This window comes from Sphingomonas sp. Ant H11 (assembly GCF_000797515.1).
Lineage (GTDB): Bacteria > Pseudomonadota > Alphaproteobacteria > Sphingomonadales > Sphingomonadaceae > Sphingomonas.
In genome coordinates this window covers 1-57,671 of sequence record NZ_JSBN01000016.1, presented here as the reverse complement: position 1 = coordinate 57,671, position 57,671 = coordinate 1, and the positions used below count along the sequence as shown (strand labels likewise).

The 57,671-nt window shown below is 59.4% G+C and carries 52 protein-coding genes, 4 pseudogenes and 1 other annotated feature (1 of these 57 running past the window's edge); of the genes and pseudogenes, 30 read left to right on the top strand and 26 right to left on the bottom strand.

Going from position 1 to position 57,671, the window contains the following annotated elements; translation table 11 throughout:
- The 9 genes and pseudogenes from NW75_RS04510 to NW75_RS04470 form a co-directional block, all read left to right on the top strand.
- Positions 1–693, top strand: a pseudogene (locus NW75_RS04510) (tyrosine-type recombinase/integrase) (it extends 596 nt beyond the left edge of the window).
- A 46-nt stretch (positions 694–739) separates the two neighbouring features.
- Complete coding sequence (locus tag NW75_RS23485) at positions 740–1,954, top strand: phosphoribosyltransferase-like protein (RefSeq protein WP_081988629.1); 1,215 nt, start codon at positions 740–742, stop codon at positions 1,952–1,954.
- A gap of 184 nt (positions 1,955–2,138) precedes the next feature.
- On the top strand, positions 2,139–3,269 hold the full coding sequence (locus tag NW75_RS04500; protein WP_033964029.1) for a reverse transcriptase family protein: 1,131 nt from the start codon (positions 2,139–2,141) through the stop codon (positions 3,267–3,269).
- Positions 3,270–3,409: 140 nt separating this feature from the next.
- Positions 3,410–4,438 (top strand): hypothetical protein, encoded by a 1,029-nt coding sequence (locus NW75_RS04495; RefSeq protein ID WP_137903257.1) that lies wholly within the window; start codon positions 3,410–3,412, stop codon positions 4,436–4,438.
- Positions 4,439–4,552: 114 nt separating this feature from the next.
- Positions 4,553–5,170: a hypothetical protein gene (locus tag NW75_RS04490; RefSeq protein WP_197057708.1), complete on the top strand. Its 618-nt coding sequence runs from the start codon at positions 4,553–4,555 to the stop codon at positions 5,168–5,170.
- Positions 5,170–5,520, top strand: a complete 351-nt coding sequence (locus NW75_RS04485; protein ID WP_033964011.1) for a hypothetical protein — start codon at positions 5,170–5,172, stop codon at positions 5,518–5,520. Before NW75_RS04490 ends, NW75_RS04485 begins: the two co-directional genes overlap by 1 nt.
- A 233-nt stretch (positions 5,521–5,753) precedes the next feature.
- Positions 5,754–6,776 (top strand): DUF4417 domain-containing protein, encoded by a 1,023-nt coding sequence (locus NW75_RS04480; RefSeq protein WP_052192197.1) that lies wholly within the window; start codon positions 5,754–5,756, stop codon positions 6,774–6,776.
- A gap of 935 nt (positions 6,777–7,711) precedes the next feature.
- Positions 7,712–8,758 carry an SIR2 family protein gene (locus NW75_RS22720; protein ID WP_156142966.1) on the top strand — a complete coding sequence of 349 codons (1,047 nt, stop codon included), beginning with the start codon at positions 7,712–7,714 and terminating at the stop codon, positions 8,756–8,758.
- Positions 8,751–10,841 (top strand): argonaute/piwi family protein, encoded by a 2,091-nt coding sequence (locus NW75_RS04470; protein ID WP_052192192.1) that lies wholly within the window; start codon positions 8,751–8,753, stop codon positions 10,839–10,841. Before NW75_RS22720 ends, NW75_RS04470 begins: the two co-directional genes overlap by 8 nt.
- A gap of 118 nt (positions 10,842–10,959) precedes the next feature.
- On the opposite strand, the gene NW75_RS04465 is transcribed toward NW75_RS04470, so the two are convergent.
- The 3 genes from NW75_RS04465 to rlxS form a co-directional block, all read right to left on the bottom strand.
- Positions 10,960–11,157, bottom strand: a complete 198-nt coding sequence (locus tag NW75_RS04465; RefSeq protein WP_033964009.1) for a helix-turn-helix domain-containing protein — start codon at positions 11,155–11,157, stop codon at positions 10,960–10,962.
- The gene (locus NW75_RS04460; protein WP_033964008.1) at positions 11,154–11,585 is read right to left on the bottom strand and encodes a CopG family transcriptional regulator; all 432 of its coding nucleotides are present in this window, start codon (positions 11,583–11,585) and stop codon (positions 11,154–11,156) included. Before NW75_RS04460 ends, NW75_RS04465 begins: the two co-directional genes overlap by 4 nt.
- Before the next feature lie 72 nt (positions 11,586–11,657).
- Complete coding sequence (gene rlxS, locus NW75_RS04455) at positions 11,658–13,328, bottom strand: relaxase/mobilization nuclease RlxS (RefSeq protein ID WP_269430271.1); 1,671 nt, start codon at positions 13,326–13,328, stop codon at positions 11,658–11,660.
- A 574-nt stretch (positions 13,329–13,902) separates the two neighbouring features.
- On the opposite strand from rlxS, the gene NW75_RS04450 reads away from it, so the two are divergent.
- The gene (locus NW75_RS04450) at positions 13,903–14,283 is read left to right on the top strand and encodes a hypothetical protein (protein ID WP_033964007.1); all 381 of its coding nucleotides are present in this window, start codon (positions 13,903–13,905) and stop codon (positions 14,281–14,283) included.
- 511 nt (positions 14,284–14,794) lie between these two features.
- On the opposite strand, the gene NW75_RS04440 is transcribed toward NW75_RS04450, so the two are convergent.
- From NW75_RS04440 to NW75_RS04430, 3 genes are all read right to left on the bottom strand, one after another.
- Entirely contained in the window at positions 14,795–15,706 is a 912-nt protein-coding gene (locus tag NW75_RS04440) for a HEPN domain-containing protein (protein WP_033964004.1), read from the bottom strand.
- 72 nt (positions 15,707–15,778) lie between these two features.
- Complete coding sequence (locus NW75_RS23480) at positions 15,779–16,120, bottom strand: RNA polymerase sigma factor (protein WP_231564943.1); 342 nt, start codon at positions 16,118–16,120, stop codon at positions 15,779–15,781.
- Positions 16,121–16,177: 57 nt separating this feature from the next.
- On the bottom strand, positions 16,178–17,914 hold the full coding sequence (locus NW75_RS04430) for a ParB/RepB/Spo0J family partition protein (RefSeq protein WP_033964003.1): 1,737 nt from the start codon (positions 17,912–17,914) through the stop codon (positions 16,178–16,180).
- 238 nt (positions 17,915–18,152) lie between these two features.
- Between NW75_RS04430 and NW75_RS04425 the strand changes: the two genes are divergently transcribed.
- Together NW75_RS04425 and NW75_RS04420 are read left to right on the top strand one after the other, a co-directional pair.
- Positions 18,153–18,917 (top strand): IS6-like element IS6100 family transposase, encoded by a 765-nt coding sequence (locus NW75_RS04425; protein ID WP_001389365.1) that lies wholly within the window; start codon positions 18,153–18,155, stop codon positions 18,915–18,917.
- Positions 18,918–18,975: 58 nt separating this feature from the next.
- A pseudogene (locus tag NW75_RS04420) lies at positions 18,976–19,401 on the top strand (recombinase family protein); the annotation flags it as partial.
- Positions 19,402–19,451: 50 nt separating this feature from the next.
- On the opposite strand, the gene NW75_RS04415 reads toward NW75_RS04420, so the two are convergent.
- Positions 19,452–20,348 carry a replication initiator protein A gene (locus NW75_RS04415; protein WP_231564942.1) on the bottom strand — a complete coding sequence of 299 codons (897 nt, stop codon included), beginning with the start codon at positions 20,346–20,348 and terminating at the stop codon, positions 19,452–19,454.
- A gap of 519 nt (positions 20,349–20,867) precedes the next feature.
- Between NW75_RS04415 and NW75_RS04410 the strand changes: the two genes are divergently transcribed.
- Together NW75_RS04410 and NW75_RS04405 are read left to right on the top strand one after the other, a co-directional pair.
- A complete protein-coding gene (locus NW75_RS04410) occupies positions 20,868–21,551 on the top strand; it encodes a ParA family protein (protein WP_033964002.1) in 684 nt (227 codons plus the stop codon).
- A complete protein-coding gene (locus NW75_RS04405) occupies positions 21,548–21,934 on the top strand; it encodes a hypothetical protein (protein WP_033964001.1) in 387 nt (128 codons plus the stop codon). Before NW75_RS04410 ends, NW75_RS04405 begins: the two co-directional genes overlap by 4 nt.
- Positions 21,935–21,959: 25 nt before the next feature.
- Here the strand turns inward: NW75_RS04405 and NW75_RS25875 are convergent, their stop codons facing one another.
- The gene (locus tag NW75_RS25875; protein ID WP_052192187.1) at positions 21,960–22,454 is read right to left on the bottom strand and encodes a M48 family metallopeptidase; all 495 of its coding nucleotides are present in this window, start codon (positions 22,452–22,454) and stop codon (positions 21,960–21,962) included.
- Between the two features lie 50 nt (positions 22,455–22,504).
- The gene (locus tag NW75_RS25870; protein ID WP_052192185.1) at positions 22,505–22,972 is read right to left on the bottom strand and encodes a PDZ domain-containing protein; all 468 of its coding nucleotides are present in this window, start codon (positions 22,970–22,972) and stop codon (positions 22,505–22,507) included.
- Between the two features lie 126 nt (positions 22,973–23,098).
- Here NW75_RS25870 and NW75_RS04395 point away from each other — a divergent pair, with 126 nt between their 5' ends.
- From NW75_RS04395 to NW75_RS04375, 5 genes are all read left to right on the top strand, one after another.
- The gene (locus tag NW75_RS04395) at positions 23,099–23,869 is read left to right on the top strand and encodes a metallophosphoesterase family protein (protein WP_310066818.1); all 771 of its coding nucleotides are present in this window, start codon (positions 23,099–23,101) and stop codon (positions 23,867–23,869) included.
- A 180-nt stretch (positions 23,870–24,049) separates the two neighbouring features.
- A complete protein-coding gene (locus tag NW75_RS04390) occupies positions 24,050–24,280 on the top strand; it encodes a hypothetical protein (protein ID WP_033963999.1) in 231 nt (76 codons plus the stop codon).
- A gap of 429 nt (positions 24,281–24,709) precedes the next feature.
- Positions 24,710–24,826, bottom strand: a sequence feature (AL1L pseudoknot).
- 401 nt (positions 24,827–25,227) lie between these two features.
- Complete coding sequence (locus NW75_RS04385; protein ID WP_197057707.1) at positions 25,228–26,106, top strand: transketolase; 879 nt, start codon at positions 25,228–25,230, stop codon at positions 26,104–26,106.
- On the top strand, positions 26,103–27,014 hold the full coding sequence (locus NW75_RS04380; RefSeq protein ID WP_033963996.1) for a transketolase family protein: 912 nt from the start codon (positions 26,103–26,105) through the stop codon (positions 27,012–27,014). The genes NW75_RS04385 and NW75_RS04380 overlap by 4 nt, the downstream gene beginning before the upstream one ends.
- Positions 27,001–28,020 carry an NAD-dependent epimerase/dehydratase family protein gene (locus NW75_RS04375; protein WP_081988627.1) on the top strand — a complete coding sequence of 340 codons (1,020 nt, stop codon included), beginning with the start codon at positions 27,001–27,003 and terminating at the stop codon, positions 28,018–28,020. The genes NW75_RS04380 and NW75_RS04375 overlap by 14 nt, the downstream gene beginning before the upstream one ends.
- On the opposite strand, the gene NW75_RS04370 is transcribed toward NW75_RS04375, so the two are convergent.
- The 12 genes from NW75_RS04370 to NW75_RS04315 form a co-directional block, all read right to left on the bottom strand.
- Entirely contained in the window at positions 27,990–29,285 is a 1,296-nt protein-coding gene (locus NW75_RS04370) for a glycosyltransferase family 4 protein (RefSeq protein ID WP_137903269.1), read from the bottom strand. The two genes, NW75_RS04375 and NW75_RS04370, sit on opposite strands and share 31 nt — an antisense overlap.
- 39 nt (positions 29,286–29,324) lie before the next feature.
- Positions 29,325–30,344, bottom strand: coding sequence for a glycosyltransferase family 2 protein (locus tag NW75_RS22705; protein WP_197057706.1), 1,020 nt, complete (start codon positions 30,342–30,344; stop codon positions 29,325–29,327).
- 10 nt (positions 30,345–30,354) lie between these two features.
- Positions 30,355–31,701 carry an MATE family efflux transporter gene (locus tag NW75_RS04360; protein WP_033963994.1) on the bottom strand — a complete coding sequence of 449 codons (1,347 nt, stop codon included), beginning with the start codon at positions 31,699–31,701 and terminating at the stop codon, positions 30,355–30,357.
- 65 nt (positions 31,702–31,766) lie between these two features.
- Positions 31,767–33,080: a lipopolysaccharide biosynthesis protein RfbH gene (rfbH, locus tag NW75_RS04355; protein WP_033963993.1), complete on the bottom strand. Its 1,314-nt coding sequence runs from the start codon at positions 33,078–33,080 to the stop codon at positions 31,767–31,769.
- A 13-nt stretch (positions 33,081–33,093) separates the two neighbouring features.
- Positions 33,094–34,191 carry a CDP-glucose 4,6-dehydratase gene (gene rfbG / locus NW75_RS04350; RefSeq protein ID WP_197057705.1) on the bottom strand — a complete coding sequence of 366 codons (1,098 nt, stop codon included), beginning with the start codon at positions 34,189–34,191 and terminating at the stop codon, positions 33,094–33,096.
- An 81-nt stretch (positions 34,192–34,272) separates the two neighbouring features.
- Positions 34,273–34,947, bottom strand: coding sequence for a glucose-1-phosphate cytidylyltransferase (rfbF, locus tag NW75_RS04345; RefSeq protein WP_331385970.1), 675 nt, complete (start codon positions 34,945–34,947; stop codon positions 34,273–34,275).
- A 9-nt stretch (positions 34,948–34,956) separates the two neighbouring features.
- On the bottom strand, positions 34,957–35,943 hold the full coding sequence (locus tag NW75_RS04340; RefSeq protein ID WP_033963992.1) for an FAD-binding oxidoreductase: 987 nt from the start codon (positions 35,941–35,943) through the stop codon (positions 34,957–34,959).
- Between the two features lie 56 nt (positions 35,944–35,999).
- Positions 36,000–36,851, bottom strand: coding sequence for a GDP-mannose 4,6-dehydratase (locus tag NW75_RS04335; RefSeq protein ID WP_033963991.1), 852 nt, complete (start codon positions 36,849–36,851; stop codon positions 36,000–36,002).
- Positions 36,851–37,888, bottom strand: a complete 1,038-nt coding sequence (gene gmd, locus NW75_RS04330) for a GDP-mannose 4,6-dehydratase (protein ID WP_033963990.1) — start codon at positions 37,886–37,888, stop codon at positions 36,851–36,853. The genes NW75_RS04335 and gmd overlap by 1 nt, the downstream gene beginning before the upstream one ends.
- Positions 37,889–37,928: 40 nt before the next feature.
- Positions 37,929–39,131 (bottom strand): O-antigen ligase family protein, encoded by a 1,203-nt coding sequence (locus tag NW75_RS04325; protein WP_033963989.1) that lies wholly within the window; start codon positions 39,129–39,131, stop codon positions 37,929–37,931.
- Positions 39,132–39,360: 229 nt separating this feature from the next.
- Entirely contained in the window at positions 39,361–39,621 is a 261-nt protein-coding gene (locus tag NW75_RS04320) for a hypothetical protein (protein ID WP_033963988.1), read from the bottom strand.
- Positions 39,614–41,110 (bottom strand): hypothetical protein, encoded by a 1,497-nt coding sequence (locus NW75_RS04315; RefSeq protein WP_156142965.1) that lies wholly within the window; start codon positions 41,108–41,110, stop codon positions 39,614–39,616. Before NW75_RS04315 ends, NW75_RS04320 begins: the two co-directional genes overlap by 8 nt.
- A gap of 181 nt (positions 41,111–41,291) precedes the next feature.
- Here NW75_RS04315 and NW75_RS04310 point away from each other — a divergent pair, with 181 nt between their 5' ends.
- The 8 genes and pseudogenes from NW75_RS04310 (at position 41,292) to NW75_RS23475 (ending at position 49,605) form a co-directional block, all read left to right on the top strand.
- Positions 41,292–42,002 carry a polysaccharide biosynthesis/export family protein gene (locus NW75_RS04310; RefSeq protein WP_081988625.1) on the top strand — a complete coding sequence of 237 codons (711 nt, stop codon included), beginning with the start codon at positions 41,292–41,294 and terminating at the stop codon, positions 42,000–42,002.
- Positions 41,999–42,712: a Wzz/FepE/Etk N-terminal domain-containing protein gene (locus NW75_RS22700; RefSeq protein WP_156142964.1), complete on the top strand. Its 714-nt coding sequence runs from the start codon at positions 41,999–42,001 to the stop codon at positions 42,710–42,712. The genes NW75_RS04310 and NW75_RS22700 overlap by 4 nt, the downstream gene beginning before the upstream one ends.
- A 46-nt stretch (positions 42,713–42,758) precedes the next feature.
- Positions 42,759–44,225: a polysaccharide biosynthesis tyrosine autokinase gene (locus NW75_RS04305; RefSeq protein ID WP_052192171.1), complete on the top strand. Its 1,467-nt coding sequence runs from the start codon at positions 42,759–42,761 to the stop codon at positions 44,223–44,225.
- Between the two features lie 81 nt (positions 44,226–44,306).
- Entirely contained in the window at positions 44,307–45,473 is a 1,167-nt protein-coding gene (locus NW75_RS04300) for a hypothetical protein (protein ID WP_033963986.1), read from the top strand.
- Between the two features lie 5 nt (positions 45,474–45,478).
- The gene (locus NW75_RS24275; RefSeq protein WP_137903273.1) at positions 45,479–46,771 is read left to right on the top strand and encodes a hypothetical protein; all 1,293 of its coding nucleotides are present in this window, start codon (positions 45,479–45,481) and stop codon (positions 46,769–46,771) included.
- 26 nt (positions 46,772–46,797) lie between these two features.
- The gene (locus NW75_RS04295; RefSeq protein ID WP_052192168.1) at positions 46,798–47,556 is read left to right on the top strand and encodes a WecB/TagA/CpsF family glycosyltransferase; all 759 of its coding nucleotides are present in this window, start codon (positions 46,798–46,800) and stop codon (positions 47,554–47,556) included.
- A 70-nt stretch (positions 47,557–47,626) separates the two neighbouring features.
- A complete protein-coding gene (locus tag NW75_RS04290) occupies positions 47,627–48,613 on the top strand; it encodes a glycosyltransferase (RefSeq protein ID WP_171010608.1) in 987 nt (328 codons plus the stop codon).
- Positions 48,614–48,771: 158 nt separating this feature from the next.
- Positions 48,772–49,605, top strand: a pseudogene (locus NW75_RS23475) (integrase core domain-containing protein).
- 34 nt (positions 49,606–49,639) lie between these two features.
- On the opposite strand, the gene NW75_RS24270 reads toward NW75_RS23475, so the two are convergent.
- The 3 genes from NW75_RS24270 to NW75_RS04275 all read right to left on the bottom strand — a co-directional run bounded on the left by NW75_RS24270 (position 49,640) and on the right by NW75_RS04275 (position 51,657).
- Positions 49,640–49,789, bottom strand: coding sequence for a hypothetical protein (locus tag NW75_RS24270; protein ID WP_156142961.1), 150 nt, complete (start codon positions 49,787–49,789; stop codon positions 49,640–49,642).
- A gap of 28 nt (positions 49,790–49,817) precedes the next feature.
- Entirely contained in the window at positions 49,818–50,645 is an 828-nt protein-coding gene (locus tag NW75_RS24930) for an MFS transporter (protein ID WP_052192165.1), read from the bottom strand.
- A 379-nt stretch (positions 50,646–51,024) separates the two neighbouring features.
- The gene (locus NW75_RS04275; protein ID WP_029622716.1) at positions 51,025–51,657 is read right to left on the bottom strand and encodes a recombinase family protein; all 633 of its coding nucleotides are present in this window, start codon (positions 51,655–51,657) and stop codon (positions 51,025–51,027) included.
- 129 nt (positions 51,658–51,786) lie between these two features.
- Here NW75_RS04275 and NW75_RS04270 point away from each other — a divergent pair, with 129 nt between their 5' ends.
- Genes NW75_RS04270 through NW75_RS04265 form a run of 3 tightly spaced genes read left to right on the top strand, consistent with a single transcriptional unit; the run spans position 51,787 to position 55,333 of the window.
- Positions 51,787–54,756, top strand: a complete 2,970-nt coding sequence (locus tag NW75_RS04270) for a Tn3 family transposase (RefSeq protein WP_033963983.1) — start codon at positions 51,787–51,789, stop codon at positions 54,754–54,756.
- Between the two features lie 15 nt (positions 54,757–54,771).
- The gene (locus NW75_RS28105; RefSeq protein ID WP_197057709.1) at positions 54,772–55,047 is read left to right on the top strand and encodes a transposase; all 276 of its coding nucleotides are present in this window, start codon (positions 54,772–54,774) and stop codon (positions 55,045–55,047) included.
- A 49-nt stretch (positions 55,048–55,096) separates the two neighbouring features.
- Complete coding sequence (locus NW75_RS04265) at positions 55,097–55,333, top strand: hypothetical protein (RefSeq protein ID WP_231564940.1); 237 nt, start codon at positions 55,097–55,099, stop codon at positions 55,331–55,333.
- A 76-nt stretch (positions 55,334–55,409) separates the two neighbouring features.
- On the opposite strand, the pseudogene NW75_RS22695 reads toward NW75_RS04265, so the two are convergent.
- A pseudogene (locus NW75_RS22695) lies at positions 55,410–55,936 on the bottom strand (sugar transferase).
- Positions 55,937–57,122: 1,186 nt separating this feature from the next.
- Positions 57,123–57,671 (bottom strand): helix-turn-helix domain-containing protein (locus NW75_RS04255; RefSeq protein WP_033963981.1); only part of this gene is annotated, 549 nt, incomplete at its 5' end.

Genomic DNA, 57,671 nt, shown 5'->3' with positions numbered 1-57,671 from the left:
GGCGGCGCCCAAGGTCACGCACTACGGCGCCATCATAGAGCCGAAACGGGTCGGCGCACTGCTGCGCGCATCGATGGCTATGAGGGCTTCGGCATCACCAAGAATGCGTTGCAGATCGCGCCGCACGTCTTCGTCCGCCCCGGTGAGCTACGCCACGCGGAATGGAGCGAGTTCGATCTGGAAGCTGGCCTGTGGATTATCCCTGCCGAGAAGATGAAGATGCGAAAAGCCCACCATGTCCCACTGTCGCGGCAGGCAGTCGAACTCTTTAAATATCTGCAAGGGATCACAGGGCCTTCGGGTTATGCCTTTCCCTCGGTCCGCAGCCGGGCGCGGCCGATGAGCGAGAATACTCTGAATGCGGGACTGCGACGGCTGGGCTATACCAGCGACGAAATGACCGGTCATGGATTTCGCGCGATGGCAAGTACCCTCCTCAACGAGTCCGGAAAGTGGTCGTCCGACGCCATCGAGCGCGCCCTTGCGCATGGTGATAGCGACAAGGTGCGCGCGGCTTATCATCGCGGGGCCCACTGGAAAGAACGCGTGGAGATGGCCCAATGGTGGTCGGATTACCTCGACGACCTGCGCAAACAGGATAGCAAATCCAGGGCAGCGGCCTTTGGGACGATCGACATCGTCGTCCTCGACGTGTCCGAATCCGCCGCTTCAGGGCCCAAAGTCGTTGCCTAAGGTTGTCCCATCGGCAGGGGCCGACCCCGACGATCCCACGGCGCTATTGGCGAATAGCGAGCTTGGGCGGCAATGGCTCGCGCAGTTCGAACCCGCAGATGTCGAGACAGCAAAGCGTCTTCTAAGCGCACTGACGCTCGTCTCTCATAATGCCTTTGAACGTGCCATTACCGCGCAAATCGTTGCTGAGGCCGAGAAGGTTGACGGCTCCGTCGCCCTTTATGCGACACGGGAATGTGATGATGAACTGGACTTGTTTAAGTTTGCAAAGGGCGGTGAAGGCGCCAAAGCATTGGACGCGGTCGATCGGGGAGCAGACTTGGGAAGCGAGGCGCGCGTCGCTGCTATCATTCGAAACCTCGCGAAAGTGAATTCGGATAAGCTGCTGAATCATCCGACGCTCGAAGTCATGCGCGAGAAACGGTGCCGCTCAATTTTTGTGATCGACGATTATATCGGATCCGGAAAAAGGACGGCAGATTTTCTCAGTGCAATCTGGCGATCCTCAGCAATCAAGTCTTGGCACAGTTTAAAGTGGATCGACTTCGTCTCCATCGCATATTCAGCGACTGCGCGAGGCGGTGCTCGCGTCTGTCGGCAAAGAATGCATCCGCGCCTCGTTCTTGAGCGCGATTGCCCTACCTATCCAGAAATGCCCTGGAGGGCGGAAATCAAGGACGAGGTACAATCTCTTTGCTGGCGTTACGGAGCCAGGACGTCACGGCGATCGATGCGCCTAGGATTCGATAAAGTGATGGCCGCGCTCGTTTTCGAACATGGCTGCCCAAACAATGCGCCTGCGATTCTGTGGGCACCGACGCCCGTCAATAAAAAATGGATGCCGCTATTTCCCGACCGCAGCGTCGTTCCTGATCATGCCTCGGCGTTTCCGCCCGACATTCTGGCACGCGATACGGCCGGCCTGCTTGTGGATCTCAAGCCAGCGGGAAGCGTGGACGAGGTCAAACTTCGAGCAAGTCCTCTTGGCGACGGTGGGATAGCTTTACTCGCCTTACTGGGCCAAGGCGTCCGAACGCGCTCAGCGCTCGCATTTACGACCGGTTACACTGCTCTCGAATGCACCCGTTTGCTCGATCAATGTACGCAACGGGGCTACATTTCAGCCAATCTTCGCCTCACGGCGGCGGGGCGCGCGGAACTGGCGGAAGCTCTGAAGGGTGACCCGGCTGTTTCCCGGGTTCCCGAGCGAGGCGATGATTGCTATTATCCAAGACAGTTGGGGGGGCCACATGGAGGCTAGTGCGCGCCGTCTCATTTGGCGGTGCATAGACGGGTATCCAGCTGTATCCGTTGGGGCGCGGATTACCGTTGCTCTTAGAACAAGTCCACGCTTGGCAGGAGGTTGCGTACGGCTTCTCCGCGAGCGTGAGCCTTCGGGTTCAGCCGCACGCATCCGCCTGCGGCGGAGATCAAAGTAGTCCTCCATGTGGTCTCCTCAACGCTACATTGAACACGGCCTGACCGAGGGGTACGATGCGGAGCTCGTCCGATCGGCTGCTGGGCAGATCGACGACTTCCTCGAAAAGCATCCCGACCTGCCGCCAATTTTGACGCTGGGCCACCTCGGGAAGCGGACAAGCCTTCCATATGCGCGCCTGCGAAAGCTCGTCAGCGGACTGCGGTCGAATGACTACAGCTATTTCCGCATCCGCAAGCGGTCTGGTGGGCATCGCCAGATTAGCGTCCCCGAGGCTGACCTCATGTGGCTCCAGCGTTGGGTATCGGCCCACATCCTTTCAAAGCTGAAACCGCATCGCGCAAGTTATGCTTTCGCGCCTAAGGCTTCGATCGTTTCGTGCGCGAAAGCCCATTGCGAGGCACGGTGGCTCATCAAACTCGATATCAGCGGCTTCTTCGGCTCGGTCAGCGAAATCCAAGTGTACCGGGTATTTTTAGCCGCTGGGTACGCACCAATGGTCGCGTTCCAACTCGCGCGCCTGACAACCCATGCCCCCTATTTCAGCATGCGGTACAAACGCCCCGAGTGGCGCGCGGTGCCAGACCGCGCTCGCTTGCCTTATCTCTTCAGGACCCGGCTCCTGGGCTTTCTGCCTCAGGGAGCGCCCTCCAGCCCAATGTTATCCAATCTTGTGATGCGGCAGATTGATGCGAAGTTACACGCCATCGCGTTGAGTGCTGGGCTTACGTACACGCGGTACAGCGACGACATAACCTTCTCGACGCGCGGAGGGTTTGACCGCGAACGGGCGCGGGCCGTTGTCTCTAAAACGCGCCGCATCCTCGCGAAAGAGGGCTTCACCCTCAATTCGAAGAAGACGCGTATCGTCCCGCCAGGCGGCCGAAAGCTTGTGCTTGGCTTGCTTGTGGATGGATCGGAGCCGAACCTCACCAGGGCGTTCAAGGATTCCTTGCGGCAGCACCTACATTATGTCTGTACGTTTGGGCCTGATGCGCATGCGAAAAGGAGAGGATTCGATACCGTTTCGAGTCTTTATCGCCACCTCTTGGGCCTGATAAATTATGCAAAGTCCGTCGATGAAGATTACGCCCTAAGGGCCAGGACAAAGCTCAATTCCGTACAATGGTCTCTCTAGTGCAGATCTTCACTTAAATTGATTAATCAGCGGGCACCTATCTGTTGAAGCAAAAGCGATTTTCCAGATAAATGTGGCTCTTCCGCGATGCCGGAAGCAGTATATGGAGCTCTGGCAGAAGCGCAATCTTGGGAGGGGTGATGCAGACCGCGATTTATTATCCCCATACAACGCCTGCCAGCAGTCAAATTCTGCGAACAGCGCTTCTGCTGTGGGATGAAGTCGAATTCATCGTACCATGGGAAGGGTTCGTTCCTCATCACGCCAATAGTCAGGTGGCGGAGATCGTGGAGCTTATCGGGCGACAACGCGTGCCAAGTCACGAGGCGATGCGGCTTGCACATGATCGCATCGAAGAATTTGCAACCCAGCCACTACCGGACGCCTTTCGCTATCAGTCGACCGAGAAAGACGTGCAATCGCACTACATGTTCGCGCGAAAACTTCTTCCGGAAACCTGGGCGATGCTGCGCGAATTACGTCTGGTCGGCGGGTCGAACAGCCGCGCTCAATCCCTTCAAGACGAGACTGGCCTCGCCTTGATGTCAATCCTCACTGACTGCTGCGCCGGAGAGCAAAAGGCGAGGATTACGGACCGACAATTGGCATATGCCCAACTCTCGAACATCTTGGTGCATGACACTGCCGAATCCGCCGGCGCTGAGGTTCTGCAGCAATGCATCGTGCCGATTACGATGGGCATCGTTGAGGCGGGGAGCTTGCCCTTGGCTGAGCTCATCGCATTTAGGAAACGCGAGGCGAGATCTGGCGGAGACGATTTGAGACGCCTTCGCCAGCGATACCGTAGCCGCATAGAAGGCCAAATCGAAGCGCTGACGGCGACCACTTTGGCGAGTGATCGTGAAGAGCTTCAGCGCGGCTTCGAAATCGCGATGCGCGACGACCTAGCCGACCTGAAGGGCGAACTCAGGCTCGCGCGACGTGATATGCTCACTAGCAAGGATACGATCATTCTCGCGCTTGCCACTCTGACCGCTGGCGCCGCAGCTGCAAAAGGGATGCATCTGCCGATCGAGCAGGTGACGCTCGCGGGCTCTCTTCCCGTCCTCGGTGGTGTTCTCAACGCCCAGTCGAAATACGCCCAAGCCCGCCGCTCAATCATCGCAAAGCATCCAATGGCGTACATGCTCGAATTGGCTGCCAAGTAGGAGATCGGACGGGCCGACCAGTGAACCTCAACCGGCCGTCCCTCAATAGCCTCTCTGTCCCAACGGGGTGAGGCCGCGATTTCGCGAACAAAAAGAGACCGACTCGATCGGGTCTTGACGAAACGGGAATCATTCACCATCTTCATTTTACAAAGTGAGGATGGTGAATTGCGACATCGTGTGTTGAAATTGGTGAATGGGCAGACGATCCTCTCGGGCAGCATAGCCGGCAGGAGGTTGCTGAATGCACTTATTGCCAACACGCAGTCCGTGGACGCTCCGACCAGAGCGTTCATGGATTTCAATGGTGTCGAACTGGCCACCGCCTCGTTTCTCCGAGAGTCGGTCGTAGGCTTTCGCGATTATGCGCGTTTGGCGTCACCTCATCTCTATCCGGTAGTCGCCAACCTAGCTGAGCCCGTTTTCGAAGAGCTCGATTTCTTCCTGCGATCGAGGACGGATGCGCTCTGGGTATGTACGCTCGACGAGTCGGACTGTGTCACCGACGCACGTCTGATTGGCGAGCTTGATTCCACCCAGCGGGCGACTTTCGAAACGGTGTCGCTGATCGGCTCCGCGACCGCCCCAGAACTTTCCGTCCGATCGCCGGACGAGAAGATTGGCGCGACTGCCTGGAACAACCGCCTTTCTGGACTGGCTGCGAAAGGTCTTCTCGTCGAGCGCCGCCTTGGGAAGACCAAGTCATTCAGCCCTTTGCTGGAGTTTACGTAATGGGTGTAGACTACATTCGCGCGCAGACTGGCAAACCGTGGAAGAAGCGGTGGGACGGCGGCCTCAACCGGCTGAAGCAACCCTCGCTGTTGGATCTCACCATGTCGGAGGCGGCGCGGACGGTCACCGCCGACCTTGAACCGGGAGCCAAGGTGGCGATCGGAGACACGGTCATCGTTCAACAAAGCGCGGGTCGTCTGACGATCAGCGACGGTCTCTACGCCATCGGAGTGATCTCCAACCCCTCGGCCGAACTCTCCGCTGGAGTAGCCAGAGGTGGAGGCTATGCGGAAGCGACGCTCCAGCGCATCGGTCTCTTCGGCGATACGGCGGAAGTCAGCATCCGATGAACCAGCGCCCCCCAAATGAGCCTTCCCGGCGCTTTCCGCATCCGCACCGTCTCTGGGACGATCCTTCGCGCCACGCACCGTCGCTAGGTTGTCCGTCCTGTCAGGAATTTCGCCGATGTGGCGGGGTCCACACCGATGCGGGCATAGTGGACTGCCATGACCTGTGCTCATGCACGGACCGGAGCCGCTGCGATAATGTCTGTCGGTTCAATCCGGCCCTATTCGTAGCCCGCATGCGCGAAATCGATGGCCTTGGGTTCGAAAATGCGCCGCGTGTCCCCATGCGAACCATTCCTATCCTGCCTTTGATCGCACCTTTTGTGGACCATCGCTACGCGCGTTCGTCGATACTCGATGAGCCGACGGTCGCTCTCTCGCTCTACGAGGTGGTCAACATGGCGACTGGCCAAGCGCATGTCGCTTCTCGCCAGGCGCTTGCCGATCGCTTCCGGATTCCGGTCAATTCAACTGTCATCCTGAGCGGGGTGAATAAGGATGCGCCGATCGAAAGCTGGTGGGCCCTGAAAAACCGCCCGGAGATACTGGCAAAGCTCTGCGAGCTCGGCATCGGTGTCGTCACCTCGCCCAACTATTCCGTTCTCACCGACGTGCCGCGCACGGACAACCTTCATGCGATGAAACGGATCCTGCTTACGTGGACAGAAATGGCGGCGGCAGGACTATCTGCTGCGCTCCATGTGAATAGCCGGACAGAGCGGGACTATCAGCGTTGGGGCGACCTTATCGCTGAGCGACCTGAAATTCAGATTCTTGCATTCGAATTTGCCACAGGTGGTGGCCGCGGCGAACGCATCGACTGGCATGTCGAGCAACTCTGCAAATTGGCCGATCGCGTGGGCAGAGGGCTGGCATTGGTCATTCGCGGCGGCGGTCGGAAACTTCCGACGCTTCGAAAGCATTTTGCCCAGGTCACGTTGATAGAGACGGACGCCTTTTACCGAGCGCATCGTCGGCGCCGAGCCTACCTCACTGAGGCGGGCCGATTGAAATGGGCAAAGCAACTAACGCCTCCAGGTGCTGCCATCGACGAACTCCTTGCAAATAACGTCGCAGTGGTGCGGGCTCATTTTGAGATCGGACCGGAGCAGGAACCTCGACTAAGACCTGCGCGGCGCGCAACGAACGGTAATGATGAAGCCGCCCAATCCGGCTTTTTGCGATATTTCGACCTGGCCGGTGAGGCTGGGGGCATCCCCCGAGAGCCGCATCACATGATCGCCGCTACGAAAACGTAGGTCTCCAGCATCATGCGCCAGCGATCGGAACAGCCGTCCAATGCCAAAGCCGCGACCGGTGCTACGCGCGTAGCGCGACGCACCATCAGACGCCGCTGCACGCAAAGCCTCTCCGGCATCGACAAGGCCGGCGAACTCGGGATTCTGTCGCAAGCTTGCCAAGACACCAATGCCCGCATCAGCAACGACAAACTCAAATGCGCCTTTTCCGGCAGCATATGCGACGACCCCGGATTGGGGTCGGCCGCTGTGCTGCATCACGTTTTCCTGGAGTTCGCCCAGCGCTCCCATCAGCCCTGCGACCAATCCGCGCGCAAGGCCATTAGCACCGGCAGCATTTTCAACGTGGCTGGCCCACTGATCCCACAGCACATTGGCATCCGCTTCGGGGTCGTAGTGCACCAACGGGAACACACCCGATACATCTCTCGCGCCCGCGCCGCTTACTCGGGATTGGGATATGCTCTCGCAAACCTGCGTGAAGAATGGAGGCGCCTTAGCCAAGCCGGTATAGGCTTCTGGCAGAGCCGTTGCCGCAAACGCCAACTCAACAAGAGGGCCAATCTGCCCGGAACGTTCGATCACGAGTTGACCGCGCCCCTCAAGGCGACCCTCCCGCGCCTGCCAAAGCAGATCGTCGACGACGTCAAACGTAGCCGGAAGAGTATGCGTCGTTCGAAGACTCAAGAATGCCCCTCCATGCCTCGCTTCGGCCCTACGGTCGGAAAGCTTTGCCGCGCCCTTTCATGTTCACCATGCAGGTGGGTGTTACGCAACCGTAATCAAGTGAGCCGCCTGCCCTTCATGCCCAGTATCAAGACGGCAGCACCAAAAAGAAAGCGATCGTCCGATGAGTAGTACTTTGGCTTCAGTCGCGAGCGACGAACTTTTTTAAGTCTAATGACGCGTCGGCTGCACAAGATGCGATCCTTCCCTTGGACGCCTTCATTCGCTCAGTAACTGTTAATGCCCAGGTCGGCCACATGCTGTTCTTGGGCGCAGGCGCATCGATCTCATCGAACGTGCCGTCCGGGGCTAACTGCGTCTGGCAGTGGAAACGGTCCATCTTTCTTTCGAACCATCCTGGCGTTGAGCAGAGTTTTGATGAACTTTCGCTCGGTTCGGTACAGGAGCGCATTCAAATCTGGCTGGACGCTCAGCCCGACTTTCCGGCACCCGGAACGGCTGAGGAGTACGGCTTCTACATCGAGCGATGCTATCCGCTTGTCGACGACCGACGGGCCTTCTTTCAGCGCCATGTGCAGGTGGCTCGTCCGAGCGGCGGCTATAGGCTGGCAGCACGTTTGGCACAGGCAAACCTTATCCGCTCGGTTTGGACAACAAATTTTGACGGCCTAATGCCTCGGGCGCTTGCGGAAACATCCGTGACGCCGATCGATGTCGGAATGGATTCGGCAAATCGCGTGGTTCGTACTGATCGCGTCGGCGAGATGTCCTGCGTCGCTCTTCACGGCGATTACCGCTACGACGCGCTCAAGAATACTGACGCTGAGTTGCAGCGATTGGATGAGGGACTGCGCACCGCACTGATTAGCCAGGCGGCGTCCTCACCCTTAATCGTCCTTGGTTATAGCGGCCGGGACCATTCTATTATGGAAGCCCTGTCAGAATGCTACAGTCGGCCAGGCGCTGGCGTCCTTTATTGGTGCGGCTATGGAGACGGCCCTCCGCCGGAGCCCGTTGCTGCACTCATTGCCAAGGCACGTGCCAGCGGTCGAACGGCCTTTTACGTTACCGGCGCGGCCTTCGACGATGTAATGCGCCGCCTCGCCCTTGCAGCGCTGTCCAGTGATGCGCGGTCAGATGCTTTGTCGATTATCGCCCAGTGCGGAGCAGACAATCTCGCGCGCGCGCCCTTCAGCACGCCATCGGGACGGATCGGCGGTATCCTCAAAAAGCACCGCCTTCAGTCTGAGATGTCCGGTCGAAGCTTATTGCTTCAAACCCAACGAGATGCCTGATCGCGGCGCGTGGGCATGGGTGCGCGAACGCTTGATTGATCGGGGCGACCTCGTCGCAGTCCCGTTCAAAGGCCGGATCTGGGCCTTAGGCACGCTAACGGCGATCCATGAAGTGTTCGGCGACACCATGACAGAAAAACCGGTCCGGACGCCGCTCGACGCCAGCGAGTTGCGTCATGAGGATGGGGCAATCACCCACTTGCTCGTTCGTGCGTTGGCCGCGTCTATTGCTGGGGCACGCAATCTTCCATCAGATGGGTCGCTTTTATGGGATCCCAGCACAGCTCAAGATCGCCGCCTGAACGGCACTGTTTTCAAGGTCCATGATGCCGTTCTCCTATATATTCGAAGACTCGGCCGGAACGTCACACTTGTGATCAAGCCCACCGTGAGGGTGGTTACATCAACAGGATCGGCAGCTTCGAGCGAAGACGAGAAGGCAATTAAGCTCAGCATTTTCGGCTACCAGCATAACGACAAGTTCAATGACGCAGTCGAAGGCTGGCGACGTAAGTTATTTGGACCGGGTACTAAGCTGACATGCCCCGCTGGTGAAGAAACCGGATTTGTGTTTATCGTCGACAGGGCTCCCATCTCGGCGGCCATTCTCGCCGGGCAGGGAGAACCGTCTCTGCCCGCCGCTGCGGTCAATAAAACCACGCAACGCGGGTTCAAGGTCATGGAACCACATCTGCTATTCGGCAGCAAAAGCATGACTGGGGTGCCCTCTGATCCGCATCCGATCCGGGGGCTAACCTCCAACCGTCCCTTTGACTTCAGCCTTACCCGCTCGGGCCTTTTGCCGGACGTAAAGTTGGGTGTAGTTTGTCCCGAGCAGGAATCTCGTACGGTCGCGCCGCGTCTACGGATGCTCGAAGAGTCAGCTACTCCCAGCGACACCGAAAAAGACTATCTGATGGATTTTCCAGGGTTTCATCAAGCCTTTGGACTGCCTCTCACTATCCCCCAGCCAGGCGACCTTGCGTGGCAAGCGCCTGACGAACCTCCGGCCGATGCAGGAAGGGAGCAAGGTGCGAGACATGCCGCAAGTGCCATTGTCCAGGCCATCGAAGAGCTGCGCGGGGCCAATCGGGTCAACGTCATCCTCATCATCACCCCGAGACGGTGGGTGAATTGGCGCTGGTATGAAAACGATGACGAGCGTTTCGATCTGCATGACTTTGTCAAAGCCTATTGCGCCCGTAAGGGCATTGCGACCCAGTTTATCGACGAGGAAACCCTGAGTGATCCGCAGACCTGCCGGATCCGATGGTGGCTGTCCCTAGCACTCTATGCAAAAAGCTTCCGGACTCCATTCGTCCTGAAAGCAGCGGCGGATGATACCGCCTTTGTGGGCTTCGGCACGAGCATCGACCGACATGGTCAAGATGGACGGAAGGTCGTGCTCGGTTGTAGCCATATCTTTAATGCTCAGGGTCAGGGTCTACAATACCGGCTGAGCAAGATAGAAAATCCTACTTTCGACCGTCGCCGGCGCAATGCCTTCCTTTCACGCGATGATGCGCGTCGCGTGGGGGAGTCTATCAAGCAATTGTTCTTCGAAGCCCGCGGCGCACTTCCACATCGCGTGGTCATCCACAAACGCACTGAGTTTCGGAAAGATGAGCGGGAAGGTCTGATCGAAGGTCTGGCCGGCATCGCAGCGGTTGATATGATCGAGATCAACGTCGACGACGCCTTTCGCTACCTAAATTCGAAGCTTGTCGGTAGCGAGGTTCAGGTCGATAAATTTCCAGTAGCCCGTGGTACCGTCATTCCGGTGAGCGATTATGAGGCGCTCCTATGGGTCCATGGCAGCGCCGCAGCGATCCGCAATAATTGGCGTTACTATCAAGGCAAGCGGCGAATTCCGGCGCCGCTGCTAATACGGCGGCACGCAGGATCGACCGAACTACAGACCCTGGCTACCGAAATCCTTGGACTTTCGAAGATGAACTGGAACACCTTCGATCTTTACACCCAGGTGCCGGCGACGATTGAAACTTCGGGAAAGATTGCTCGCATAGGGAAGCTCATGGAAGGATATGGGGAAGCGAGCTACGATTACCGGCTGCTAATGTAGGCAGTATTTTCGGCGAACAATCTGACCAGTTCCTGCTCGCATATCAGATTCCAGCGCGTCTGTTCGGGCGTCGCAAGGATTGCCGTGATAACGGCGCGCATGAGATGCGGATGCGGGATCACTTCAACTCCCCCTGCCTGCCGCGATCAATGAGCCCACGTAGGCTTTCGACCGGCACCAGCGTCATGACCCCTACCTTGACGATCTCAATATGCCCGTCGGAGATCAGTTCGTAGAGCTTTGAGCGACCGATGCCGGTAAGCCGGCAGGCTTCCTTGATCCTGACAGCGATGGGCTGAAGCTGGGTATCGGTCATATTTCGTCCTTCCTGCCGCTGCTGCCATCGATTGCCGCGACCAGTCTCGGCATGCCGCGGTTGCTCGCAAGCCGGCGCGCGACCTGATCGATGAACTGCTGGTAACGCTGGCGGCCGAGCTGCCCGGTCTCGGTATCGAACGGCGGTTGGTGGGCGGTGAGCGTGAGCTGATGCGCCACGAACAGGTCGAGCATTTCGGCGATGGCGCCCAGCATGGCTTCGCTGCGCTGGGCTATACGCTGCTGCCGGTCCAGCCGCGGCCCGAAGCGTTCGTCGATCTCGTTGCCCGCCTTGCGCTCCATCCAGGCACGCAAGGCATCGGTGAGGATTGCCGTCTTCGACGCGCCGGGCTTCGACGCGAGGTCGTCCAGCGCCCGCGACAGATCGTCGGGCAGATAGAATTGGTGGCGGATCTTGCTGGTCTGCATCGGACTACAATAGCCGCCGCTGCCATCCCTGATGATGGTGCTGATGGGCGCTGTTGGGCTCGGTGCGGGCAATCAGGAGATGCCCAGCCCCCGGCTGCGCCCGATCGTCCAGCTGATTCCGCCGGTCTCGCGCATGATGCCCGATACCTGTTTGCCGATCGCCTTCTCAAGTACCGGTCGCCAGGGGACGAGCGTGAAGTCGCGGGCTTTCTCGATGAGCGCATATTTCCCGTCGCCGATCTGAACCAGCCGGCGACAGATGCCCTCGATCGGCTGGCCGTGTTTCGTCTCCGCGAAGGGAATGCCTAGCTCCTCGCTCAGTTGCCCCGCAACCCGGCGCAGTTCGCGCTGGCGGAGTGTCGCGAGGAGATTGGCGCGCACGCGGATATTCTCGCCATCCCCATCGGCCAGTTGCTGCTCGACCAGCCATTGCCGGCGAAGGTCGAGCGCCTTGCGTAGCTCGGCGCCAAAACCTCTCCCCGTCGATGTCGGGTTCGGGGCGGTCAGTTCCCGATCGAGCCAGGTCACGCCATCATGCCGGGCAAGCTGCTCGACCGGCATGGTGGACAGCGTCTCGATCGTGACCGGCTGATCGCGCAGTTTGCCGCGCTCCCAGGCTTCCACCCGAGCCAGATGATCGGGTGCGATGGCCCAGCTTCCGTCGGACCGCCGCTCGACGTCCCCCGTACTTCGGCGGAACGCTTCGAGCCGGCGGACATGCGTCTCGGCAAAGGCCTCAGGGTCATGTTGGAGATGCAGGTCGACGCTGTAGCTGCCGCCATGCGCGGCGGCGATCTCGGCGACCGTGCGATCGACCGGCCGCACCGTCACGGCGGCGGGCGCAATCCTGACGAGTTCTCGTGCACTGGTGGCCGAAGCATCGATCCCAATATCGACATAATGGCTGAGACCATCGGCGCCATCGACGATCAGGTAATGACGGTCGGCAATTTCGTCGGCGAGGCCCCGCGCGACCACTTTGCCGATGATCGGGGCGGTTCCGCCTTCGTCCGGATCATAGATGGTGTAATCGGCCGGTGATCGCTCGGGCGCCCGCTCGATCATGGCGCGCTGCATCGTCCGGATGATGTCGCCGCGCTCGCCCATCGCGCGCAGCGTCTGTTCGAGGTCGACATCAAGCCGCCAGCTTCCCCGTCCTTCCTCGCGCGCCAGCCCCATCCGTCCGAGCGTCTGGAGCCGCCCGGCGCGTAGCGATTGCTCGACGCCCTCGTGATGAGCGGGACGGACCAGCCCGTCCTCGCCGACAGCCTGCAACAGACGCCGGTCGATCCCGGTGAAGCGCTCCTGTTCGACCTCGCGCAAATTGGCGCGCATGATTTCCTGTGGACTTCGCGGCCCCAGATCGAGGTCGACCAGTTCGGCAGCGCGGGCGCGCAAACCCTGGGTCATATATTCGCGAGCGATGATCAGGTCCTTGCCGCGATCGTCCTTGCCCCGAACGATGACATGGCTGTGCGGATGCCCCGTGTTGAAGTGATCGACCGCCACCCAGTCGAGCTTCGTTCCCAGGTCCTGCTCGACCTGCGCCATCCATCGGCGCACCAGTGGCTTCAGATCCTCATATTCGGCGCCATCCTCGGGCGCGACGATGAAGCGAAACTGGTGGCGATCACCGCTGCCGCGTTCGAGAAAGACCTTGCCATCGATGGCCTCATCGGCCCGCCCATAGAGCAGGCCGCGCTCGCCCTCGCGCGTGGTGCCATCGCGTTGGAGATAGCGCAGATGGGCGATCGCGGCGCCTGGCCCTTGCCGCCCAGCTTTACGATCCGGGCCTTGACCACGACGCGGCGGCCCGTCCAGCCGCCGCGCGAGGCGAGTATCCGCCCCACCCCAGAACCGCGCCCGATCCGCACACCGGTAAAGCTGCTTGCCTTCCGCGCCACCGTGCCGCCCGCGCGGTTGACGGCGCCGCGCATGCGGTGTGCGAACGGACGGTCATTTCCCAAACGGCCAAGCCAGAGTTCGAACGGATCATCGGGCATCACTGGAACCTCATCACGGCAGAACCACCGCGATGAAGGTATGATCGCGCTACCGTTCAAGGTGCTCCAAAGACGGCACCGTCGCAGCCCCCGGAACTGCGCCATTCCTGGCCGGCATGGCACGGGGGTGGAGGCAATTATCGGGACAGCCCCGGCTTATGCCTCCCCCTTAAACGACGTGCAGACGCCACATTCTGGGCCTCATGGAGGCACAGCTTTCAATCTTGCCATCGCCTTTTGACCCTCTTCTTGCAAAATGTTCTATGTTTGTTCTATACTTGCTGCCCTGCCAAATTATGATGAGAAACAGGCCAGTGGGCGTCCAAATCGAAGCAAGCGATGGCCATCAACTGAGGCTGACTGGTGATGTCGAAACGCTGCTCCACCTGCCCACGCGGGCCAAAACCGAAGGCTTTTCGCTGGCGATTTCCGACGGCAGTCTGATCCGCGGCGGCTATGATGTCAGCAGCGATTGCTGCCGGTTTTCCATCGGCGCGGAAGGTGCCGCCATCATCAAAATCATGCGCGCCGATGATGGCGATCGGCTCGACATTGGCTGGCGGATCGACTGGATTACGCTCGCATGCGGCAGCGATACGCTATGCCCGATCGATGCTGGTGACGCGCAAGATATGCGACAACTGGTGCTCGATATCAGTGTCATACAGGCGGTCGGCGTCGTAACTCACGCCTGAATTCGTGTGGATTGCGGACGTTATGGAAGCTATGCACTCTGACCTGGGGGACGATGTGGCAGGCTTAACGACCGACATAATAGCCGTTCGCGCTGCAATTGGCTGGGCGGCTGGTCTCATCGGCACCGGATTGATCGGAGGCTATTTGGCGTCCCTGCCAAACGGGCCTCGGTCCGGTTGGGTGGTCATCCCAATCCTTGCGACAAGGATACCCCTACTTCTCGGTCCGGCAGGCGTCGGGTTAATCGTAGGGAGGTTGACCAGCGGCCTTGTCGAAATCGCGGCGTATTCGGCCATTGGCGTATCTGTCGTCGCCTCAATGTGGTTGTCTGCAATCGCGGCTCAATTTGCGCAGAACATAGCTTGTCGCCTGTTCGGGGCGAGACAGGCACCCATTCGATGGTGGTCGGGCGATACTGGCAAACGGTCCCGCCGTCGAAAGCGGCAGCCCAGCCAGAAGAAAGGTACTGTCCGCTAGCGCGGTCGCCTTTCGCCGGAGTGGCTATCCATCTCAGGCCGCCTTGGCGAGGGTCTCGATCCGCATTTCACATGCTTCGCGCACGAGGGTCTGGAGCAGCATCACGCGGGCCGCGATCCAGTCGAGCTGCTCGGCGGTAATGCGGTAGGATCGTGAGTAACGCGCCTTCACATAGGCATCGCGCAGCAGCGCATAGCAGCGTTTCTCGAACCGGGTTTCGCGCGGCCAGACGGCTTTCAGCGAGGGCTCAAGCTCTTCGGCTAGGTCGCGCAGCCGGTTCAAATTATGGGTCTTGGGCGAGTACAATGTGCGGACCAGAAAAAGGCAGTGATAATAGCGCTCAGTCGCTTGATGGAGCAGGAACGCAGCCAGCTTGCCCTTGCCTTTTCCTATCGCATCGGTAGCGCTTTCGAGGAAATCGTCAGCGCTTTCGACCCACTCATCGAAGTAGTCCTGCGTCTCCCGCAACGCCTGTTCCGCCGACAGCGGCTGCGGATCGGCGAAGGGATAGCCCGGCTCCTCGAACAGCATGATGCCGTCGCGCACGATGTCCATGAAGAAGTAGCGGCCGAGCCTCAGCTTCTCGTTCACCTCGTCGAGACTGTGATAGATCAGGCTGAAGGGCGTGCGCAGCACGGTGCCCGCCGACAAGTCGGCGAGCAGCTGGCTCTCGGTCTTCTCCCAGAATTCGGCGAGGTCGGTGAGATCGTCATGATTGACGACGACCAGCAGATCATAGTCCGAGAAATAGCGCCCGACCGGATCCTCGACCCAGTCGCCGCGCGCGTATGAACCGAACAATATGATCTTGAGCAGCTTGCCATTGCGGAAGCGCGGCTGGGTCCGCTGCGCGGTCGCGCGCGCAAACCCAGCGCGCACGATCTCGACCACATGCGCCAGTTCGCGCTGCTTGCCGTCGGGCAGATGATCAAGGCCGGTCTTCATGGGAACAGTCCTAACCCGGCATGACACATCCGCCAACCGTGCCGCGCGTAGACGGCAAGATTGGCGGTAAAATCATCGCCCTTGCCGCCATCTCTGCCACCAATGCCGGGGCGGTGGGGCTTCGCCATGTCGCAGATTATAATCAAGGTGACATAGGGCACTGGCGAATTGACGCTCGACAGCTTTGACAGAAAGGCCGGTTACTTTGGCGATCTGATCATAGGACATCGCATCCAGACGCACCGCAAGAAATATCTCGCGGCGGAGCTTGGGCATTGATAGCAACGCCGCTTCAAGTCGCGCCAATATTTCGGGATCAGGTGCCCCGCTTGGGATCGGATCGACCGGCTCGATCGATCGCTCCAGCGCGCGCCGGGCGCGCTGCGTCATGTCGGGTTCGGGGGTGTCGGTCATGGGATATCTCCCGTACAACAAGGGACCGGCGGCCCGCAGACCGCCGGTCAATGAAGGTCACGCAGCCTGCGCCATGGGCGCGACATCGCTCCCGGCTGTGCCCGCCTGGGTCATTGCCTCGGTCGCGCTGGCCGTCCGGTTGACGCTCGCGACGCCACGACGTTCTGTGTAGCTGGTCGCCGGGAACCGTAGCCAGCGCGGCACCCAGCCCTCGACCTTGGTGCGGCCATTGGTACCGTCGAGGCAGTCGCGGATGATCTGGCGTTTGACCTTGCCGGTTTCCTTGATGTTGGCGTCGGCAATCTCCTTGCCCGCCACCTCGGCCAGCATCGCGTCGGTAGCCTCGCGGTCGCGAATGCCGTCGAGCAGGGCAGCATCGGCCTGCCAGACATCTGCCATGTCGATGCCAAGCTGCATCCCTAGCGCGTCGACAAGCTCGCTGCGGGCATCGAGCGTTTCGCCCATCACAACCGCCAATATGTCCATGACCGTCGCATCGTCGAGGGTGGACAGCTTGGCGAGCAGGCCGGTCAGCGTGCCGCCGCCCCGCGCGATGGTCGGGCTATCGGGGTCATAGTCCAGCACCGCCAAGAGCTTGCGCCGCTGGGCATCGAACCGCGCCTCGGACAGGCTGTTCTCGACGCTCTCGACAATGGCATCGGGGCCACGCTGCGGTTCGATCCTGACCGTCCACAGCGATGATCCCGCGATCATATGCGCGACCGCGACGCGCAGGCAGATGCCGGGCATGGCGATCATCCGCGCCCTGACGGCGGCATGACGGTGCAGGTCGATGTAGTCCTGTTGGCTGCTGCTGATCTCGGGCCGCTTGGGAGTGTCGATGGCTTCGCCCTTGGCGAGCTTGCGCGCCTCCCTGACGGTCACATAGCCCTCATGGAAGGCAACGTCACCGCGCGCACTGGTGACGATATAGACCTTGCCGCCCTTGCGCTTCGGGCAGCGTTCATGCTCCCAGCTGTGGAACGGTTCGCCCTGCGGCAGCACGACGACATCGTTCCACCCGGCCTCGCGGTAGGTCTCGATGCGGGCTTCGATCGCTTCGTTCTGCACGGTCCAGAAGGCCGCGACATCGGCGAAAAAGCGGTCGTCGCCGAACAGGTCGGAGACGATGCCGCCGCTGTAGCCATCGATATCGAACAGCGCAGCGCTGACCGGGATCGACACGCCGCCGAACACCCACGCCTTCAGGGAATGGCCGGTTGGACAATAGCTGTTCGGATCGTCGAGCAATCCCAGCCATTGCTGCTGCTGCGCCTTGGTCGCGAGGGTCAGATGCCGCACGGTGGCCGGGTCGATCTCACCGCGCCGATAGAGGTTGCGGATGCGCGGGAGCAAATTGCCCAGCGCGAGCGTCCGCTTCACCTGCAACTCTGTGAGGCCGAAAGTGGTCGCGATATGCTCGGGGGTTCGGCCTTCGCGCACCAGCCGGGTGAAGCATTCCCAGCGGGTCACTTCATCGGGATCGAGCCGGGCGATATTCTCGATCAGCGACGCTTCGAGCGCCGCCGCGTCGTCGCCAGCCTCCATCACCGCGCAGGGTAGCGCTTCGGCTTCGCCGGTTTCCTGCGCCACCGCCAGCGCAGCCTGATATCGCCGCTTGCCCGCAACGATCTCATAGGTGTCGGGTGTCCCGTTCTGCCGCACAATCAGCGGCACCAGCACCCCGCGCGCCCGCACGGATGGTAGGATGTTGGACAGGTCGGCCTTGCCCTTGCCGCGCATGTTCACGCCGGAAATGGCGAGGTTAGCGATGTCGATATGCTTGAGTTCCATTGTCTTCACTCCTCTTCAAACCGCCGCAACCGGCGCCGGAATGGCGGGTGGGCGGCGGGAGCGAACCGGCAGGCCCGCCGGCAGAGCCGGGGTGCATCCGAAGGACCGGAACGAAGAGGAGGACTCGGCGAAGCCGAGTTGCGGCCCGGCGCGGCGGGCCTAAAGGGTAGCGACGCCGGCTCTGTTGCAAAAATCGTGAAGCTTGAGCATGCTTGGCGGAGATTGGACGGACGGAACGATGACGGATTTCAAGTGGCGCCATTTCCAGGGTGATGTGATCCTGTGGGCGGTGCGCTGGTATTGTCGCTATCCGATCAGCTATCGCGACCTTGAGGAAATGCTGGCGGAACGCGGCATTTCGGTCGACCATACGACGATCTATCGCTGGGTCCAGTGCTACGCCCCGGAGATGGAGAAGCGGCTGCGCTGGTTCTGGCGGCGTGGCTTTGATCCGAGCTGGCGCCTGGATGAAACCTACGTCAAGGTGCGGGGCAAGTGGACCTACCTGTACCGGGCAGTCGACAAGCGGGGCGACACGATCGATTTCTACCTGTCGCCGACCCGCAGCGCCAAGGCAGCGAAGCGGTTCCTGGGCAAGGCCCTGCGAGGCCTGAAGCACTGGGAAAAGCCTGCCACGCTCAATACCGACAAAGCGCCGAGCTATGGTGCAGCGATCACCGAATTGAAGCGCGAAGGAAAGCTGGACCGGGAGACGGCCCACCGGCAGGTGAAGTATCTCAATAACGTGATCGAGGCCGATCACGGAAAGCTCAAGATACTGATCAAGCCGGTGCGCGGTTTCAAATCGATCCCCACGGCCTATGCCACGATCAAGGGATTCGAAGTCATGCGAGCCCTGCGCAAAGGACAGGCTCGCCCCTGGTGCCTGCAGCCCGGCATCAGGGGCGAGGTGCGCCTTGTGGAGAGAGCTTTTGGCATTGGGCCCTCGGCGCTGACGGAGGCCATGGGCATGCTCAACCACCATTTCGCAGCAGCCGCCTGATCGGCGCAGAGCGACAGCCTACCTCTGACTGCCGCCAATCTTTGCAACAGAGCCGGCCGAGCTGCTGGAATACGCGCGAAAGGGAGACACGCTGGCGATCGTCCGGCTCGACCGTCTCGGTCGCTCGCTGGGCGAATTGCTGACAACGGTACACATGCTGCGCGAGCGTGACATTGCGCTGCTCAGCCTGGAGGAGAAGATCGACACGTCGTCCGCGGCCGGCGAGCTGATCTTTCATGTTTTCGGGGCCATCGCGCATTTTGAGCGTCGGCTGATTTCCGAACGGACTCGCGATGGCATCGCTGCCGCGCGGGCGAAGGGGAAACGGCCGGGACGGCAGCCGCTCGACGCCGACAAGGTAAACGCGGCCCTCAAACTTATCGCGGCAAGCGTGTCGCCAGCCGAAGCAGCGCGCCAGCTTGGGATCGGGCGGTCAACCGTCTATCGCGAAATGAAGCGGCTCGGCATCGCTCGACCGACATAGGTCGGCTATATCAGGGCATTGGTCGCGCCAAAGCTATCAGGGGCACCAAATCAATTGCTTGGCTCACTAAGCGCCAGTTTTGGTGGCTGCCGGACGCAAAACCGTACTAGCGTCCGGATCCGCGGGCGCCCTCCCCTTGGCGACGGTTGCTTCTCCTCGACCAGGGTCAGTCCATATTCGGGCAGCGATTGCTGCTCGGCGACCTCGCGCAGGTGTTTCTTGAAATATTCAAGACCGCGCTTGTCGGTTGCACAGCCAACGCGCGCCGCCAGCGCCTCCATATCGACCTCGAAGCCCTCCCCGTCGGCGCAATTGAACTTGGCTAGCTCGTACAGGCGCCGCTCGATCGGCCCGAGCTTGAAGAAGTCGAGATGATAGGCCGCGATCCGGCGATCGGCCAGGATCGCGCGATACAGCCAGTCGCACACCATCACTTCGATCCGCTTCACGCGGCGCTCGCCCGTCGGGAGCTTGGCGTATTTGATGTCGGCCTTGAGCAACCAGGAAAAGGCGCTGTCCGACCCCTCCCCGCCCGTTTCGATATTGGTGATGATCTGCGTACCCTGCAGGCGGTTGAGCGACGCCTTGAGCGACGTGTAGGACCGCGCCGAGGCGTTGGTGCTGGTCACGCGGAACAAATCGTTGGCGGTGAAGCTCATCACGCGGTCGACCTGTTCGCCGCGCTCCATCCGCTCGGCCATCAAACTGGCGATATAGAGCAGGATTTCCTTGTCATAGATGGTGGCGACACCGGTCTTGCTCGGATTGATCTCGATCCGGGCATCGCCGTTTTCGAACACCATCGGCGTCATATGGGCCTTCTTCGACAAAGCGAAGAACGGGAACTCCGCGACGGTCCGCTCCCCCTGGACATCGCCATAAAGGGGGCTGGCCAGCTGGAACAGATCGCCTTGTTTGAGTAATATGTCGTCCATTGCTCTACTCATCTCTGACCCCTTCGAGCATGGGTGGGTGGCGGGGCGGTGTCCACAGCGTTGGCGGCACCGAGCGGGTTTTCCGTGCGAAAGCACGAATATTGGCATCCGTAGGCGCGCACTGGTCGCGTAGCGCCCACAGATCGTGCTCGCAGCGTCGGTTTGATCGATGCGCAGCCGGATATGACCGGTTTTGGCACGGAAAATGGCCGTGCTGCCGAGGCGGCATCGTTTCGGTTCGTGCTTTCACGCGGAAAAGGGCGCTGGCTGCGCTTATGGTACGTGCCGGAGCAACGGGCAGGGCGGTCGCCCCGGCGTACCCTTGCACCGAGAGGTCGCGTTTTTGGCCGCGATTTGCGTGCCGTAGCAGTTTTGCGCCCGCTTCTTTTTACAGTATGCATATCGCTATGGATATCCATATTGATATTGCAATCATATTCATTGGCATTTTAATATGCGTATGGTGTCGATTGCGATATCGACATTTTGCAGCGAGGGCTGTATCCATCGCCGCCTGTATAGGAGCGCATCATGCCAGCAATCTCAGTGGCCAATCCCAAGGGCGGTGCCGGCAAGACCACGTTGACGCTGGTGCTCGCCAGCGAGCTGGCGCGGAGCGGCGCCGCGGTCACCGTGATCGACGCCGACCCCAATGCGATCATCGCCGGCTGGGGCCGCAAGCGCCATGAGCAGGGCAAGGCCTTGCCGTTCGACATTATCGCCAGCCCGAAGGAATCCGAACTGGTCCGCGTCATCGATCAATACACAGCATCGCACGATTTCGTGTTGATCGACCTCGAAGGCACCGCGTCGCGCATGACCTCACGTGCGCTCGCCCGATCGCATCTGGTGTTGATCCCGTTCAACCTTTCCCCGATCGACGCGGAACTTGCCGCCAATGCGGTCGCCCTCGTCCAGGAAGAAGCCGAAGCGCTCGGGCGGTCGATCCCTTTCCGCTTGGTCCGCAGCCGCGACAATGCCGCGATCGAGACCAAGACCGCCAAACGCATCGTCACCGCGATCAACGACGCGGCGCTGCCGCTGCTGACCGCAGCGCTGGTCGAGCGCGCAGCGTATCGCGACATCTTCGATTTCTCGGCAACGCTGGACGAACTGAGCGACAGCCAGACCGCCGGCCTGCCCGCCGCACGCCGCAACGCGCTCGAAGTCGCGCGCGCGGTGGTCGAGGCGGTGCAACAGGAGATGCAGGCATGAGCGGCTACGGGTTCGGGAAGAAGGCGACGGCGCCGACAGGGGCGGGGGATCCGACCAAGCTCGATCTGAGCGGGATCGTCCGCGCGCCGCTAAGCGTGGATCCGGCGCGTGAAGCTGCGGCGATCGCGCGCGGCAACGCGCTGGGCTTTGTCGACCGCGGCGATTCCGTAGAAGGACAGGCAGAAGGGCAGGGGGCAACGCCCGTCCGGCGCCGACGGCAACCGGCCCCGCAGAGCAGCCTGTATATCAAGGGGCCGAAAGAGACGCTCGACTGGTTCATCGACTTCACCAACCAACGCGGCCATCGTTCCTATTGGCAGGCGCTGGCCGAATTCCGGGACCTGGTCGAAGGCACGCGGGGACCGTCGCCCGAGCAACGCTGACGGGCAGGCGACCCGACCGCTACGGTCAACGCGTCATCGGCGTCGTCGCCAGGTCGATCAGGGGCGGGCGGTAGGGCAGCTCGGCGCCCGTCGGAATAGTCGCGGCCTCGCGATCCAGCAGCGCCGCGCGATCTTTCCAGCTGAGATAGATGCGGCTGCGCAAAATGCCGAAATCGAGTTTGCGCCCGGCCCCCCGCCAGAAGCGACCGGCCGAGAACGGATCATAATGGGCATTGGCGAGCAGATAGACGCTCAGCCGGTCCGCCTCGATTTCCGCCTGGCCCATCAAGCGACCGTTTTTGCCGATCTCCGCCAAAATCCCCCAATGCGCCCCCGCAGCCTCGAGCCGGGCCCGATGCCGCAGGATATTGTGCGAGAGTTCATGCGCCAGCACGACCGCGAGCTCGTCATCGCTGAGGCTATCGAGCAACCCCGCATCGATCTGAATGATCGCGCCATCCGCTGCCGAATCGTTCCCGGCGCCGAGCAACACTTCGAACGCCGAGCGGCAGGCGGGCACCGGGGTAATAGCGATGGCCTGCTCCTGTGCGCCGCGCTTGACGCCGAGGGTTAGCGGGGCGGCTTGCGCAACCGCTCCAATTGCGTCTCGACGCGATCGCGTTCTGCGGTGGAGGGCGGCGCCGTCGCGCCCGGAAGCGCGGCCGACACCGCCGCGCCGTTGATCGAGACCAGCGAATCGCCCGGGCGCACCCCTGCTGCGGCAGCGGTCGATCCCGGCACGACGCCCTCGACCGCGACGCCCGTTTCAAACCCGAACGCCGCGCGCGCAGCGGCGCGCGCATCCACGCCATATTGGCCAAGGCCGTGCAGTTGCAGGCCAAGGCCCGGCTGGTGATCGAGGCAGATCGCCGCATTGGCGGTGGCCAGCCGATAGCCGACCGACGCGACGCGCAGGTCTGCCTGGCGCAACGCTTCAAAGGCGGCAGGGGAGGGCGCTTGTGACGGGGGCGGGGCGGCCGCACCCACCAGAAGCGCCACGAGGGCAAGGCGCAGCCCGGCACGCAGTGTTGAGACCATCGGCAGCCCTTTAACGGTTGTTCAAGAGCAGGTCATCCTCTATCGGCGGCACTCTCGCGCTCGGGGCGCGATATCCAGGGCCCTTCCTGCCGAAATTCGGATATGCTTGAACGCCTTAGAAATATTTTGTCGAAATCCAAGTCCATGCCGCGTCGCCAGATACCAGAGGGGCGACGCGTCTATGCCATTGGCGACATTCACGGTCGGCTCGATCTGCTCGACGATCTGCTCGCCAGGATCGCGGCCGATCATGCCGCGCGCCCGCCCGCCCAGCAGACGCTGATCTTCCTCGGCGACCTGATCGATCGCGGCCCGCACTCCGCCGCCGTCATCGACCGTGTCATCGCCTTGCAGCGCAGCGAAATCGACACCCGCGTGCTGATGGGAAACCACGAAGAAGTGTTCCTCAAAGCCCTGAACGGGAGCGTGGACGCGTTGCGCCTGCTGTGCCGCTTCGGAGGGCGCGAGACGATCTTGAGCTATGGCATGGACGAGGCGGCGTATAATCGGGCCGATTATACCGAAGTGCTGCGCGACCTTTCCCTGCTCGTTCCCGACAGCCACCGTGCCTTTTTGGCACAGCTGGAGGACAGGATCGAGATCGGCGACTATACGTTTGTCCATGCCGGAATTCGGCCCGGCGTGGCGCTCGCCGATCAAAAGGCGAATGATCTCCGTTGGATCAGGGACGACTTCATCAAGTCGAAGGCTGATTTCGGTACCTGCATCGTGCACGGCCATACAATAACGCCAGAGGTGGTCGAGCGGCCGAATCGAATCGGCATCGATACAGGCGCTTATGCGACAGGACGCCTCTCTGCGCTGGCTTTGGCGGCAGGTGAGCGATGGATCCTTTCGACCGAGGGGGCGTTGGGGACTTCAGCAGACGTCGATTAAGGAAATCCACACCGACTTCCGCTATGGGCGACGTGCAGCATTTTTGCTGCACTGCCAGAAAAGATGGCGAGTTTAGGTTTTTTTTGTTTGTTTGAGACGGCGGCTGTGCTAGCCGAAAACCGAGTACTGCAGTGAATGCCTCTCACGAGGTTCATCATTAAGTAAGACAGGGAGTTACCAATGAATCTCGCTAAGATCGCAGCCTCGCTTGCCGCAGTGTCGCTGGTTGCTATGCCAGTTGTGGCATCGGCCCAGAATCCTGCTGCTTCGCTGTCGCTGAGCAAGTCGGTCCGCGTTGGCAAGGCATCGTCGAAGAAGAACGGCATCGCACAGGTCGGCATCATCATCGGCATTCTCGCCGTTGCCGGTGCAGCTGGCGGCATCGCCGCTGCAACCAGCAGCAGCAACTGATCTCCATAACCTTTTGGTTATGGAGTGAGAACGGCGACCTTAACGGTCGCCGTTTTTTTGTATTCTAGTGCTTAGGTATAAATCTCGCGAGATAATAGCGTCTAAAATCAGTACACTACTGATTTTATGGCAAAACAGAGATATCCAAAGGTCTGCGCGATCAGCTTAAGTTGGGATGTTCCTGTTTACGAGAAGCATGGAAAAGGTGTCCGCTTGTCGCTGATCGTAGTGCGCACTGGCTCACCTCAGATCGCGCCTGCCGGACCATCTCGCGCACCATCTGCCGCCAAACTTTGCGCATGCCGCAGACCGGGAACTTCTCGGCGAACACGCATGCGATCTCCGGCTTGAAGGCCACATCTTGCCGCGCCCGCGCCGACAGGCGTGTCGGATCCTGTCGCCGCGCGACGCGCGCTCCTGGTAAGTCGATGGAGCGATCGGCAGGACCCGCCAGATCGGCTCGACACCATAGGCAGCGCGGTAATGGTCAATGAACGCGATCATCGCTTGAATGGGCCGACGAAGTCAGACGGATCTACATCCGGACATACCGACAAGCCGGTGTCGATGCGCAAGAAGGAGACCGCGAGACGAGCCGCAAACCCTCCTTCGCCAATTTGCGTGACCGCCTCCCCCGGTTGTACCGCTCAAATCGGCCGATCCTCTCCAGCAGCAAGCACGCGGGGAGGCAGACACCCCAACGCCCTTCCCTGCCGGCCGCCAGGGCCGCAAGCAGATAGCTGGATCTTCAGCCGCGAGATGCCGTTCGCCATGCATGCACACGCTTCTAAGGCGGCAGGGCCAGAGCCTGCCGGCACCGATGGCCGAGGCGTTCAACGACGTGCTCATTAAGCAAGGTTAGAGCCCGATGGGGGATTGAGCTGGTGCCCTTAACATATCCCGACTTGCGAACAATGTGGTTCATCCGTTAGCGCAATCGCACACGCATGATCGAAAATCACACTACCTCAAAGCGCTCCGACGATCCTGAAGGAATTGAGATGCAGTCGTCTAAATCAAACTTGTCCTTTAATCCCCAAAAGCTTCGGCGAACCGTGCTCGACATGGCTTATGTGGGGCGGACCGCTCATATCGGCTGTGCTTTTTCGATCATCGAGTTGCTTGCGGTTCTGTATCGAAACCATTTACGCTTCTCGCCGACAGATCCCAAGTCACCCGTCCGCGATATGCTTGTGCTCAGCAAGGGTCATGGGGTTATGGCGCAATATGCCTGTATGCACGAAATCGGTTGGATCGACGATGCAGCGATATCCGGCTATTGCGTCGATGGATCGATGCTCAAGGGGCTTTCGGATTCACGTGTTCCCGGTCTCGAGGTAACGTCGGGTTCGCTTGGTCATGGTGTGTCCGTGGCGGTCGGCATGGCGTTCGCCGCGCAACGCGATAATAGTGGCCAGCGCGTGTTTGCGATTGTCGGCGATGGTGAAATGAATGAAGGCCCGATCTGGGAGGCAATGCTTTTCGCAGCCCAGCACAATCTCGACAATCTCGTCATTATCGTCGACGAAAATGGATTTCAAGCGATGGGCAAGACCAGCGATATTCTCTCGCGGGGTAGCCTTTCAGCCAAGTTCGCTGCGTTCGATTTCGACGTCATGGAAATAGATGGCCATGATGAAACCGCTATCGACAATGCGCTCACGACAATGCTGGCAAACGGTTCGAAACGTCCGAAGGCGCTGATTGCGAAGACAATAAAGGGACGGGGGGTACCCTTCATGGAAAATGACAATATCTGGCATTACACGCGCTTGACTGATGAAACCTATCAGACGGCGGTTGCCGCGCTGGGAGAATCCCGGTGAGGCAGACCTTTTCTGATAGTCTGGTTCGCATTGCAGACGCTGATCCACGGGTTATCTTGCTGACAGGCGACCATGGTTATGCATTGTTCGACGCATTTCGCGCAGCACACCCGGACCGATACATCAATGCCGGCATTGCCGAGCAGAACATGGTCGGCATGGCGGCAGGGCTCGCCCGTATGGGCTTCCGGCCCTTTGTTTACGGTTTGAGCGCATTCGTTCCGGTGCGCGTACTTGAGCAGATTAAAATCGACGTCGCGCATGATAATCTTCCCGTAGTGTTTGTCGGCGACGGCGCTGGTTTCGTTTACAGCTACCTTGGCACTAGCCATCAGGCGCTGGAGGATATCGCCTGTGTCCGCGCGGTGCCCGGCATGATGGTGCTTTCCCCTGCCGATCGCCATGAGCTTTCCGCTGCCATGGACCATGCCTATGCAGCACGGTGCTCCGTATATTTGCGCATGGGTAAAGCAGATCGGGGGGATGTGCATAAAGAAGGCGTTGCGATCGACATGGCCAAGCTTCAATGCCTGCGGTCTGGGCGCATCGGTGGTACCACCATCTTGGCAACCGGACCGATCGCTACGACAGCTGTTGCCGTTGCCGAAAGAATCGGCGGCATCGCGGTATGGAGCGCGCCTTCCATTAAGCCTTTCGACACAGCGACCTTGGCAGCCATTTGCGCATCATCCAGCCGCCTGGTCACTATGGAGGAACATTCGGTGATGGGAGGGTTCGGTTCCCTCGTCGCCGAAGAGTCTACTGCGGTTCATCCGCGATCGGTTTTGCGAATTGGCGTGCCGGATCGTTTTTCGGAGCACTGTGGCTCCTACGAATATTTGTTGCGGGAACACGGTCTCGATTTGGAGACGATTGCTACTCGAATCGCGATTTATGATGCTCAGTAACGGGCCCCATGATTTGCGTGGGCGACACATTTTCCTAACCGGCGGAACGGGTTGCGTTGGCAGAACTTTACTAGATTATTTGGCCTGTTGCGAAGCTGCCTATGGTGGATTGCGTGTTTCGGTGCTCACCCGCAATGCCCCGGCCTTTCGGGCCCGTTATCCGGTTCAGAAACAGTATCTTTGGCTGACCACGATAGATGGCAGTCTGTCAAATTTGCCTGATTTGGCCGAAGATACGACCGACGTCATTCACGCGGCTGCGGATACGCATCTAAATATCGGATATGCCGCTTGGATTGACCAAATCGTTAATGGTACACGGACTTTGCTGGACGCATCCTTTCGCGCTGGCGTCCAGCGTTTCCTGCTGGTCAGCTCGGGGGCAGTGTACGGCCCTCAACCGGTATCGCTTTCGCATATCAACGAGGATTATCGGGGGGCACCCGATTCACTATTGCCGGGATCAACATATGGTCAGGCCAAGCGTGTAGCGGAGCAGCTTTGCACCATTGCAAAGCATGAGCATGGACTGGAGACGGTCATTGCCCGCTTGTTTGCGTTTGGGAGTGTCCATTTGCCACACGATGGACGTTATGCACTGGGAAGTTTCGTGCGTGACGCGCTTGCCTGTGGCTCAGGCCCAATCAAGGTCGCTGGCGATGGAAGCGCAGTACGCTCCTATCTAGATGGTCGCGCGATGGCGCACGCACTGGTCGTAGCCCTCGTGTCCGGCAAGGCGGGGTCGGCGTACAATGTCGGGTCTGAGGAAGCGGTGACAATCGCGGAGTTGGCTAAGTTTGTCCGCGACCGCCTTTCGCCCGACCGCGAGATTGTTATCCTCGGCGCAGCAGATAATACTCAGCGATCACGCTACGTGCCCGATGTTTCGCGGATCGCCAAACTCGGCGCGGCATCGCGCTCTGACCTTGGTGCGGTCGTTTCAGATGTCGCGGGTGCGAGGCCGCTCGATAAACGCTATTCGGCTGATGCTCCGGCGTCTGGATGATTTACATCGACTTCGGCAAGGATCGACTGCACCGCATCGGTAAACTGGCGCGCCGAATCGTCCCAGTTGATCCATTGGAAAGCGCGCGCGGCCACGCGATATCCGTCGGGGCTTTCAATGAAGCGAGCGATCACCCTAGCGAATTCGTCAAGGTCGTCAGGAGGAAAAAAGCATCCGGCGTCGCCCGCTACCTCGCGAAAAATCGGAATGTCGGACGCGATCACAGGGACCCCAAGCGCCAGAGATTCGACGATAGGAAGCCCAAATCCTTCAGCCTTTGATGCAATGATGGTCGCACTGGCTCGCATCATCGCATACTGAAGTTCCATATCGTCGACTTCGTGACACAAAAACAGGTTTGTACCGTACCGCGGATGAGAACGCGCCTGCGAGACAAAGTCCTCGATTTCCCAGCCTATTCTGCCGATCATCACCAGGTTCGCGACGGTTCCTGCGTCCCACAGTCTGTCGAACGCAGCGAGCACCGCAGCGTGACGCTTGCGCGGCTCGATCGACCCAATCATGATAAAGGTTGGTCCGCCTTGCCAGGCAATTTCCGGGATGGAAGGCGCAAGGGCGGCGTTGCCGAAGATCGGGATGTCCCGCCCCAAATAGAAGCTGGTGACAGGAGTTCCCGAACGTACAACTGCGTCTTGTCGACGGATTTCATCCGCACTGCTGCGAGAAATCGTTATCAGACCATCCAGTTCCACCGCGAGACGATTGAAGGCGCGCCGGAAGGGGTATGCAGTTGTCGACGGCGTCATCTCGGGATGTTCTAGCGGAATCGCGTCATATACGATCGCAATCGTCGATGCCCCGGCTCGTTTTGCCCGCAATATGGCCTCTACGGACGGGCTGCCATTGCCAAAAGAATCGATCAATATAACGATGGTTTCGTGTTTGGCTGTGATTGGTTCAAGTCCGGCGGTCAAAACCCTCATGCGGCGGTTAACGCTCCGGCGCTGCAGAAATGCATATATTGGGGGGATGGCCTGAACCACTCTTTTCGCGATCCGGGTGAGCGACGATTGCATCACGAGCGCCGCACTTGGACTTCGCGGGGGATCGACTAGGTCGGACACCGCGTCCTTGTCGAGGCGGTAGTAACCCGATCTGGTTGCAACGACAATATCAACATCAAGGTCAAGTAGTTCCCCGATCCATGCGCTACGTCGGACCAGTTCACGCACTACACGCTGAATGCCAGTCGCGAAGCGAGATTCGAACGTCTTCGTAACGTCCAGGAAAAGCGCTTTTCTCACGTATCTTTCCCGGTTGCTGGAATGGTTTGTTTGCACCGGCTACTGGCCACCGACGCGGCGCTGTTCGATACGAGCCTTGACGCTTTTGCGGTACAATGTCCGGGCAACAAGCAATATCCAGGCTGGCGTGATAGCAATGGGTATTGTTCGAAGCCAGAAACGGGGCAAGCGCCAATAATAGGCGATCGACATTGGGATCGCCTCTTTCCAGTATTTCATGCTGGCCCCCTTCAGCTTTGCTCCAAGAAAGTGTGTGCGCACGTAGAAGCTCGCAACGTCACTCATTGCACGTCTATAGGCCCGGTGGCCCCTGCCAAGGGTGTCACCGAAAGCCAGGTCGTAGCCAACGATATCCACCCGGGTGCGTGCAAATTCGTCACGGGCAAGGAAGGATTCATTGCCCAATCGACATCCCACCAGCGTATCCGGCACGCACAGCCAAATGGACTCTTCGCTCAACATTTTGGCTATGAGATACGTGTGCACATAGCCCTTCAGATACGGTTCGATCGGGGCAGCAGCCAGTGCCGCCTCCCAACCGGATCGCCGTACCACGATGCTGGACATATATCCCAGCCACGCACCGATAGTCCCGATTATCTGCGCCCGCCCGATCAATACGGTATCAATAGCGAAATCCGTCGAGATATGGTCGTGGACGAAGGCACGTTTGCTTAGATCATGTGTATAGCCGCGGGATCCCACGCTGATCCCGGTGAGCGTGGGGTGGGTAGCAACGACCCGCTCAATTCGGGCAAAGGCGCTGGCCTCGAAAATGTCGTCACTGCCGAATAGCCAGCAGAAATCGCCGGTCGCGGAAGCGACCGCGTTCAGGATGTTGCGGTCAAAACCCCGGTTCTGCTCAAGCCGACTATACACGATGTTGACGCCCACAGCCGCATATTCGGCCACGACCGCAGGGGTATTGTCGGTCGACGCATTGTCGCTGATGACGATCTCCACGTCGAGGCCGTGCCCGGTCTGGGCGACGATAGTGTCGAGCAGCGGGCGCAGTTCCACCGCACGATTGTAAGTCGGAATGCAGATCGACAGACGCACCATCGTCTCCTCAGGCAGGGGCCGACGCGCGCCGCGCATGCAGCCAGCACCGTAATGGCAGCATCCAGGCGGCGGTCAGGACGAAGCAGGCGATCAGGCCGAAGATCATACCAGGCAATCCAAAATAACGTGCCCCTAGGAATTGGAGGGAAATGCTTAGCAGCGATTGCACCGGCGCGACGAGCCACATCAAGAGCAGGTCATTCATGCTCTGAAGAATCATCGCAAAGGTATCGGTCCATACGCGGATGACGATATAGAGCGTCAGCAGGCCGATGACCGTCAGCGGGATCGGGGTGTTTAGGCCCGGCGCGATAACGTGGACGATCAGTTTATTCGCAAGCGCCACCAGAATACCACACAACAACGTGAAGCCGACACCGAAGGATATATATTTGCGCGAACTGCTGAAAACATTATGCCAGTCGTGCCGGGCAATCGACTCGCTGCAGATCGGCCACAATGCCTGCAGCAGCGCATTGTAAACGAAGAAGATCAACAAGAAGAGCTTAGTGGCAACGCTGTAGACGACAATGTCCCGAACGTTGAGCGCCTTAACCATAATAATGTAATCGACTTGCAATACCGACGCCGCGAGCAGCCCTGATGCCCAGAAACGAAGTGCACGACCTAGGATCGGCTTGACCTGAGATCGGGCAAAACGATGGTGGCCACGCGCTGCCCGAACCGTCGAGGCACACAGTGCGATCATCGGAAGGATCGCAAGCGGCGTATAATAGGCAAGCGTTGCCAAAGCGATCTTCGGTTCCCCCTGAAAATGCTGCAGCACCCAAACGCCGAATGTGCCGATCACAGTTCCTGCCGCAGGTAGCAAGTTTGACAGATAGCCGCGGTGACGTGCGAACCATATCCGGTACATCACCCCGCCCAGCGCCGTGCCGATCGCAGGGAATGCCATTGCGTAAAAGGCGAGCGTACGCCCGGCCGGGGACAGAAAAGAGAACTCGCCAAGCAGAAGCTGCGCCAGCCATGGCCCGAGTAGGAGCAGGATGACGCCCATCAGGCAGGCTGCACCGAGCGAGAGGATAGCGCCGGTTAAGACGATATCCTCGCTGTCGCTAGCCATCGCGCGACGTTCGGAAATATGGTTCTGGACGCTGATGCCGATGCAAAAATCGCTCAGCAATACCCATGTGCTAATGCTCGCGAGTACCGCGAATACGCCGTACCCCTGTGTCCCGATGCTCCCGATCAGGATGCGAACCGCAACAAGCTGCGCCACGACCTGAATGCCGCGACCGATCCAACCACCGCCCGCGACCAGCCAGACCGACGGGATACGAAGCCCGAACGGCCCTGGAAGCACCATGGTGTCGCGTACGCCGGATTGGCTCATCCCAAGAGTCCAGTAGCGACTGGCATACGCTGGTCGCTCATCTGGTCAGGCTTTCTGCGCGGCACTCAGAAGTTCAGCCCGAAGAACTCTTCGAGCTTTTCGGCGACGTAATCGAACTGTTCGGCACCGAGCGCCGGATAGAGGCCGATCCAGAAAGTATTGTTCATTACCCGGTCGGTCTGGGTGAGATCGCCGACCACGCGGTAATTGACGTGCTGGAAATAGGGCTGGCGGGTCAGGTTGCCGGCGAACAGCAGGCGGGTGCCGATCTTGTTCTGGTCGAGGAAGCGAGTCACGTCGACGCGCTTGGCATCGACGCCGTCGCGCAGCATCAGCGGGAAGCCGAACCAGGACGGGTCCGAATTGGGCGTCGCCTCGGGCAGGATGAAAATTTCCTCCAGGCTCTTCAACCGCTCGGTCAGCAGGCCGAAGTTGCGGCGCCGTGCCTCGATGAAACCCTGCGCGCGGTCGAGCTGCGCGAGGCCGCACGCCGCCTGCATGTCGGTGATTTTGAGATTGTAGCCGAGATGCGAATAGACATATTTGTGGTCGTAGCCGAACGGTAACGTGCCATGCTGCTGTCCGAAGCGGATGCCGCAGGTGTTGTCGCAGCCTGGCGCGCAATAGCAATCGCGGCCCCAATCGCGGATCGATTCGATGATCGGCCGAAGCTCTACGCTGTTCGTGAACACCGCGCCCCCTTCGCCCATGGTGATGTGGTGGGCGGGGTAGAAGCTGACGGTCGCGACGTCCCCAAAATTGCCGACTAGCTTGCCGTCATAGGTTGCGCCGAGCGCGTCGCAGCAATCTTCGACCAGCCAAAGGTCGTGTTCGTCGCAGATGCGCCGTACCTCAGCGAGGTTGAATGGGTTGCCGAGCGTGTGGGCAATCATGATTGCGCCAGTTTTCTCGGTGATCGCCGCCTCGATCAGGCTTACGTCGATATTGTAGGTGGGTACCTCGACATCTACGAACACCGGCACCAGCCCATGCTGGATTGATGGGTTGACCGTCGTCGGGAAACCGGCCGCTACGGTGATGACCTCGTCTCCCGGTTTTAGCCGACGATCGCCGAGCTTGTGGCTAGTGAGGCAGGACAGCGCGAGCAAATTCGCCGAGGAACCCGACGTGGTGGTCAACACGAACTGCGCGCCGAGCAACTTGGCGAGCCCGGCTTCGAACTCGGTGTTGAAGCGGCCCGTAGTCAACCAGCCATCGAGCGAAGCCTCGACCATCAACTCGATTTCAGGAGCGCCGATCACCTTGCCGGCGGGTGGAATCATGGTTTCGCCCGGCACGAAGGGCTTAGGGGCGAACTGGGCCTCGGCATATTGGCCGACAAGCTTGCGAATTTCCCTACGAAGGTCGTCAGCGGTCATGTGGAGTCATATCCTATACGGCAGCGAAAAGGCCAACGCGCGCGAAGCGCTCCAGCTCGGAAAGGCAATAAGCGTGCATGTCCGTGCCGGATAACCAAGCACGGTGCCAGTCGGTAATGCGATCCAGCGCCTCGCCCAGCGACCAGCGGGGTTGCCAGCCCAGGCCGGAACGCGCTTTGGAAATGTCGAGCTTGAGGTAACGCGCCTCATGCGGTTGCACGCTCTCGTCGCGAATCCAGTCAGCACCCTCGCCCCAGATGGCGCACATCTTCTCGACGATCCACTCCACTGGCTGCGCGTCGTCGTCCCGTGGGCCGAAATTCCACGCTTGCGCTGTTGCCTGCGGATTCGCCCATAATTGCTGGCACAGTACCAGATAGCCGCTCACCGGCTCCAGCACATGCTGCCAGGGGCGGATCGCGAGCGGATTGCGGATTAGCACCTTTTCGCCGCTTGCGATCGCGCGCAGAATGTCGGGTATCAAGCGATCGACCGCCCAGTCGCCCCCGCCGATGACATTGCCCGCACGACCCGATGCGAGCGCGACCTTGCTGCCCTCGCTGAAGAAGGAGCGACGATAGGCGGATGTCACTAGCTCGGAACAACCTTTCGAGTTCGAATAGGGGTCATAGCCCCCCATCGCCTCATCTTCGCGGTAGCCCCACACCCACTCGCGGTTTTCGTAGCATTTATCGGTCGTGACAATGCAAACAGCGCGCACGCTGACCGCCTTGCGCACGGCCTCCAGCAGGTGAACCGTACCCATGACGTTAGTGGCATAAGTGCCGACCGGGTCATCATAGGAGGCACGCACCAGCGGTTGCGCGGCCATGTGGATTACGATCTCTGGGTCGGCCGCAACCAACGCCTGCTCCAGCACTTCGCGATCGCGGATGTCACCGATAATCGAGGTCATGCCGGCAGCTACACCGGCGACATCGAACAGTGCCGGCTCTGTGGGTGGCGTCAGCGCGAAGCCTGTCAGCTTCGCACCCATCTTCTGCAGCCACAAGGACATCCAGCTGCCCTTAAAGCCGGTGTGGCCGGTCAGAAAGACACGCTTGCCGACCCAGAAAGCAGGTTCGACCTCGCCCCTTACCATATGCGCCATGGAGCCTTGCCGCTGTTCCACAGTGATTCGAGATGCTGTTTATCGCGCAGCGTGTCCATCGGCTGCCAGAAGCCGTGATGTTCATACGCCATCAGCTCGCCGCGTGCGGCCAACGTTTTTTAGCGGCTCTTGCTCCCAGGTCGTACTGTCGTCATCGATTAGATCGATCACGCTCGGTGACAGCACGAAAAACCCGCCGTTGATCATACCTCCGTCACCCTGCGGCTTCTCCATGAAGTCGGTGATGCGCCCGCCTTCCATGTGCAACGCACCGAAACGGCCTGGCGGATAGGTGGCGGTCAACGTTGCTGCCTTGCCATGTGAGCGGTGGAACTCCATCGATTTGGTGATGTCGATGTCGCCGACGCCATCGCCATAGGTGAAGAAGAACAGCTCCTCGTCCTTCACATAGTCTGCCACGCGCTTCAATCGACCGCCCGTCATGCTTTCGTCGCCAGTATCGACCAGCGTGACCTTCCACGGTTCCGCCCGCTTGTGGTGGACGATCATCTCGTTCGCTTTCATGTCGAAGGTAATGTCGGACATGTGCAGAAAATAATTGGCAAAATATTCTTTGATCACATAACCCTTATAGCCGCAGCAGATTACGAAATCGGTGATGCCGTGCGCGCCGTAGATTTTAAGGATATGCCACAGAATCGGTCGTCCGCCGATTTCGATCATCGGTTTGGGACGAAGGTTCGTTTCTTCCGCGAAGCGCGTGCCCAGACCGCCGGCGAGAATGACTGCCTTCATTGGTATACCTCAGTTCGAACTGACGAATGCATCGGAGAAGAAGCGTTTGGCCGGAAGGCCACGTCCAGTGAAAGCGTCGTACGCCGAGGCGATCATCGCCTCGGAACCACAAGCGTAAACGACCGTGTCGCCGGGGTCGAACCCCTGGCGGATCGCTGCGTCCTGTACATATCCCCGCTTGCCACCCCAATTTGCGTCTTCGCCCGATAGCAAGCGGTGCAGGCACACGTCGAGCCCCAAATAGACCGGGTCCCAACAAAAGCTCTCGGCAGCGCGGTTTCCCCAGAACACATTGAGCCGGTGCCTAGCGGCGCGTTCCGGGTCCGTCGCAAGCTCCTCCAGCAGGGCCTTGACCGGCGCGATGCCGGTGCCGGTCGCCAGGAAAACAATGTTGATGGGGGCTTCCTCCCGCAAGAAGAAGGTTCCGAACGGTCCTTCTATACGGATCAGATCGTTAGGCTTGGCGCGCTCGAACCAATAGGCGCTCAGCCGCCCGCCTGGATAGCGCTTGATGACCAGTTCCAGCAACCCGTCCGCGCGGAGTGCGTTGGCGAGCGAATAGCTGCGGCGGACATCCTCGACGATCACGTCGACATATTGCCCCGGCAGGAACCGCATTGGCGATGCGGGAGGCGTCTTCAATACCACCTTGACGATATCCGGGGCGAGCCGATCGACCGATACGATCCGGCTCGGCATAGTCTTGGCCTCGAAACCCACAAGACGGTCGAGCGGCTCGATATCCAGCGTCACATCACTAACCGCTGCGCGGCAGCAGGTGAGAATCAACCCGCGTTCGGCTTCTGCGGCGGAAAGGCTCTCCTCATGCCGCAGCGGCCGCGTCTCACCAGCGAGGACGGGCGCCTTGCAGATCCCGCAGCGCCCGGTGCGACAGCTGTATTCGAGGTGGAAACCCTGACTGCGGGCGGAATCGAGGATCGACACGGCTGGGTCTGCCGGAAAGGTGCGGCCGGTGTTGAGCGTGATAATATTCATCCACAGGGCCTGATGTAGATAGGAAGGGGGAGGGGCGAAGCGTCGTCCGATCCGGGTCAGTCCGTCTGTTGTTCCAGCATCCAGCGCAGCGTCGCCGCCAGAGGAATAGGCGTCCAATCGGGCAACGCGGTGCGGAGTTTTGTGTTATCGCCACCCAGCACAGCAATATCGTTGGGACGGACAAAGTCCGGGTTGATAGAGATCGAAATCGCGTTGTCCGTAATATCGGCCAACATAGCTACAATTTCGCGTACAGACGTCAGCATACCTGTGCTGACGTTGAACGTGCCACGCGCGTCCGGCGTGTTAATCAGCTCGACATAGGCGTGGCTCACGCTGCGTACATCACCAAAATCGCGCCTGACATCGATATTCCCTAGTTCGATTGACGCCTCTCCACGCACGAAGTGGTCGACTATCTTAGGAATGAGATACTTTTTATCTTGCCCGACACCCGTGTAGTTGAAAGGCCTGGCAATGATCAGTCGGAGTTTATCACGCCAAAAATCAGCGCCTAATTCCATGGCAAACTTGCTGAGACCGTAGTGATTAGAGGGCTTCGTCTCCGCCTGTTCGTCCAGAAGGCCGGACGAACCAGAAAAGTAAACCTGCGCACTGCTGGCGAGCAATACAGGAATACCCGGGACATGTCGGGCAAGTGCATCAAGCAGATGGAACGATCCAACCTGGTTAATGGCGTAAAATGGATCGAAATCGCTAGTGGCCACGAAAGCCATGGCAGCAAGGTGGATTACCGCATTAGGGCGCAAGGAAGCGATTTCGGCTGCGACCCCCCCGGCATCCCGTAGATCGGCGAGCAACGCAAACGGCTCGTCGCCCCGCGCGTGCAGCACGTTTATCAGGTGCCTCCCGGTAAATCCGGTGGCACCAGTGACGAGTACGCGCATCAGAAAGAATAACCTTGGCGGTTCCGTCGCAAATCCGCCTCGACCATAAGGCCGCAAAGTTCCTCAAGCGTGGTGGTGCTGCTCCACCCCAATTCGGTCTTTGCCTTGGTGGCGTCTCCGATCAGCAATTCCACTTCGGCTGGGCGATAGAATTTCGGGTTGATCCGCACCAGGCAACGCCCCGACTTCGGATCAATGCCGACCTCGTTAACCTCCGATCCCCGCCATACGATATCGATACCGATGTGACGGAAGGCCAGCGAAACGAAATCGCGCACGGTTTCCGTCCGGTTGGTGGCGAGTACGAAGGTGTCCGGCGTATCGTGCTGCAGGATCAGGCGCATGCCCTCCACATAATCCTTGGCATAGCCCCAATCCCGCTTGGCATCGAGATTGCCAAGCTCGATCGTATCAAGCAGTCCGAGCTGAATTTTGGCTACGGAATCGGTGATTTTGCGGGTCACGAACTCCCGGCCGCGCAGCGGGGATTCATGGTTGAACAAAATCCCACTGGATCCAAAAATATTAAAGCTTTCCCGATAATTAACGGTCATCCAGTGAGCATACAACTTGGCAACGCCATAAGGACTGCGAGGGTAAAAGGGCGTGGATTCGCTTTGAGGCACCGCTTGCACCAAGCCGAACATCTCGGATGTTGACGCCTGATAAAAGCGAACCGCAGGGTTGACCGTGCGGATCGCTTCCAGAAAATAAGTGGCACCGAGGCCGGTTATGAGGGATGTCGCAAGCGGCTGGTCGAATGACACGCCGACAAAACTTTGCGCGGCAAGATTATACACTTCGGTCGCACCGGAGGTGTCAAGCAATCGAATTGCCGACCCCATGTCTGTCAGATCGTATTCCACCAGCTTCAGGTTCGGGTGCTTATCGATACCAAGCTCTTCGATGCGCCAGAAATTGACAGAACTGGTACGACGATACGTGCCGTAAACCGTATACCCACGATCAAGAAGGTTTTCGGTAAGATAAGCGCCGTCCTGACCACTTACTCCGGTAATAATCGCCGTTTTGCTCATTTTAATGCCCCAATTTAATTTTAATGTTAACCAAATACATCTAGGCGTTTTTTGCATTTCCTCTGTACGCCGTCGCAAAGCATACCATTATGCAAAAAATAGTTGCTATCAAAGGTGTTCGCAGAGGATAATCTACAATACTTCCCAACATGATAAAAAGTGTCGATACAATCGCAAGTGTTTGTATTTTATCCATTGAAAGTCCGCATTTTTTCAACACTGAGCCACCCATCACGAGCAGCCAGAGCAAGAACAACAAGATTATCATGGCAGACGGAATGCCGCCTGTAATCAGCACCTCCAACGGATCGTTGTGCGCCCGATTAAAAAATCGCTGTGTGAGCATTGCGTCAGGCTCGAACTGCATGAAAAGGCGGTCGAAGGTGCCGAAGCCCGTCCCCCAGGGCAGATAGCGCACCATGATCTCCCAGACGGTAGGCAGGGCCAAGATACGCATGTCTTGGTCGAGCTTGCCGACCGACTGGTCAAGGCGAACGATACTGGATTCCTGTGCAAAATATGCGCCGATCGCGACCATTGCGAACGGTGCCAGAATGACGAGAAAGGTCGGGAGGCGGGTCTGCTGCTTGCGGAGGGCCATCGTGGCTGCTGTCATCGCAAGTGCGCCAAGCAGGAGCATCAGCCCGGTACGAGAGCCCGTCAGAAGGATAACGATCACGAAGATCAGAGTTCCGCCCAGCGCGATGCCTTGCCGAGCCAAATGGTCGCCGATTCGACGCTCCCGCATTCCCCAATGGGCAAGCAGCAGGATCCCAATCACGAGAAAGAGTGCTTGATGGTTCCGGTTGGCAAAGAGGCCTATTGGCATGCCCTGGTCAGAGGGCGTGCTGAAATATAGCGTGCCGGTCGCGAACTGGACGATGCCCAGCAGCGAACTTACACAACAAAGCACGAGGCAGAGGTCGCCTATGACCCACCAGTTACGCCGCGAGATGCCCGCCATGGCAACCACTGTTGTAAACGCTGGCAGCATTGCGAATATGCTGTTGAGTGTCCTTACGGGTATCAAGCTTATTGGGCGCCACGGTTGCGGAATGCCTGCGATATCGGCCGCTGCGAGATACGGCGCGCGCGCCGGAAGCGCCGCCCAGATCGTCGGGGGCAGTGGCACGAGCTGGATCAAAATCGTCAGCGTGAAGGCTGCCAGAAACGCTGCGGGGATCCGCAGTCCGCGCCAGTCCCAGGTTCCGGGCGCGACGAAAAGGGCCCCGATCGTCAGCACGGCCGCAGGGCGTATATAAATGAGCGGGAAAGCGTCGACCCGGGCAATCCCGCCCCCGCACGCACAGAGGAGAAGGAAGCATAGGAAAATAATGAGTCTTGGTTCTTTGATTGCCGCAATCCTGCGGGGCCGGGCTGATCCCATAGCTTGATGCCTGGTCCTGTCGGCGCGACTTTCTCTTCGGAACAAATCACGACCTCTTAATCTGACGTGCCGCTGCCCACGTGGGTTACACGGGTTGACTAGCTCTCAGTCCCGGACCGGAAAGCTTCATCCATTGCGATTGCTTCAGCTTGCCGCGCTGATGCAGCACGATCCGGTCATTTTCAACCGTTACCTGCACGATGTCGTCGGGAGCCGCTTGTAGGATGCCCGGGCCGACGACCTTCCACGTGTTCTTACCTCTGACAATTCTGAAATCGAGCCTGGCTGTGGCGGAAAACAAGCTATACGCGCCGGATTGCGCAATCGGGACGTCTCGCTCATTCATTGGTGCCCCGACTTTTTACGAAACTGCTGTCTGGAGACAGGAGCAGCGCTGCCGCATTTGCCGCAACAGGCAGGCTGATTTGCAGCGGAGCATGCCCAACTACCGCAGAAAAGTGATTATTGTCATAGACGAGAGATATGCCCGGCTCGCCATCGGAGGGCATGAGTTGTGCCGATACAAGCCAGATTTCGTCCCGAAGATTACCGATACCGGCGTTGTTGGCGATGACACAGCGTATCGGTGTGGTGTTATAACAGTTGAACACCCGCACACACCGCGTGATTTCGACTCCGGTAGTGCTGCATTCGATGCGCCTGTAGGGTCGTCCGTCGAAGTTCCAATTGTCTCCGGTTGCAAAACCGTCGATCACGCCGCCTTTGACGATGATGTTGCCCACCGCACCGGACTTTAGGTCGCCGCTACCCGTCGGTGTTATTGGATTCGCGTCGGTGCCGTTGACCGAATTGGCACGGGCTGTGCAGTCTATGCGTCTGATACCGCTTTGTCCCCAGTAAAAGGCGCTTCTGCGCACTGGTCCGCGAACGACGATGTCCCGGAATTCGGTCTCGCTTTGCCAGGACGCTCCTTCCCATTGCGGTGTAACGGCGACGCCGTCATAATCTTTATGCTGATTAGCATAGGGCTGATTGTCCACAAGCACCCCTTTCCAGAGGTTCCGCTTGCCGTCACGCTGTAACAGCGCGGGATTTGTGCTGTTGCTCACGTAACCGCCGCTTACCTGGCACTCGAAACAATGATAACCAAGCTCAATCCCGGTATCGCCGGCATCGGAGCAGGTCGGATCGGAGATGGTGATGGCGAAAACTGTTTCTCCGTTCTCCGTACTGCCTTCGCTTGCCGTGACAAAGATGTTGTTCTGTAAAGTGGTGCGTCGGCAGACTGGGCTCGTCACACGGATGTCCCGGGTCGATCCGTTGCAGATTATCAAGTTATTCTGATAGGCATCGGTCAGCACTGGGCGGACGATATCAACAGTGTTTGCGCGATCGATCCGTAAATTGCTCCCGGCCGCGCCCAGCACGGCAAGGTCGACGATGACAATCCGGCTTCCCGTTACCTTCACCATGTCGTTTTGGTGACCGCGCGCGCGCATCGGGGCCGTCCCGTTCAGGCGTAGCCCCCGCAGTACGATTCCCTTTCCGGATACTAGCAGGCCAATGCCGTCGCGTTCGGGTAGTCGCCGCAACACACCGCCCGTGCCGACGATGCACTGCCCCGAGTTGCGTAGTTCAATCGCGTCGCCAGCTATAGGATAGATTCCGGCGGGTATGACGAAGTTCAATCCGGTTTCGACCGCGTCGCGCAGGGCCGGTGACAGGTCCACTTCGCAATGTCCGGCTTGCGCTGCGGCCCGGATACGTGGCGGTAAGGCATCGAGAAGCGATGGCCAGCCGCGGGTGTCGATGGAGGCGTCAGCATCGATATCAAGCCCGGACGCTGCGGCCCCAAGGCCTGCGATTCCCGCCAAGACGTTGCGTCGTGTCCACATTTTCGGTTCTGCTGCTTATGCCCGCCTACCCGCCATAACCGACAAGCGCCATCGTTTCACGTCTTGCTTTGGAATAGGATGTCGGGGCATAAGGCAACGAGGCGCAGATAATAATTTCATCAAAACGATAGCGCAACCAGGGCCATTTTCAGGAAAATTCATGCGATCTTCTGCGTTGATCCTTTCGCTCGCGCTAATGCTTTTGGGGGGCTGCGCCACTCCCAAGTTTGTCGGCCGCCCTGACCTTAAACTCGTTTCGTCGAGCGAACTCCCGCCGCCTACGCGTAAGGACCTTCTGCTCCAGCAACGTTCCTATCTGATCGGCCCGCTCGATAAAGTTACGATCGATGTCTATGGTGTAGCGGAGTTGAGCCGTACGGTTCAGGTCGCGGCGGACGGCACGCTTTCGCTGCCACTGCTGGGAACGATTTCGGCCATGGGCCTGTCCTCAACCGAGTTGGCGCAGAAGATCGGCAATGGTCTGCGCGGACGCTATGTCCGCGATCCCCAGGTCACCGTGGGGGTGGATACGGTCAGCCAGACCATCACCGTCGATGGTGAGGTGTCGAAGCCAGGCCTGTACCCCGTAACCGGACGACTGACTCTCGTTCGTGCGATCGCGCAGGCGGAAGGGGCGGGAGAATTTGCCAATCTGACCTACGTTGCCGTGTTTCGTCAGGTTGACGATAAGCAGATGGTCGCGCTTTATGACGTCCGGGCTATTCGCCAAGGCATTTACCCCGATCCCGAAGTGTACGCCAACGATCTCATCTCGGTTGGGGAAGACCGGGGTGCTCGCTCGTTCCGGACATTCATTCAGGCCTCGGGGCTTCTGGTAGCGCCCCTGGTAGCGCTTATTCAGCGTTATTGAGCGAGCACAATAAAATGCAAATAATTGATCGGCCGCAAAGCGTGACAACGCCTGCTTCGTCCATGCTGGCCTCCGACGCGGGGCTACCCTCTGCCCCGTCGGCCAAGCTTATAACCCAGCTTCTTACATTGGTGCGCCGCCGATATGTGACGATTTTGGCGGTCACGGGTGCTGCGCTCCTTGTCGGCGTGACCTACGCGCTGCTCACTACCAAGCAATATGCGGCCGAGGCTTTGGTCGAGATTAAGCGCGAGAACGAAAGCCTGGTCTCGGTTGGGGCTTCCCAGTCCCAGCAGATGATCGTCGATCAGGAGTTTTACGAGACCCAATATGGCCTTCTGCGCTCCCAGTCATTGGCAGAGCGGGTGGCTAGCGACCTGCGCCTATACGATAACCGGGAGTTCTTTAAGGAATTCGGGGCTTTAGATTCGGATTGGTCGCAAGGTGAGCGCTTCCTTCCGACTTCGCGCGCCAGCCGGATTCGTAGTGCCGGATCGGTCCTGCTGAAGCATATCTCCGTGAGCAGCGAGCGTCTGTCGCGCCTTGTGCGCCTGCGCTTTGTAAGCCCGGATCCGATGCTTTCGAAGCGCGTCGTTGATGCCTGGGCGCAGGGTTTTATTAAGACAACCTTGGAGCGGCGCTACGAAGCGACGTCATACGCGCGCAACTTTTTTGGAAGGGCGCCTGTCCCAACTTCGGCAGCGTATTAATGAATCAGAGCGCGAGCTTGTCCGCTACGCGGGTGAGCAGGGAATCGTGAACCTTCCCGGAGTGGCGGGAGGGAGCAATGCAGCGGGCACCCACGAACGATCCCTTGCCGATACCGATCTCGAAACACTGAACGAGGAACTGGCGAAAGCCACCGCCGACCGCATTTCGGCCCAGAGCCGTAGAAATACGCCGGCTGAACAGGCGAGCGAAAGTCTTACCAACCAAGCTATTTCTCTGCTCCGACAGGAGCGAGCGACGCGCGCGGCTGACTATGCTAAGTTGATGACGCAATTCGAGCCTGACTATCCGCCCGCTAAGCAGGTCAAAGCACAAATCGATCAGCTCGATCGTTCTATCGCTGTCGAAGAACACCGGATCAGCGGCACAATCGACAAGACGTACCAAGCCGCCCTGGCGCGCGAAAACCTCCTGCAGACTCGGGTTCAGTCGCTGAAATCGGGTGTGCTCGACAACCGGCGGCGTAGCATTCAGTATAATATATATCTGCGCGATGTCGATACCAACCGGCAACTATACGATGCACTATTGCAGCGATATAAAGAAATTGGTGTTGCCGGTGGCGTCGGTTCAAACAACATCTCGATTGTCGACAACGCGGAATTGCCGCTGAAGCCAACGTGGCCAAACACGCTTATTATTTTGTTTGGTGCCATTTTCGGCGGTGCTGTACTCGGTTTTGGTATAGCACTTCTGCAGGAGCAGCTCGACAACGCCATCTCCGACCCGCAGCAAGTCCCCGATGAGCTTGGCGTGCCGCTGCTCGGCACGATTCCGACAGTGCGGCGGGATATACGCCCGGCAGATGAGCTACGGGATCGAAAATCGGCGATTACCGAGGCTTACAACTCGACGCGAATGGCCTTGTCGCTGGCGCGGGAGCATGGCTTTCCCAAAGTCATTTCGGTCACCAGCACGCGTGCTTCCGAGGGGAAGACCACAACGTCTTACGCGCTCGCAAGCCTGCTCGCGCGGTCTTTGAACCGGGTGCTCCTAGTCGACGGCGACATGCGGCGTCCATCAGTGCACAGTTTGTTTGGCATTGCCAATCAAGCCGGTCTGAGTAACTTCCTGGCAGGAGAAGATCTCAAGGACCTCATTCGGACCACCGATATTCCCGGGCTGCAGATCATCACTGCCGGCCCCAATCCGCCGAGTGCGCCAGACCTGCTTGAGACGGATAGGCTTGCTACTCTGATTGCGGAGATGAAGAAACATTTCGACTATATCATCATCGATGCTCCACCATTGCTGGGTCTGGCTGACGCCCCGCTGATCGGCAGTCAGGTTGAAGGTGTGGTTTTCGTAGTTCAGGCCCATAGCAGCCAGAAGAACATGGCCCAGATTGCGATTAGCAGGTTGAGAGCCGCTAATGTCTCTATTCTCGGTGTTGTTCTCACGAAGTTTGACTTGCGCAAAGCAGATTACGGCTATTTGTATAGTTACGGATACAGCTACGGCAATGAAGACGCATCCGGTAAGAACGCTGCGTAATCACCGATGGAGCGGTGGCGAATACCCTTGCACTCCCCGGTTGTGAGAGCCCTGCTGCTCGCACCGCCGATATTGATTGGAATGATTCTGACTTTCGTTGTTACGAGCGGGCTGGTCTTCGTGCGCTCCGACCCGGAACTGGCACTACGGTTCGACGCGCACAACAGTCAGGCGTTGGAGCGGGTCGCCATGGCCCTAGCCGTAAAGGGGACACCAGGCTCGGCGCGGATGGCCGAACGTCTGGCAGTCCGCTCGCTACTGGAAAGCCCGATGAGCGGCGAGGGCGCATCCGCACTGGGGTTTGCCCGATCTATCCTGACCCCGGCCAGAGACGAGAGCAGCACATTTAAATATAGTGCACAGATAACGCGCCGCGACGTTGAAACTCAGATGTGGCTGGTCGAGCACTATGTCGCACTTGGCGATATCGCTAAGGCTTTGGAAACGTACGATCATATCTTCCGCATCAGCGACGAGTACCGTGCGAAGCTTCTCCCGATCCTGTTGCAAGCAAGTGCTCAACCGCAGGTCGCGCATGCCATCGCCGCAGTTCTTGCCTCGAATCCGCCGTGGAAGGCTGAATTTTTCGGCGGCCTGCTTGGTGCCTTTCCCGGCGCTGAAAACTTCAACCTGCTTGTCAATGCGATGCGTTTCAGTCGCACCGACCCGGACGACCGGAACCGCGTATCGCTGGCCATGGCGCAATTGGTCGAGCATGGGCGGCCGGATTTCGCCTTTGCGCTATATCGGCGCTTCACCGGCAACGTATCCTCGTCGGCGATCCGCAATCCGCGATTTGATCAGGCTGGTGGCCTGACACCGTTTGAGTGGTCCCTTTCCGAAAATGATTCACTCTCGGCTCAACCGGGGGTTAACGACGCCAATGCGCCGGTTCTTCTCCTCATCAACCGAGGCGGCCAATCAGGGGATTTTGCCCGCCAGCTCCTAGTGCTGCGTGCAGGCACCTACCGCCTCGCGTTCACGACCGGAAATATAACGGGCTCCGTGACGGAGCGCCCGAAAATAGAGCTTCGCTGCAACTCTGATACGAGGACGCTCACGTCTACTGCGCTCCCCGCTTCACCCGCACTCGGCGGCATCCGGAGCATCATTCCCTTTACCGTGCCATCCTCGTGCCCCGCCCAATGGCTGTCGATCGTGGCCGGTAATCAGATCGACCGGCAAAGCAATAACCCGTGGGTGACAGACATCGCGGTTGACGCATCTTCCCCCTCTGCGCGGCGCTAATTTTTATGTCAGTACGCATCGCATCAAAAGAGCCAGCCAAAATGGCTCTGAAGATATTTCTCTTCGTACTCATAGCATTGAACCTTATGGACAATGCTGCCGGTGCTTGGCTGCATACTCAATTTTCAAGCAGCGCAGCAGCCATTCAGATTATTTACGCAAAATATGCAGTATTTATTATTTTATTTATTGGATTTTGCTTAGAATTTTCAACAGGAATGAAGATAAAGAGATACGAATGGTTTGGTATTTATTACCTTGTTGCCACTGTTTTAATGGCTATTGCTATTTTGGCCGCCCATCCTGGTGAGAAAGCGCTCGCACGAGTCTATATCTATGTATTTCCTGTAATTATATATTTTTCTGGTCTCTATGTCGGAAACAAATCTGACTTTGGTATAAGATATTTAATTTCTAGTTTCGCAATATCTTATATATTAATATCGATTATATTCGCTGCGTTGAATGTATTACTTGGTTCCGTAGAACTTTGGGGTCACTATCTCAATTACGCAAGCTTTATTCTGGACGTAAAAGGATTCAGCGACGATGTCGTAGACGGTCTGCATGGTAATTTTTACTATACCTATCAAGGAATATCCTTCGTTCGGTTCGTCGGTTCGTTCGGAGATCCTCTCGCTTTGGCCTATGCCGGCATGACCGCTGTCGTTCCTGCTTATTATTTACTGCCTAAATACCGTGCATTGATCGTCATACTTTTTGCGTGCATCATCGGAGCATCCTTCACGCGTGCGGTGTTTTTAATATTACCGATAGCCGTCGCGATTTATTATCGGATGAAAAAAACTGGATTCGGTGTCGCGTTGATAATTTCAGTACTCGGACTATCTTTTACGCTCATATTTGGTGATTTTATTTCTGATGTATCGGAAAATAGTTCTACAGCAGCGCACGTTCTTTCTGTATCAAAGATATTCGAATTCCTCGATCCAGCTACGATCATTTCTGGAGCGCTTGTGAGCGGGAAAATTCCGGAGTTCGAACCAGCAATGTTAAATGTTCTATTCCTTTTTGGACTAGGTCCTACGATACTTTTCATTATGTTCATGAGAGGTATATATATTGATAACAGTCGCGAAAATTCGCCTACAGTATCAATAGCAATTTTGATGATTGCGGCCATTATCAGCCTTTCCATCATCTCTGGTGTGTTTTTTGCAACGACTTCATCTTGGTTTGCTTGGTTTCTGGCAGGATTCGCAAGTAAAAGATCAATTTCATACATTTCAAATACACCGCCCTATCCAGAGGGTAAGCCTGTGGTAAATTTGCAATGAACAGAAATATTTCTAGATCGTTAACGATGTTCGATCTCCGTTTTTCAGCGGTTACGCTATCACAGGCAACCGAAGAGGTGATTGGGCTCATAGGGCTGGGCAGGCGCGAGTTGGTGGTAACACCGAATGTGGATCACGTGGTTTCCATGGTGCACGATACGGAAATGGGTATTGTCTTCCGCGAGGCGCGCTATCGTTTTGCGGACGGTATGCCTTTAGTATGGTTGAGTCGGCTGCGATATCGCGAAGGATTGCCCAAGCGCGTGACCGGAGCGGACCTGCTCTTTTCGGTTTCGGCGGGGGCGGCGCAGCGCGGCGCGTCGATTTTCCTGCTGGGCGGGCGCGAGGGGGTCGCGGCTTTGGCGGCCGATAAGCTGCAAGCCGGTGCTCCCGGTCTTGAGGTAAGCGGAGTCTATTCACCACCCTTCGGATTTGAACATGACGAGCGGGTGTCTCGAGATATTGTCGAAATGATCAATGCGACGCAGCCAAATATTTTGTTCATTGGAGTGGGTACGCCGAAGCAGGAAAAATGGGCTTATCGCTGGCGTTCGGAATTGCAGTGCGATGTCATCCTCGGGGTTGGTGCCGCGTTCGACTTTGCGGCGGGTACGGCGCGGCGAGCCCCGCGCTTTGTTCAGCAAAGCGGCTTGGAATGGCTGTGGCGGATGATGAACGACCCCGTTCGCCTCATTCCGCGCTATATTTTCAAGGATTACAAATTTCTCGGTCTTGCGGTCCGTGAACTCGCAAAGGGCGTTCGCGGATCCCGCACTGATGGCTGAACGACCTCGCTATGTAGTACACGATCTCATATTCGCGACAAGGTTGGCGAGACCTACCGGCGTCGAACGCGTGGCCATCAATACTTTCATCGCTTCCGCGCACAACAATGCGAATGCCATTGCCCTTGTTGCTGATCGCAGCCGCGTTCCAGCGGGATTGCCGGTCATAGCGGTCGGCCATTACTTGCCGGGGTGGAGCACAGCCTATTGGCGCTTGCCCCGGGAAGTCCGGAGAACCGGCGTGATGATCTGTGGCAGTGCGCCTGCGTCACCGTCGATGCGAATGAACAACATGCCGCTGGCACGCATCATCGCAGATGACTTCCCCTGGAAGCGCAGTAAGCAGATGTCCCTCCAAGGACGGTTGCTGTTTCGCGACTATGAAAGCTGGATGCTCGATCGTTACGATCTGATTTTTACGATCAGTGACGTCGCGCGGGTAGACTTGCAGCAGACGCTCGGACGCGAGGTTTTGCTTGCCGGATGTGCCACGGGTCTGGAAATGTCAGCGCACGATGTGCGTCCAGAAGGAATTGCCGACGATCGCCCGATCCTGCTTCTGGTCGGCACGGTTGAGCCACGCAAAAATTACGAGGCACTGGAAAGGATCGTGACCCCAGCGTTGCTGGCCGATTGGCAGGTTATCGTTGCCGGTCGGCCGGGATGGCAGGGCGCGCTGGCAGTGCTTGACGGCTTGACCGCGCGGGGCGTCACATGGCTGCAGAAAGCCAGCGATGCTAATTTGCGTTGGTTGTACCGCAATGCCGGGATTTTTTTGACCTTGTCTCACGCGGAAGGCTTCAACATGCCGCTGGTGGAGGCAGGCTCCTACGGGCTGCCAGTCATCTGCTCGGACTTGCCCATCCATCGTAGCGTCGCGCCGCCTTGGGCACGCTTCACCTCCACCGATGTGGATGCAGAGGTGCTAAGGCTATTGCTGAATGGTGCCGCGGCCCGGCCAGAGCCAGAAGCTATTACGCGTTACGGCGAGCGTTTCTCGTGGGCGACGGTTTGCGACAATATTGAGCGCCCGCTCCTCGCAATCCGTTCCGCGTAGGTTAAATCTTGGTGATTTGGAGCCCAATCGACATTCAGCATCAGAAGCAGGAGACCCGCAAAAGCCCATGGCCCCTTTTGACCTGCCGCCCGTTTCCTGGACCGTTTTGAGCTGGAAAATTCCAGTTTAGGATTGAGGGTCAGGCGATGGAGTGAGCGATGAAAAGATCGAAGTTCAGCGAGGTGCCGATCGCGTTTGTGTTGAAGCAGGCCGAGGACGGCACGACGATCGGCGAGGTGTGCCGCAAAGCCGGGATCAGCGATATGACATTCTATGCCTGGCGCAAGAAATACGCCGGTTTGATGCCATCGGAGATGCGGCGATTACGCCAGCTCGAGGATGAGAATGCGAAGCTCAAGCGGTTGGTGGCCGACCTGAGTCTCGACAAGGCGATGTTGCAGGATGTCGTCTCGCGAAAGCTCTGAGGCCTGATCGGCGGCGTCAGCTCGTCGACGACATCCGGGGCATCTGGTCCGTCAGTATCCGACGGGCGTGCAGCGTGCTTCGGGCGGAGCGATCGAGCTACCACTATCGTGGACGCCGCGCGGATCAGGCCGACCTGAAGAAGCGGATGCAGGAGATCGCTGAAACGCGCGTGCGTTACGGTTATCGCCGGATCCATGTGCTGCTCCGGCGGGAGGGTTGGGACGTGAACGCGAAGCGTGTTTATCGGCTTTACAAGGAGTTGGGACTGCAGCTGCGACAAAAGCCACCGAAGCGCCGGGTGAAAGCGAAACTGAGAGAAGGACGCTGCGCGGCGTCGTGTTCGAATGAAGAATGCGTTCATCGAGTCCTTCAACGGCAAGTTTCGGGCGGAGTGCCTGAACCAGCACTGGTTCATGAGCCTCGACGACGCGGTCGGAAAATGCGAGATTTGGCGTAGAGACTATAACGAGGTGCGACCACATAGCGCGATCGGCAATAAGCCGCCGATATCGCTGATGAACCGGTCAGCGGCACATGGCCCGCCCTGGCCGGCAGGAACTGGATGACGCCCAGCCGGGTGGTCCAAGAATGGGTAGCAGCTCAGGTCGCCGCCATGCCGTCGATCGCCTGCCGCTTCCACGTCGCGATCATCGTCGGGTGGATGCCGTACGTCGTCGCTAACTTCGCCAGTGTCAGGTCGCCCCAAATCGCCTCCAGCGCCACCTTGGGGACCGGTGAGAAAAGGCCCAAAAACGTACGCTAAGCATCACGTCCAGCCTCAGCGGCTGCGGTGGCCAATGCTTCCCCCTCCGGCCGCCACCAGTGCGACGACACCCGACAGGATGTATGCGATGAGGACACGCGCTGGTCCAAGCAGGCCGCCAATTGCAAACCCGCTACCCTCGCTGATGCGGGTTCCAGCACCATAAAGCGCGGCGGCGCGGCCGTGGAGCTCGGGCCTCACAGTGGTATGTAGGATCGTGCGAACCGATACGTTGTAGATGGCATTGCCCGCACCGCCGATGAGGAACGCCATGGCGACGACCGCCAGGGGAAGCGATGGGGCGAGCGCACCGGTCAGACCTATTGCCAGAAATGAAGCCGCGATGCTTCCCAGTCCGACAAGGGCCGTCCAGCGGGCGTTACGTTCGACATAGCCACCCGCGGCCCATGCAGAGATGAGATAGGCTCCTGCCCAGACGGCAATGAACGCCCCGTATGCGAACGGACCTCGGCTGAGAACGTTGGTTACGAGAAACACATAGACACCGTCCGCAATCGCGAGCGCCATAATAACGACCCAGAAACTGGCGAGCAGAAGCATGATGCGTCGCTGGCGGGCAATCGGCGCATAGCCCCGGAACACGGCCACCGGCGTCCAGCCAGGATTGTCGGCATCGGGTGCGCCCGGCCGGCTGAGGTGGGAGAGTACGATGACGAGCCCAAGCAGCAGGAAGCTGGCTGCGTCGAAGAGAAGCGCAACTGCGGTACCGCCGGACGCGACCAGCAGCCCACCCGCGAGCGGCCCGAACACGGAGCCGCCGCCACTCGCGAACTCGGTCGCGGCATTAACGCGGGCAACCGAAAGCCCGGCCGCCCGGCCCACGATCGGTACCAGCGTGAACGTCGCGGCACGCTAAACGCGAACAGGAAGCTGAGCATGGCCGCGCCGGTGAGCGCTGCGGTCACGCCTCCTGTGAACGCGATCACGCCCGAGACGAACGCCTGCGCCAACGAGGTCGCGGCGAGGATTTTTGCAGCATCGTGGTGATCGACCAGCTTGCCCGCGTACGGCGCGACCAAAGCACCGGGCAGCAGAAGCGCAATCAGCAGGGCTGCTATTTGCGGACCAGAGCCGGCCGGAGCTACCCGGAACACGAGCGCCACCTGCGTAATCTCATCGCCGATGGTGGATGCGAGAAGCACACCGAAGAGGAGACGTTCAAACCCTGGGCGAAGCGCAATTGTCTCAGAGATCGGTTGGCTCACGACGTGCGGTTTCGTCGAGCAAGCAGCTTCTCACCGTCCGGTCTAATCCGCCCATCGGGCGTGACATGCCGGTAGAGCGTCTGCCGAGTGACGCCCAACTCGGCACATAGCTCGGCAACTTTGGTTTCAGGCTTTCCCATAGCCGCCTGTGCAAGCCGTAGCTTGGCCGGTGTCATCTTAAACGGTCGTCCGCCCTGCCGGCCGCGGGCACGCGCGGACGCGAGCCCCGCCTTGGTGCGTTCGACGATCAACTCGCGCTCGAACTCCGCCAGCCCTGCGAAGATGGCGAAGATCAGTCGGCCGTTTGCGGTGGTGGTATCGATCGAAGCACCTTCACCAGTCAGCACCTTTAGTCCGACTCCGCGTTTGGTGAGGTCGCCGACTGTGTTCACCAAATGCCGCAAATCGCGCCCGAGCCGGTCGAGCTTCCAAATGACGAGTGTATCGCCAGAGCGCAGCGCCTTGAGACCGGCCGCAAGCCCGGGACGATCATCGCGGCGGCCTGAAGCCGTATCCTGATAGATGTGGTCGGGATCGACGCCAGCCACCAGCAGGGCATCGCGCTGCAAGTCGTGGAGCTGGCTGCCGTCGGCTTTCGAGACCCGCGCGTAGCCGATGAGTGTTGTCACATATACGTCCGTCTGCGTGACGGAGCGGCATTGCCCGTCGATCGATCGCCATAATGTCACATAACCCGTATTGTGGTCTACGCTCCGTGAACAGGGCCGCTTCCCTGTTGCGTGACGAACAGGAAGCCGATGCCGTCCAGGACCATATTGTCGCCCGCGCAGCGCAGCGCGATCTTCGATCCGCCTGCCGACCGAGCTACGATCGAACGGCTCTATACGCTCGGCCCCGAAGACCTCGGACAGGTGTCGCGGCGCCGGCGCGGACCGAACCGGCTCGGCTACGCGGTGCAGCTCTGCTACCTGCGCCATCCGGGGCGTGCGCTGCTGCCGGGTGAGGCGGTGCCTGCCGCCATGCTGTCGCTGCTCGCCGACCAGATCGGTTGCCGAACCGACGACTTCGCCGATTATTCTGCTCGTGCGACTACGCTGCGCGAGCATCGCGCGGAGATCGAAGCGTATCTCGGTGTGCGCGCCTTCGACCGAACTGACGTGCGATCGATGCTGGCGCTGGGATCGGAGATCGCCACTTCGACCGATCGGGGCGAGGCAATCGTCGCCGGCATGGTCGATCGCTTGCGGCTCGACCGGATCGTGCTGCCTGCGGCATCGACGCTGGAACGTCTCGCCCTCATCGTGCGGGCGCAGGCACGCAAGGCCGCGCATACCGGACTGATCCGCGACTGCTCGGCCGATCAGGAAGCGGCGCTAGAACGCCTGATCGCATCCGACGACAATGGCCGGACCCGCCTTGGTTGGATACGCGAATGGCCGGAAGCCCCATCGGCCGCAAACCTGAAGGGGATCATCGAACGGCTCGACGCGGTGCGCGGCATCGGGATCACAGCCGATCGGGCGCGGCGTATCCATGCCGCTCGCTACGCCGTCATCGCACGGACCGCCGGCATCATCACCGCGCAGCACTTTCGCCGCCTCGAACGTCCGCGCCGGCTTGCCATGCTGGTCGCCTCCATGATCGAGATGGAGGCGGCGCTGACCGACGCCGCCCTGGTCATGGTCGAGAAGATGGTGGGAGCGCTGTTCCGCCGCGCCGACCGCACCCGATCCGACCGGCTGCTCGGGCAGGCACGGATGCTGAAGGACACCGCCCGCTTCCATGCGCGGCTCGGTCGCCTGCTGGTCGATGCCCGCGCGACCGGTCGCGATGCGTTCCGCGCCATCGACGAACGCATGGGCTGGGACCAGTTCGAACGCAGCATCCGCTTCGCCGAGGGTCTCACCCGCTCGGCCGACGATGGGTTGGAGGAGGTGGTCGAGCGTTACCCTGCGGTCCGCCGGTTCGCACCGGCCTTCCTCGCCGCCTTCACCTTCCGCACCGCAAGGTCGGGCGACCCGCTGCTCGGCGCGATCGAGGCGCTGCGAACGATGTACCGCGACGGCCGCTCGGTCCTGCCGAAGCGACTGCCGACCAGCTTCATCAAGCCGCGCTGGCGCAAGGTGGTCCAACCGACCGAAGGTACGATCGACCGCCGCGCCTACGAGATCGCAGTGATCGTCCATCTGCGCGAACGGCTCGGCTCCGGCAGCATCTGGGTGGACGGCAGTCGCGCCTATCGCACGCTCGACGATTACCTGCTGCCGACCCCTGCGTTCGACACGATGCGCGCCGATGGCAACCTGCGCCTGGCCGTGCCGTCCGGTTTTGCCGAATGGTATGAGGAACGTCGTACCCTGCTGACCCGGCGCATGACCGAGGTGGAACGGGCAGCGGCGACGGGCGAATTGGTCGATGTGACGATCGAGCGCGGGCAGTTGCTGATCTCGCCGATCCGGCGATCCCCGTCGGACGATGCCGAGGCACTGAAGGCCCGTCTCTACGCGATGCTGCCGCGTGTGCGGATCACTGACCTTCTGGTCGAGGTCGCCGCCTGGTCAGGGTTCGCCGACCGCTTCGTCCATGCTCGCAGCGGTGAGCCGGCCTCCGATCAATCCGCGCTGATGGGCGCGATACTCGCCGATGCGACCAATCTCGGCCTCGGGCGCATGGCCGAAAGCTCGCGCGGGCTGACGCTGCCCCGCCTCCGCTGGACCGCAGAATGGCATGTGCGCGACGAAACCTATCTGTCGGCGCTGGCGGCGATCGTTGACTGCCATACCGCGCATCCTCTCGCCCAGGTCTGGGGACCGGGCGACACGTCGTCGTCGGATGGACAGTTCTTCCGCGCCGGCGGTCAGGGCGAGGGTCGCGCCGATCGCAATGCCCGCTACGGCACCGATCCCGGCGTGCTGTTCTACACCCACGTCACCGACCGCTTCACGCCGTTCCACACCAAGGTCATTGCAGCCAATGCCGGCGAGGCCGCGCACGTCCTCGATGGCCTGCTCGACCATGAGAGCGAGCTGGTAATCCGCGAACATGCCACCGACACCGCCGGGGCGGTCGATCACGTTTTCGGCCTATGCCACCTGCTCGGCTTCCGCTTCGCACCGCGTATCCGTGACCTCAACGAGCGCCGGCTCTACAGCCTGTCGTCGCTCGACCCCTGGCCCACACTGCGCCCGCTCGTAGCCCGCCCGGTCAACGTCCGCGCGATCGAGGCGGATTGGGACGAGACGCTGCGGCTCGCCGCCTCGATCCGGGCGGGCACCGTCAGCGCGTCGGTCATGCTGCGCAAGCTGGCAGGTTTTCCGCGTCAAAACCCGGTCGCTCGCGCATTGCGCGAGCTCGGGCGGATCGAGCGCACCCTGTTCATGCTCGACTGGTTCAACAATCCCGAACAGCGGCGTCGCACCGGCAGCATCCTCAACAAGGGTGAAGCCCGCAATGCGCTCGCCCGCGCCATCTTTTTCAACCGCCTCGGCGAATTGCGCGACCGCACATTCGAGAACCAGCGCCATCGTGCCTCCGGGCTGACCCTTCTCACCGCGGCCGTCACCCTCTGGAACACGGTCTATCTCGACCGCGCGGTCCGGCATCTGCGCGCCAGCGGTGTCGAGGTGCCCGACGAACTACTCGCCCATGTCGCGCCGCTGGGATGGGAGCACATCGGCCTCACCGGCGACTATCTGTGGAGCGAGATGGACAAACCCCGCGAACGGTTCAGGCCTCTCCGCCTTCATCAGAACGGTCGGGATGCTTAGCGTGCGTTTTCGAACATCCTCTCACCGGTCCCCTACGACGCCGATGTTATCCGCGCCGACCTCGCCGAACGGACTATCGAGGCCGTCATTCCTGGCCGGTCAAACCGCCGCCTGAAAATCGAGCACAATCGGGCACTCTACAAGCAGCGCAATCGCATCGAGCGCATGTTTGGACCGCTCAAGATCAACCGCGCCATCGCCACCCGATACGATCAACTGGCCAACAGCTTCCTCGGGATGGTTCATCTCGCCGCCACCAGATACTGGCTCAAATTTGTCCACGCCGCCTAGCAGCCTGATGGCCGCGGTCACATACGTCCGCACCCTCGATTATGAGGACGTGGCACTGCTGGAAGCCATCGTCTCGAACCACGACAATCTGACCTACGGTGCCATCATCAGCGTCTACACCGGTCCCGACGAGGCCATCACCGCGCTAACCGATCACGGCGTCGAAGCGCTCACGGACATGCTCAGAGATGCTCATCTCACGACCAAAACCTGGCGCGACTTCCTTGACGCTTTCGTCGATGACCCTGAACTCGCCTTGCGCTTCAAGGACCGAATACCGCGGTAACAATCGGACGGTTACCATGCAAATCAGTCGACTTTTGCGGATGTCCAACTTGCGCGACGGTGCCTGGCCGGACTTTTTAAAACGCATTCCGGTGGAAGATGACCCGCGTCGTCAGCAGTATGATCCACATGTCTTTCAGGATGGACCAATGGTCAAGATATTCGAGATCGGCCTGCAAACGGTTGGTCAGGTCATCCTCGAACACGGTTGCGCCGCGATAGCCGCGTACTTGCGCCAAGCCGGTGAGGCCCGGCTTGGCAGCGTGGCGGTACCAATAGCGTTCGTCGACTTCCCAGAATAATTTATCGGCAGCGCGTGACCCGAGTGCGTGTGGGCGCGGCCCGACGATGCTCATGTCGCCCTTCAACACGTTGAACAATTGTGGTAGTTCGTCGATGCTGGTCTTGCGCAGGATACGACCGATACGGGTGATGCGGTTGTCGTCGCGCTTGGTGGAGGTGTGGCCGGTCGCGTCGCTTTGTTCGACCGTCATACTGCGGAACTTCATCACCGCAAATTTTTGTTTCCGCGCCCGATGCGGGTTTGTTTGAAGAATACCGGGCCGGGCGAGTCGAGCTTGATCAATGCAGCGACGACCAGCATCAGCGGCATCAACAGGGGCAGTGCCAGCAGCGTGGCGCAGAGATCGAACGTGCGCTTGACCACGCGGGCCGACAGCGGCAGCGGTCCCTTCGCAACCACGATGGTCGGAACATCATCTTGCCAGGACAGGCCGAGCGGTGCAATTCCAAGGAGTTCCGGCGCGAATATCTCGCTCTGGATGTTAGCTCCCTTCAGCGCATGCGCCCAGCGTTCGCGCCGCTCAGGCAGGCAGGAAACGATCACCCGATCCGCATGGCCAAGCGACTGGGCCAGCCGGTCGTACATGTCAGGATCGTGTTTGTCGGGGTCGAAATGGTCTGGCGTCATGACTAGAACGGAATAGTCGCCGTAAGGGATGTTCTGTTCGGTATCGGTCAATAGCACTGTGTTGTACGGACGGATGCCGAGCACATTGCGTGTGTACGAGACGAAGGCATAGCGCGCGAACGAGAGCGATACGAAGCTGAAAACGGAGCCGGTTGCAAGCATCACGCGTGAGAAGGTGTCGCTTACCTTGACCGAAAAGGCGACCAGTGCGACCGCCCCGATCGTCATCATGAACGATTGGGCACCAAGGCGTACGGCAGCGCGAGTCGTGCCGGTCTGGCTGGGGCTGAACGCGCCCTGATTGGCCGCGATGACGTAGTAGATCGGCACGATCGCTGCGAGATCGTACAGCCACTGATTCTGTTCAGTGCGAAAGGCTAACAACTGAAAAGCGAGCTTAAAACTGGCGGCAATGCAGACCGTGTCGATTGCGATTAGGCCCGTGATGAATTGCACGCGGATGGTGCTCTGGGGTTTTCGCCAGGTCCCTGACAATGTGGGAGGTTCGCTGTTGAAGTCCCCAAGTTTACCAAGCTCCAAGTTCACTGACCCGACCTCCTCGCTTGTAAACCGAAAGGTGTCGCTTAGGCTTTTTGCTAACGATGGGGAACCGCTTTGTTGCTCGGCTATATGGCTGACCGATTCAAATTAAACAGCTTGGTCGTGGATTCCGGTTGCCAAGTGTGATCCGCGTTGTGCGGTGCCGGATCAGCGGCCGTTTTGACCAGATCGTCGATTGACCGGGTCGAGATGCCCTTGATGTACGTTTCCGGCACCATTGTGGTTAGGGCTTCCTAGATAGGTTGGTGCTGTTCGAGGATGAACTGCAATATATCTGCCCATCCGCAAGCAGCCAATATCATGAAATGGATAATTTCAAGAGTGTTTCCGAACCATTTTGAAACTCACGCTCGCGGCGATCAATCGCTGCTCCCAGTTTCGCCAGCGCCTGCCCCAGCGCGCCCCCTGCCACCTCCAGCGCGAGATCGCGGCAGCCGAGCCGCGACAGCATCGCCTGATGCTCCTCGATGCGCTCCGCCTGCCGCTGGATTTCATCGACCGGTACGGGGGCCGGCCGCATCCAGCGCGGCAGATAGGCGAGCACCGCCTGCGGCAGGAAGGTGCGGTAGACATTCGATGTCTGCTCATAGCGCGGGCCAGGCCCCTGCCCTGCCACCCGCTTGAAGCGGCGCTGGCGCACGATGAAGCCGACATCGTCAAGCACATGCAGCGCGCGGGCGACGGTCACGCGGCCGAGGCTGGTCGCTTGGGCCAGATAATCATAGGTCGGGAACACCTGGCCGCGGTTGAGCCGCGCCAGCGTCAGCAATTCCTCCAGCACGCGCACCGCCGCATTGGTGAGCGAGGCGAGCCCGCGTTCCACCGGCGTGAGCTGGCGCCCGTCGTC

Coding starts and splice junctions, on each gene's coding strand:
- NW75_RS04390 (WP_033963999.1), top strand. CDS start 24,050: ATGAATCTCGCTAAGATCGCAGCCTCGCTTGCCGCAGTGTCGCTGGTT.
- NW75_RS04270 (WP_033963983.1), top strand. CDS start 51,787: ATGCCGTCCAGGACCATATTGTCGCCCGCGCAGCGCAGCGCGATCTTC.
- NW75_RS04340 (WP_033963992.1), bottom strand. CDS start 35,943: ATGAATATTATCACGCTCAACACCGGCCGCACCTTTCCGGCAGACCCA.
- rfbG (WP_197057705.1), bottom strand. CDS start 34,191: ATGGCGCATATGGTAAGGGGCGAGGTCGAACCTGCTTTCTGGGTCGGC.
- NW75_RS04385 (WP_197057707.1), top strand. CDS start 25,228: ATGATCGAAAATCACACTACCTCAAAGCGCTCCGACGATCCTGAAGGA.
- NW75_RS04310 (WP_081988625.1), top strand. CDS start 41,292: ATGCGATCTTCTGCGTTGATCCTTTCGCTCGCGCTAATGCTTTTGGGG.
- NW75_RS04410 (WP_033964002.1), top strand. CDS start 20,868: ATGCCAGCAATCTCAGTGGCCAATCCCAAGGGCGGTGCCGGCAAGACC.
- NW75_RS04300 (WP_033963986.1), top strand. CDS start 44,307: ATGATTCTGACTTTCGTTGTTACGAGCGGGCTGGTCTTCGTGCGCTCC.
- NW75_RS04415 (WP_231564942.1), bottom strand. CDS start 20,348: ATGAGTAGAGCAATGGACGACATATTACTCAAACAAGGCGATCTGTTC.
- NW75_RS04430 (WP_033964003.1), bottom strand. CDS start 17,914: ATGGAACTCAAGCATATCGACATCGCTAACCTCGCCATTTCCGGCGTG.
- NW75_RS04425 (WP_001389365.1), top strand. CDS start 18,153: ATGACGGATTTCAAGTGGCGCCATTTCCAGGGTGATGTGATCCTGTGG.
- NW75_RS04335 (WP_033963991.1), bottom strand. CDS start 36,851: ATGCGCGTACTCGTCACTGGTGCCACCGGATTTACCGGGAGGCACCTG.
- NW75_RS04480 (WP_052192197.1), top strand. CDS start 5,754: ATGCGCGAAATCGATGGCCTTGGGTTCGAAAATGCGCCGCGTGTCCCC.
- rfbF (WP_331385970.1), bottom strand. CDS start 34,947: ATGAAGGCAGTCATTCTCGCCGGCGGTCTGGGCACGCGCTTCGCGGAA.
- NW75_RS04465 (WP_033964009.1), bottom strand. CDS start 11,157: ATGACCGATACCCAGCTTCAGCCCATCGCTGTCAGGATCAAGGAAGCC.
- NW75_RS04495 (WP_137903257.1), top strand. CDS start 3,410: ATGCAGACCGCGATTTATTATCCCCATACAACGCCTGCCAGCAGTCAA.
- NW75_RS04485 (WP_033964011.1), top strand. CDS start 5,170: ATGGGTGTAGACTACATTCGCGCGCAGACTGGCAAACCGTGGAAGAAG.
- gmd (WP_033963990.1), bottom strand. CDS start 37,888: ATGAGCAAAACGGCGATTATTACCGGAGTAAGTGGTCAGGACGGCGCT.
- NW75_RS04375 (WP_081988627.1), top strand. CDS start 27,001: ATGATGCTCAGTAACGGGCCCCATGATTTGCGTGGGCGACACATTTTC.
- NW75_RS04500 (WP_033964029.1), top strand. CDS start 2,139: ATGTGGTCTCCTCAACGCTACATTGAACACGGCCTGACCGAGGGGTAC.
- NW75_RS04405 (WP_033964001.1), top strand. CDS start 21,548: ATGAGCGGCTACGGGTTCGGGAAGAAGGCGACGGCGCCGACAGGGGCG.
- NW75_RS04295 (WP_052192168.1), top strand. CDS start 46,798: ATGTTCGATCTCCGTTTTTCAGCGGTTACGCTATCACAGGCAACCGAA.
- NW75_RS04360 (WP_033963994.1), bottom strand. CDS start 31,701: ATGAGCCAATCCGGCGTACGCGACACCATGGTGCTTCCAGGGCCGTTC.
- NW75_RS24275 (WP_137903273.1), top strand. CDS start 45,479: ATGTCAGTACGCATCGCATCAAAAGAGCCAGCCAAAATGGCTCTGAAG.
- NW75_RS25870 (WP_052192185.1), bottom strand. CDS start 22,972: ATGGTCTCAACACTGCGTGCCGGGCTGCGCCTTGCCCTCGTGGCGCTT.
- NW75_RS04440 (WP_033964004.1), bottom strand. CDS start 15,706: ATGAAGACCGGCCTTGATCATCTGCCCGACGGCAAGCAGCGCGAACTG.
- rfbH (WP_033963993.1), bottom strand. CDS start 33,080: ATGACCGCTGACGACCTTCGTAGGGAAATTCGCAAGCTTGTCGGCCAA.
- NW75_RS23480 (WP_231564943.1), bottom strand. CDS start 16,120: ATGACCGACACCCCCGAACCCGACATGACGCAGCGCGCCCGGCGCGCG.
- NW75_RS04320 (WP_033963988.1), bottom strand. CDS start 39,621: ATGAATGAGCGAGACGTCCCGATTGCGCAATCCGGCGCGTATAGCTTG.
- NW75_RS04470 (WP_052192192.1), top strand. CDS start 8,751: ATGCCTGATCGCGGCGCGTGGGCATGGGTGCGCGAACGCTTGATTGAT.
- NW75_RS04460 (WP_033964008.1), bottom strand. CDS start 11,585: ATGCAGACCAGCAAGATCCGCCACCAATTCTATCTGCCCGACGATCTG.